The 57671-nt window shown below is 63.2% G+C and carries 51 protein-coding genes and 2 pseudogenes (2 of these 53 running past the window's edge); 26 read left to right on the forward strand and 27 right to left on the reverse strand.

Features of this window, described 5'->3' with window-relative positions; all coding sequences use genetic code 11:
* Positions 1-1182, forward strand: partial view of a cysteine desulfurase-like protein gene (locus NP503_RS26300; protein WP_127268314.1) — the 3' portion only. 93 nt of this gene lie to the left of the window's left edge; only the last 1182 of its 1275 coding nucleotides appear in the window; the start codon falls outside the window, past its left edge; the stop codon is at positions 1180-1182.
* Between the two features lie 181 nt (positions 1183-1363).
* Here the strand turns inward: NP503_RS26300 and NP503_RS26305 are convergent, their stop codons facing one another.
* The 5 genes from NP503_RS26305 to NP503_RS26325 all read right to left on the reverse strand — a co-directional run bounded on the left by NP503_RS26305 (position 1364) and on the right by NP503_RS26325 (position 6626).
* On the reverse strand, positions 1364-2194 hold the full coding sequence (locus NP503_RS26305; protein WP_023811483.1) for a dipeptide ABC transporter ATP-binding protein: 831 nt from the start codon (positions 2192-2194) through the stop codon (positions 1364-1366).
* The gene (locus NP503_RS26310; protein ID WP_127267322.1) at positions 2191-3048 is read right to left on the reverse strand and encodes an ABC transporter ATP-binding protein; all 858 of its coding nucleotides are present in this window, start codon (positions 3046-3048) and stop codon (positions 2191-2193) included. Before NP503_RS26310 ends, NP503_RS26305 begins: the two co-directional genes overlap by 4 nt.
* Before the next feature lie 2 nt (positions 3049-3050).
* On the reverse strand, positions 3051-3905 hold the full coding sequence (locus tag NP503_RS26315) for an ABC transporter permease subunit (protein WP_224618710.1): 855 nt from the start codon (positions 3903-3905) through the stop codon (positions 3051-3053).
* A gap of 70 nt (positions 3906-3975) precedes the next feature.
* Positions 3976-4983: an ABC transporter permease subunit gene (locus NP503_RS26320; RefSeq protein WP_127267321.1), complete on the reverse strand. Its 1008-nt coding sequence runs from the start codon at positions 4981-4983 to the stop codon at positions 3976-3978.
* A gap of 50 nt (positions 4984-5033) precedes the next feature.
* Positions 5034-6626 carry an ABC transporter substrate-binding protein gene (locus tag NP503_RS26325; RefSeq protein ID WP_127267320.1) on the reverse strand — a complete coding sequence of 531 codons (1593 nt, stop codon included), beginning with the start codon at positions 6624-6626 and terminating at the stop codon, positions 5034-5036.
* 470 nt (positions 6627-7096) lie between these two features.
* On the opposite strand from NP503_RS26325, the gene NP503_RS26330 reads away from it, so the two are divergent.
* Together NP503_RS26330 and NP503_RS26335 are read left to right on the forward strand one after the other, a co-directional pair.
* Positions 7097-9100, forward strand: coding sequence for a long-chain fatty acid--CoA ligase (locus NP503_RS26330; RefSeq protein ID WP_127267319.1), 2004 nt, complete (start codon positions 7097-7099; stop codon positions 9098-9100).
* The gene (locus NP503_RS26335; RefSeq protein ID WP_236383350.1) at positions 9100-9810 is read left to right on the forward strand and encodes a methyltransferase; all 711 of its coding nucleotides are present in this window, start codon (positions 9100-9102) and stop codon (positions 9808-9810) included. The genes NP503_RS26330 and NP503_RS26335 overlap by 1 nt, the downstream gene beginning before the upstream one ends.
* Positions 9811-10071: 261 nt before the next feature.
* Here NP503_RS26335 and NP503_RS26340 read toward each other — a convergent pair whose 3' ends face one another.
* A complete protein-coding gene (locus NP503_RS26340) occupies positions 10072-10950 on the reverse strand; it encodes an NAD(P)H-binding protein (protein WP_127267318.1) in 879 nt (292 codons plus the stop codon).
* Positions 10951-11064: 114 nt separating this feature from the next.
* On the opposite strand from NP503_RS26340, the gene NP503_RS26345 reads away from it, so the two are divergent.
* Positions 11065-11424: a helix-turn-helix domain-containing protein gene (locus tag NP503_RS26345; protein WP_127267317.1), complete on the forward strand. Its 360-nt coding sequence runs from the start codon at positions 11065-11067 to the stop codon at positions 11422-11424.
* 115 nt (positions 11425-11539) lie between these two features.
* On the opposite strand, the gene NP503_RS26350 is transcribed toward NP503_RS26345, so the two are convergent.
* Together NP503_RS26350 and pgi are read right to left on the reverse strand one after the other, a co-directional pair.
* Positions 11540-12262, reverse strand: a complete 723-nt coding sequence (locus tag NP503_RS26350; RefSeq protein ID WP_127267316.1) for an HAD family hydrolase — start codon at positions 12260-12262, stop codon at positions 11540-11542.
* Positions 12263-12267: 5 nt separating this feature from the next.
* A complete protein-coding gene (gene pgi / locus NP503_RS26355; RefSeq protein WP_268931216.1) occupies positions 12268-13917 on the reverse strand; it encodes a glucose-6-phosphate isomerase in 1650 nt (549 codons plus the stop codon).
* A 351-nt stretch (positions 13918-14268) separates the two neighbouring features.
* Between pgi and NP503_RS26360 the strand changes: the two genes are divergently transcribed.
* From NP503_RS26360 to NP503_RS26370, 3 genes are all read left to right on the forward strand, one after another.
* On the forward strand, positions 14269-15762 hold the full coding sequence (locus tag NP503_RS26360; protein WP_027039660.1) for a PLP-dependent aminotransferase family protein: 1494 nt from the start codon (positions 14269-14271) through the stop codon (positions 15760-15762).
* Between the two features lie 189 nt (positions 15763-15951).
* Complete coding sequence (locus NP503_RS26365; protein ID WP_127271378.1) at positions 15952-17541, forward strand: trimethylamine methyltransferase family protein; 1590 nt, start codon at positions 15952-15954, stop codon at positions 17539-17541.
* Between the two features lie 173 nt (positions 17542-17714).
* Entirely contained in the window at positions 17715-18944 is a 1230-nt protein-coding gene (locus NP503_RS26370) for an aromatic ring-hydroxylating dioxygenase subunit alpha (RefSeq protein WP_127271385.1), read from the forward strand.
* A 45-nt stretch (positions 18945-18989) separates the two neighbouring features.
* Here the strand turns inward: NP503_RS26370 and NP503_RS26375 are convergent, their stop codons facing one another.
* The 4 genes from NP503_RS26375 to NP503_RS26390 form a co-directional block, all read right to left on the reverse strand.
* Complete coding sequence (locus NP503_RS26375) at positions 18990-19388, reverse strand: hypothetical protein (protein ID WP_127271376.1); 399 nt, start codon at positions 19386-19388, stop codon at positions 18990-18992.
* A gap of 64 nt (positions 19389-19452) precedes the next feature.
* On the reverse strand, positions 19453-20841 hold the full coding sequence (gene chrA / locus NP503_RS26380) for a chromate efflux transporter (protein ID WP_127273111.1): 1389 nt from the start codon (positions 20839-20841) through the stop codon (positions 19453-19455).
* Positions 20838-21656 (reverse strand): chromate resistance protein ChrB domain-containing protein, encoded by an 819-nt coding sequence (locus NP503_RS26385; RefSeq protein ID WP_127267013.1) that lies wholly within the window; start codon positions 21654-21656, stop codon positions 20838-20840. Before NP503_RS26385 ends, chrA begins: the two co-directional genes overlap by 4 nt.
* Positions 21657-21861: 205 nt before the next feature.
* Positions 21862-23667: an IlvD/Edd family dehydratase gene (locus NP503_RS26390; protein WP_023811496.1), complete on the reverse strand. Its 1806-nt coding sequence runs from the start codon at positions 23665-23667 to the stop codon at positions 21862-21864.
* Between the two features lie 146 nt (positions 23668-23813).
* On the opposite strand from NP503_RS26390, the gene NP503_RS26395 reads away from it, so the two are divergent.
* Complete coding sequence (locus tag NP503_RS26395; RefSeq protein WP_013528005.1) at positions 23814-24266, forward strand: carbon monoxide dehydrogenase subunit G; 453 nt, start codon at positions 23814-23816, stop codon at positions 24264-24266.
* A gap of 21 nt (positions 24267-24287) precedes the next feature.
* Here NP503_RS26395 and NP503_RS26400 read toward each other — a convergent pair whose 3' ends face one another.
* A complete protein-coding gene (locus NP503_RS26400) occupies positions 24288-25469 on the reverse strand; it encodes an Mrp/NBP35 family ATP-binding protein (protein ID WP_127267005.1) in 1182 nt (393 codons plus the stop codon).
* 269 nt (positions 25470-25738) lie between these two features.
* Here NP503_RS26400 and NP503_RS26405 point away from each other — a divergent pair, with 269 nt between their 5' ends.
* On the forward strand, positions 25739-26116 hold the full coding sequence (locus tag NP503_RS26405; RefSeq protein ID WP_127267006.1) for a VOC family protein: 378 nt from the start codon (positions 25739-25741) through the stop codon (positions 26114-26116).
* 11 nt (positions 26117-26127) lie between these two features.
* Here NP503_RS26405 and NP503_RS26410 read toward each other — a convergent pair whose 3' ends face one another.
* Positions 26128-27132, reverse strand: coding sequence for an inorganic phosphate transporter (locus tag NP503_RS26410; RefSeq protein WP_127267014.1), 1005 nt, complete (start codon positions 27130-27132; stop codon positions 26128-26130).
* Between the two features lie 3 nt (positions 27133-27135).
* Entirely contained in the window at positions 27136-27777 is a 642-nt protein-coding gene (locus NP503_RS26415) for a DUF47 domain-containing protein (protein WP_127267007.1), read from the reverse strand.
* A gap of 151 nt (positions 27778-27928) precedes the next feature.
* Between NP503_RS26415 and NP503_RS26420 the strand changes: the two genes are divergently transcribed.
* The 11 genes and pseudogenes from NP503_RS26420 (at position 27929) to NP503_RS26465 (ending at position 38181) form a co-directional block, all read left to right on the forward strand.
* Positions 27929-28843 (forward strand): LysR family transcriptional regulator, encoded by a 915-nt coding sequence (locus NP503_RS26420; RefSeq protein ID WP_127267008.1) that lies wholly within the window; start codon positions 27929-27931, stop codon positions 28841-28843.
* Between the two features lie 176 nt (positions 28844-29019).
* Positions 29020-29499 carry a formate dehydrogenase subunit gamma gene (locus NP503_RS26425; RefSeq protein ID WP_127267009.1) on the forward strand — a complete coding sequence of 160 codons (480 nt, stop codon included), beginning with the start codon at positions 29020-29022 and terminating at the stop codon, positions 29497-29499.
* Positions 29496-31052, forward strand: coding sequence for an NADH-quinone oxidoreductase subunit NuoF (locus tag NP503_RS26430; RefSeq protein ID WP_127267010.1), 1557 nt, complete (start codon positions 29496-29498; stop codon positions 31050-31052). Before NP503_RS26425 ends, NP503_RS26430 begins: the two co-directional genes overlap by 4 nt.
* Positions 31053-31062: 10 nt before the next feature.
* Positions 31063-31426, forward strand: a pseudogene (locus NP503_RS33440) (2Fe-2S iron-sulfur cluster-binding protein); the annotation flags it as partial.
* A gap of 59 nt (positions 31427-31485) precedes the next feature.
* Positions 31486-33975: pseudogene (fdhF, locus tag NP503_RS26435) on the forward strand (formate dehydrogenase subunit alpha); the annotation flags it as partial.
* 2 nt (positions 33976-33977) lie between these two features.
* Entirely contained in the window at positions 33978-34808 is an 831-nt protein-coding gene (gene fdhD, locus NP503_RS26440) for a formate dehydrogenase accessory sulfurtransferase FdhD (protein WP_127267011.1), read from the forward strand.
* Positions 34798-35109, forward strand: coding sequence for a formate dehydrogenase subunit delta (locus tag NP503_RS26445; protein ID WP_023811684.1), 312 nt, complete (start codon positions 34798-34800; stop codon positions 35107-35109). The genes fdhD and NP503_RS26445 overlap by 11 nt, the downstream gene beginning before the upstream one ends.
* 112 nt (positions 35110-35221) lie before the next feature.
* Complete coding sequence (locus tag NP503_RS26450; RefSeq protein ID WP_127267878.1) at positions 35222-36775, forward strand: alpha/beta fold hydrolase; 1554 nt, start codon at positions 35222-35224, stop codon at positions 36773-36775.
* Between the two features lie 110 nt (positions 36776-36885).
* Entirely contained in the window at positions 36886-37365 is a 480-nt protein-coding gene (locus NP503_RS26455; protein WP_127267879.1) for a carboxymuconolactone decarboxylase family protein, read from the forward strand.
* Positions 37366-37448: 83 nt separating this feature from the next.
* Positions 37449-37811, forward strand: coding sequence for a nuclear transport factor 2 family protein (locus NP503_RS26460; protein WP_127267880.1), 363 nt, complete (start codon positions 37449-37451; stop codon positions 37809-37811).
* A gap of 55 nt (positions 37812-37866) precedes the next feature.
* Complete coding sequence (locus NP503_RS26465) at positions 37867-38181, forward strand: hypothetical protein (RefSeq protein ID WP_127267881.1); 315 nt, start codon at positions 37867-37869, stop codon at positions 38179-38181.
* Between the two features lie 138 nt (positions 38182-38319).
* On the opposite strand, the gene NP503_RS26470 is transcribed toward NP503_RS26465, so the two are convergent.
* From NP503_RS26470 to NP503_RS26495, 6 genes are all read right to left on the reverse strand, one after another.
* On the reverse strand, positions 38320-39747 hold the full coding sequence (locus NP503_RS26470; protein WP_127267882.1) for a gamma-aminobutyraldehyde dehydrogenase: 1428 nt from the start codon (positions 39745-39747) through the stop codon (positions 38320-38322).
* Positions 39748-39850: 103 nt separating this feature from the next.
* Complete coding sequence (locus tag NP503_RS26475; RefSeq protein ID WP_127267883.1) at positions 39851-40666, reverse strand: ABC transporter permease; 816 nt, start codon at positions 40664-40666, stop codon at positions 39851-39853.
* A complete protein-coding gene (locus NP503_RS26480; RefSeq protein ID WP_197031622.1) occupies positions 40656-41606 on the reverse strand; it encodes an ABC transporter permease in 951 nt (316 codons plus the stop codon). Before NP503_RS26480 ends, NP503_RS26475 begins: the two co-directional genes overlap by 11 nt.
* Positions 41607-41620: 14 nt before the next feature.
* Positions 41621-42631: an ABC transporter ATP-binding protein gene (locus tag NP503_RS26485; RefSeq protein ID WP_127267884.1), complete on the reverse strand. Its 1011-nt coding sequence runs from the start codon at positions 42629-42631 to the stop codon at positions 41621-41623.
* Positions 42632-42850: 219 nt separating this feature from the next.
* Positions 42851-44005, reverse strand: coding sequence for an ABC transporter substrate-binding protein (locus NP503_RS26490; RefSeq protein WP_127267885.1), 1155 nt, complete (start codon positions 44003-44005; stop codon positions 42851-42853).
* A gap of 220 nt (positions 44006-44225) precedes the next feature.
* On the reverse strand, positions 44226-45137 hold the full coding sequence (locus NP503_RS26495) for a LysR substrate-binding domain-containing protein (protein ID WP_013528025.1): 912 nt from the start codon (positions 45135-45137) through the stop codon (positions 44226-44228).
* 88 nt (positions 45138-45225) lie between these two features.
* On the opposite strand from NP503_RS26495, the gene NP503_RS26500 reads away from it, so the two are divergent.
* Both NP503_RS26500 and NP503_RS26505 read left to right on the forward strand, forming a co-directional pair.
* Positions 45226-45675: an Rrf2 family transcriptional regulator gene (locus NP503_RS26500; RefSeq protein WP_024503367.1), complete on the forward strand. Its 450-nt coding sequence runs from the start codon at positions 45226-45228 to the stop codon at positions 45673-45675.
* A complete protein-coding gene (locus tag NP503_RS26505; RefSeq protein WP_127267467.1) occupies positions 45665-46564 on the forward strand; it encodes an NAD(P)/FAD-dependent oxidoreductase in 900 nt (299 codons plus the stop codon). Before NP503_RS26500 ends, NP503_RS26505 begins: the two co-directional genes overlap by 11 nt.
* On the opposite strand, the gene NP503_RS26510 is transcribed toward NP503_RS26505, so the two are convergent.
* The gene (locus NP503_RS26510; RefSeq protein WP_027039687.1) at positions 46561-47337 is read right to left on the reverse strand and encodes a DeoR/GlpR family DNA-binding transcription regulator; all 777 of its coding nucleotides are present in this window, start codon (positions 47335-47337) and stop codon (positions 46561-46563) included. The two genes, NP503_RS26505 and NP503_RS26510, sit on opposite strands and share 4 nt — an antisense overlap.
* Positions 47338-47739: 402 nt before the next feature.
* Between NP503_RS26510 and NP503_RS26515 the strand changes: the two genes are divergently transcribed.
* Both NP503_RS26515 and NP503_RS26520 read left to right on the forward strand, forming a co-directional pair.
* Positions 47740-48627, forward strand: a complete 888-nt coding sequence (locus NP503_RS26515; RefSeq protein WP_127267468.1) for a phosphotransferase family protein — start codon at positions 47740-47742, stop codon at positions 48625-48627.
* Positions 48624-51077, forward strand: coding sequence for an FAD-dependent oxidoreductase (locus NP503_RS26520; protein WP_127267469.1), 2454 nt, complete (start codon positions 48624-48626; stop codon positions 51075-51077). The genes NP503_RS26515 and NP503_RS26520 overlap by 4 nt, the downstream gene beginning before the upstream one ends.
* 1 nt (position 51078) lies before the next feature.
* Here the strand turns inward: NP503_RS26520 and NP503_RS26525 are convergent, their stop codons facing one another.
* Positions 51079-51711 carry a class I SAM-dependent methyltransferase gene (locus NP503_RS26525; protein WP_164748694.1) on the reverse strand — a complete coding sequence of 211 codons (633 nt, stop codon included), beginning with the start codon at positions 51709-51711 and terminating at the stop codon, positions 51079-51081.
* Positions 51712-51812: 101 nt separating this feature from the next.
* Between NP503_RS26525 and NP503_RS26530 the strand changes: the two genes are divergently transcribed.
* Entirely contained in the window at positions 51813-52715 is a 903-nt protein-coding gene (locus NP503_RS26530) for a phosphotransferase family protein (RefSeq protein WP_127267471.1), read from the forward strand.
* 7 nt (positions 52716-52722) lie between these two features.
* On the opposite strand, the gene NP503_RS26535 is transcribed toward NP503_RS26530, so the two are convergent.
* From NP503_RS26535 to NP503_RS26545, 3 genes are all read right to left on the reverse strand, one after another.
* The gene (locus tag NP503_RS26535) at positions 52723-53646 is read right to left on the reverse strand and encodes a DMT family transporter (RefSeq protein WP_127267472.1); all 924 of its coding nucleotides are present in this window, start codon (positions 53644-53646) and stop codon (positions 52723-52725) included.
* Between the two features lie 115 nt (positions 53647-53761).
* Positions 53762-54028, reverse strand: coding sequence for a hypothetical protein (locus tag NP503_RS26540; RefSeq protein WP_127267473.1), 267 nt, complete (start codon positions 54026-54028; stop codon positions 53762-53764).
* 87 nt (positions 54029-54115) lie between these two features.
* Positions 54116-55405, reverse strand: coding sequence for an amidohydrolase family protein (locus NP503_RS26545; RefSeq protein ID WP_127267474.1), 1290 nt, complete (start codon positions 55403-55405; stop codon positions 54116-54118).
* Positions 55406-55574: 169 nt separating this feature from the next.
* Here NP503_RS26545 and NP503_RS26550 point away from each other — a divergent pair, with 169 nt between their 5' ends.
* Entirely contained in the window at positions 55575-57329 is a 1755-nt protein-coding gene (locus NP503_RS26550; protein WP_127270800.1) for an ABC transporter ATP-binding protein, read from the forward strand.
* A gap of 168 nt (positions 57330-57497) precedes the next feature.
* Here NP503_RS26550 and ilvD read toward each other — a convergent pair whose 3' ends face one another.
* Positions 57498-57671, reverse strand: partial view of a dihydroxy-acid dehydratase gene (gene ilvD, locus NP503_RS26555; RefSeq protein WP_127266619.1) — the end only. Its footprint extends 1671 nt past the window's final position; 174 of the gene's 1845 nt are visible here — the last part of the coding sequence; the start codon falls outside the window, past its right edge; the stop codon is at positions 57498-57500.

Raw genomic sequence — 57671 nt, forward strand, 5'->3', positions numbered from 1 at the left:
TTCATCTTTTTGGACAATGCCGCCGGCGCGCAAATTCCGCAGAGCGTGCTCGACGCGGTGACCAACCATCTGGTTTCGCACAATGTGCAGCGTGGCGGCCGTTATGGCCGCAGCGTCACTGTCGACCAGTCGGTCGCCGATGCGCGGACAAGCGTCGCGCTGCTCATCAACGCCTATAGCCCGGCGGAAATCTGCTTCGGCATGAACGCCACCTCGTTCATCCGCCTGGTCAGCCTCGGCATCGGCCAGATGCTGCAGGAGCGCGACGAGATCGTCATCACCGACATGGACCATGATGCCAACATCGCGACCTGGCTGGCTCTGGAGTCCGCCGGTGCAAAGTTCAAATGGTGGCGCATACGCGAGGACGGCAATCTGCATGTCGACGATCTGCGCCCGCTGGTTTCCGACCGCACCCGCCTCGTCGCCTGCACGGTCACCGCGCATTCGATCGGCTCGATCGTCGATGTCGCCGCGGTGGCCGAGATCGCACATGCGGCCGGCGCCGAAGTGTTCCTCGACTGCGTGCATTACGGACCGCACGGGCTGATCGACGTGCAGGCCTGGGATTGCGACTATCTCGTCTGCTCCGGCTACAAGAATTTCTCGCCGCATATGGGCTTCCTGTGGGGCCGCTTCGAAACGCTGAAGCGGCTGCCGACCTTCCGCGAGGATTTCATCCCCAACGAGCCGCCGTACAAGGTCGAGGCCGGCACCTTCATCTACGAGAACGTCTCGGGGATGGATGCCGCCGTGCAGTATCTGGAACTGATCGGCCGCAATCTGGCGCCGTCCAACAACCGCTCGCGGCGCGACAACATCGTCGCCGGCATGGGCGCCATCCGCGACTATGAGCTGGTGCTGGCGCGTGAGATGCTGGCCGTGCTGAAAGGTTGCGGCGCGACCATCTACGGCGTTGCCGACGAGGCCCGCATCAATGAGCGTGTGCCGACCTTCTGCTTCAACATCGGCACACTGTCGCCGCAGCGGGTCGTCGAGGAAATGGCCGAGATGCAGATCGGCATCCGCGACGGCCACATGTACGCGCCGCGACTGATGAAGCGTCTCAACCTCTCAATGGACAGCGGCGCAATCCGCGCCTCGCTTGTCCACTACAACACGGTCGAGGAGATTCACCGTTTCGGCGAGGCACTGCGCGCCATCATCGCCAAATTGTCCTGAGCGGCGGCCTCTCCAGCGTCGTCATCCACGGGCGGAACAAGGAGCGTAGCGACGCAGTGCAGACCCGAGGATCCATGCCGTGCCACGGTGCAGAATTCTGCTCCGCTGCACCCTTCGGCTGAGGTAACGGCATGGATCCTAGGGTCTGCGCGACGCTTCGCCCTAGGATGACGAAGAGACGTTAAGCCGCCTTCTTCTTCGCCAGTCTTGCCTTGATCGAGGCTACGTCGGCACGCGGGGTCGCGGCGAACAGCGTCCTGGTGTAGCTGTGCTTGGGGTCGGCGAAGACCTCGTCGCGCGAGCCGTATTCGACCGCCTCGCCGAAATACATCACCATCACATCGTCGGCGATGTAGCGCACCACGGACAGATCGTGGCTGATGAAGACATAGGTCAGCTGGAACTCGTCCTGCAGGTCGGCGAGCAGGTTGAGCACCTGTGCCTGCACGGAAAGATCGAGCGCCGAGACCGGCTCGTCCAGCACCAGCAGGCTTGGGTTGAGCATCAGCGCGCGGGCAATGGCAATGCGCTGGCGCTGGCCGCCCGAGAACATGTGCGGGTAGCGGTTGTAGTGCTCGTGACCGAGGCCGACCTTCTTCAGCATCTTCATCGCAAGGTCGCGCCGCTCGGCCGCCGGCTTGTCGGTGTTGATCAGCAGAGGCTCGCCCAGCACGTCGCCGATCTTCTGGCGCGGATTGAGCGATCCATAGGGGTTCTGGAAGACGATCTGGACCTTGCGGCGCATCTCTTTGGTCAATCCGCCCTTGGCGATGTCGACCTTGTTGCCGTCGATGAACAGGTCGCCTGACGTCGCCGGATCGATCAGCGTGATGATGCGGGCGAGCGTCGACTTGCCGCAGCCGCTTTCGCCGACGATGGCCAGCGTCTTGCCCTTGTCTACCTTGAAGGACACGCCCTTGACCGCGTGCACGGTGCGCGGCCCGGTGAACAGGCCACCACCGATATGGTAGTCGCGGACGATGTTCTTGCCTTCGAGGACCGTGGTGCTCATGAGGCGGCTCCCGCGGCAGAGGGGGCCGGCTCGAACAGCATGTCGGAAACGGTCGGCAGCCGGTCGCCGACGGCGTTCTCCGGCAAAGCCGACAACAGCGCCCGCGTGTAATTGCTTTTCGGCGATTCGAACAACGACAGCACGTCGGCCTCTTCCATCTTGCGGCCCTTGTACTGGACGATGACGCGATCGGCGGTCTCGGCCACCACGCCCATATTGTGGGTGATCATGATCAGGCCCATGCCGTATTTGGCCTGCAGCGAAACCAGCAGATCGAGGATCTGCTTCTGGATGGTGACGTCGAGCGCCGTCGTCGGCTCGTCGGCGATCAGCAGTTTCGGATTGCAGGCGATAGCGATGGCGATCATGACGCGCTGGCATTGGCCGCCCGACATCTGGTGCGGAAACGAGCTCAGCCGTTCTTCCGGATCGGCGATGCCGACCAGCTTCATCAATTCGATGGCGCGGGCCCGCCGCTGAGCGCGATCCATACCCATATGGAAGCGCAGCACCTCCTCGATCTGGAAGCCGACGGTGAAGCACGGATTGAGGCTGGCGATCGGCTCCTGGAAGATCATCGAGATGTCCTTGCCGACGATCTTGCGGCGTTCGGACGGGCTGAGCTTCAGGAGATCGACGCCGTCGAAGGCCATGCGGTCTGCCTTGACGGTTGCCGTGTTGGGCAACAGGCCCATCACCGCGAGCATCGCCACGGACTTGCCGGAACCGGACTCGCCTACAATCGCCAGCACTTCGCGCGGCTCGATCGAGAGGTCGATGCCTTGCACGGCCATGAACGGTCCGGCCGCGGTGTCGAAGGAAACGGTGAGGTTCTTGATCTCGAGCAGAGGCATGCTCACGACCTCTTCAGCTTGGGGTCGAGCGCGTCGCGCAGGCCGTCGCCGATCAGGTTGATGGCGAAGACGGTGATCAGGATGGCGAGGCCCGGGAAGGTCACCACCCACCAGGCGCGCAGGATGAACTCGCGCGCTTCGGCCAGCATGGTTCCCCATTCCGGCGTCGGCGGCTGCGCGCCCATGCCGAGGAAGCCAAGGGCCGCCGCCTCGAGGATGGCGTTGGAGAAGGACAGCGTCGCCTGCACGATCAGCGGCGCGATGCAGTTGGGCAGGATGGTGACCAGCATCAGCCTGAGATGGCTGGCCCCGGCGACCTTGGCCGAGACGACATATTCGCGGGTCTTCTCGGCCATCACGGCGGCGCGGGTGAGCCGGGCGAAATGCGGCTGCAGCACAAAGGCGATGGCGATCATGGCGTTGACGAGGCCAGGGCCGAGAACCGCGACAAGCACCAGGGCCAGCAGCAGCGACGGGAAGGCCAGGATGATGTCCATGATGCGCATGATCAGCGTGTCGACCCAGCCGCGGCAGTAGCCGGCGAGCAGGCCGAGAATGACGCCTGAGATCAGCGCTGACGTGACGACGACGAAGCCGATGGCGAGCGAGAACCGCGAGCCGTAGATCAGCCGCGACAGCATATCGCGGCCGACAGCGTCGGTGCCGAGCAGGAACTGCGCGTTGCCGCCTTCCTGCCAGGCCGGCGGCGTCAGGAAGAAGTCGCGGAACTGATCGTCCGGCGAATGGGGCGCCAGCAGCGGCGCGAAGATGGCGATCAGGATCAGCAGCGCAAAGACGAAGAGCCCGATCACCGCGCCCTTGTTGACGGAGAAGTAATGCCAGAACTCGCCGAACATCTGCAGCCTGGCGTCCTGCGGCTTGACGACGGTCGCGGCTTCGATGGTGGCTGGGCCTTCGTTGCTCATGTCAGTTGGCCCGGATGCGTGGGTTGATGACGGCGTAGAGCACGTCGACGATGAGGTTCACCGACATGACGATCAGCGCGATCAAAAGCAACCCGCCCTGCACGGTGAAATAGTCGCGCTTGGAAATGGCGTCGATCATCCATTTGCCGATGCCGGGCCAGGAGAAGATGCTCTCGGTCAGGATGGCGCCGGTCAAAAGCGTGCCGACCTGCAGGCCGATGGTGGTGACGACCGGGATCAGCGCGTTGCGGAAGGCATGCAGGCCGATGACGCGGCGCGGCGCCAGGCCCTTGGCACGCGCGGTGCGGACATAGTCCTCACCCAGCACTTCGAGCATCGCCGACCGCGTCTGCCTGGCGATGACTGCGAGCGGGATGGTGCCGAGCACGATGGTCGGCAAGATCAGGTGCGACAGCGCCGAACGGAAGGCGCCCTTCTGGCCCGAGATCAGGGAATCGATGGTCATGAAACCGGTCACCGGCTTGAAGAAATAGAGAAGGTCGATGCGGCCGGAAACCGGCGTCCAGTGCAGCGTGCCGGAGAAGACGATGATCAGCAGCAGGCCCCACCAGAAGATCGGCATGGAATAGCCCGCCAGCGCCGTGCCCATCGTCAGCTGATCGAACCAGGAGCCGCGACGGATCGCGGCGAAGATGCCGGCGGCGACACCCAGGATGACGGCAAAGATCATGGCGAAGATGGCGAGTTCGACCGTTGCCGGGAAGCGCACCAGGAAATCCTTCAGCACCGGCGTCTTGGTGGAAAACGAGGTGCCGAAATCACCGCCGAGGATGTTGGTCAGATAGGTCAGATATTGTTGCCAGATCGGCAGGTCGAAACCGAACTGGTGCATGAGCGCCGTGTGGCGTTCGGGCGACAGGCCGCGTTCGCCCGCAAGCACCAGCACCGGATCACCGGGCAGGATGCGCACGAAGCCAAAGGCGAGGATGGTTATCCCGATGAAGGTCGGGATGATGAGGGCGAGCTTGCCGAGGATATAACGCAGCATGGCGGGCGAGTGGGGGCGCCACCAAGTGGCGGCGCCCCCGTATCGCAACCTTATTCGGCGATATCGACGCCGTCGAAGCGATGGATACCGAGCGGATCCATCGCAAAGCCGGTGACGGTCTTCTGCATCGGCATGAACACCTTGGAGTGAGCGAGCGTCGCCCAGGGTGCCTGTTCCTTGAAGATGACCTGTGCCTGTTCATAGAGCTTGGTGCGCTCGGCCTGGTCCGAAACGGTCTTGGCCTTGTTGATGAGCGCATCGAAGTCCTTGTTGCACCATTCCGCGCGGTTGTTCGAACCGACGGAAGCGCAGCTCAGGAGCACGCCGAGGAAGTTGTCCGGATCGCCATTGTCGCCGGTCCAGCCGACGATGACGGCGCCGTCGTGATCGACCGCGGAAGCGCGCTTGAGGTATTCACCCCAATCGTAGCTGACGATCTCGACGGTGACGCCGACCTTGGCGAAGTCCGCCTGGATCAGTTCGGCGGTACGGCGCGCGTTCGGCATATACGGGCGCGACACCGGCATGGCCCAGACGTTCATCTTGAGGTCCTTGACGCCGGCCTCTTCAAGCAGCTTCTTGGCTGCATCCGGATCGTAAGGATCGTCCTTCACTTCCTTGTTGTAGGACCACATGGTCGGCGGGATCGGATTGATCGCCACCTGGCCGGCGCCCTGGAAGACGGCGTCGATGATGGCCTTCTTGTTGATGGCCATGTTGAGCGCCTTGCGGACGCGCACGTCGTCGAACGGCTTCTGCTGGGTGTTGTACATCAGCGCGCCGACATTGAGGCCTTCCTGCTCCTCGACCTTCAGGTTCGGATCGGCCTGCAGGCCGGCGATGTCGGCCGGTGCCGGGTACGACATGATGTTGCATTCGCCGGCCTTGAGCTTCTGCGCGCGCACCGCCGGATCGGTGGTGATGGCGAAGACCAGATCGTCGATCTTCTGCTTGCCGCCCCAATAGTCCGGGTTGGCCTTGTAACGGATGGCGGCGTCGGTCTGGTAGTCAACGAAGATGAACGGACCGGTGCCGATCGGCTTCTGGTTGAACAGCTCAGGCGTCTTGTCGGCCTGCAGCTTGTCGGCATATTCCTTGGAGACGACCGAAGCGAAATCCATGCCCAGCGTTGGAATGAAAGTGATCGCCGGCTCCTTGAGGATGAACTTCACCGTCAGGTCGTCGACCTTCTCGACCTTGGCGATGTTTTCGCCGAACTGGTCATTGTAATACTGGTATGCAATGCCCGGAATGTACTGAAACCAAGGGCCGTTCTTGTCGACCTGGCGTTCGAACGAGAACACCACGTCGTCAGCGTTGAAGTCGCGCGTCGGGGTGAAATAGTCGGTCGCGGCGAACTTGACGCCCTTGCGCAGCTTGAAGACATATTCCTTGCCATCGTCGGAGATCGTCCAGCTCTCGGCCAGGCCCGGCGAGGTCGTCGTCTTGCCGTGATCGAATTCGACAAGGCGGTTGAAGACGGTGCGCGATGACGCGTCGAACGTCTGGCCTGCGGTATACGGCGCCGGATCGAAACCTTCCGGCGAAGCTTCCGCGCAGTAGACCAGAGTTTTCGCATTGGCCACGCCGCCCAGGACGCTTGCAGCCAGCAACGCGGCTGCAAAAGTCAGCTTCTTATTCATTGAGCACTCCCTGATGTTCTTCCAAGCCCCTCTATCAGGCTCGCGAAGCGCGCATATAAGCACCGTTTTTCCGGCTTTGGAACACCCCGTTTGCTTACCCCGCGGGAAGCAGGAAAAAAATCCGCTATTTTGCCAGATTGCAGAAAAAATTAGCAGTTTCTTCCATTCACGAGATTATTAACAACCGAATTTTTTTATTGATCGCCAAGCTGACGACATAAATGTTCCCCGCGCTTCCGAGCGGCCGAGGGATGCGCCAGGACACCATTTGGCAGCGCCGGCGGCGGCAAGGACTTTCGACGGAAAATCTTTCGCCGTGTTGCCGCAAGGGCAAGACTTGCACGGTCACCAAGGGAGGCAATACATAGGGTATAACGGCCGCAGCGGAGGGCGCCCTTGTCAATTCAGAGGCGAGGTCAATTCAGGGGCGAGCGCGGCGCGAATGAACAAACTTGTCCAGGGAGGAACGGGTGGCAAAAGCATCAAGGACGACGACGGTGAAAGCGGGAGCCAAGGCGCCGTCGAAAGCAGCCGGTACTGCCAAGCCGAAAGCACCCATTGCCAAAGTCGCCACGCCGAAGGCGGCCGCGGCGCCCGTAAGGGCAAGCACAAAGCCGGCGGTGAAAGCCCCGGCCAAGGCCGCGGCCGGAAAGACGGCGCCGGGGAGTAAAGCGGGTGCGGCAAAGCCTGCTGTCAGGCCGGCGTCGAAGGCTGCGGCGGCGGTGAAGGCCCCACCGGCGGCAAGGCCGGCCGCCGCCACCGCCAACCGATTGCCGAAAGCATTGACGGCGCTGGCCGCCGGCTTGCCGGAAAAGCCGTGGCTCAAGAGCTATCCGAAAAACGTGCAGGCGGAGATCGGCGCCCTGCCCTACAGCTCGATCGGCGATTTCCTCGTCGGCGCCTGCAAGCAGTTTTCCGCGCAGCCGGCCTTCACCTGCATGGACAAGTCCATCAGCTACACCGATGTCGAGCGGCTGTCGGCGGCCTTCGGCGCCTACCTGCAATCGAAGGGCCTGCAGAAAGGCGCGCGCGTCGCGCTGATGATGCCGAACGTGCTGCAATACCCGGTGGCGATGATGGCGATCTTGCGCGCCGGCTATGTCGTGGTGAATATCAATCCGCTCTACACGCCGCGCGAGCTCGAACACCAGTTGAAGGATTCCGGTGCGCAAGCCATCGTCATCCTGGAAAACTTCGCCAACACCTTGCAGGCGGTGATCGCGAGGACGGCGGTCAAGCATGTGGTGGTCGCCGCGATGGGCGACATGCTCGGCGGCCTGAAGGGCACCATCGTCAATTTCGTCGTGCGCCGCGTGAAGAAGATGGTGCCGGCATGGTCCTTGCCCGGCCATGTCAAGTTCAATGCCGCCATGAAGGCCGGCGCCGGCATGGGCTTCAAGCCGGCCAAGGTGGAAGCAGACGATGTCGCCTTCCTGCAATATACGGGCGGCACCACGGGCGTGTCGAAGGGCGCCACACTGCTGCACAGAAACGTGCTCGCCAACGTCGCGCAGAACGCGCAGTGGATGGAGGACGCCTACACGATCAAGCCGAAACCGGCGCACCCCAACTTTATCTGCGCGCTGCCGCTCTATCATATTTTCGCGCTGACCGTGAACGCACTGATGGGCATGCAGCAAGGCGCCCGCAATGTGCTCATTCCCAATCCGCGCGACATTCCCGGCTTCGTCAAGGAACTGCAGAAGTATCCGGTGCACATCTTTCCCGGCCTCAACACGCTGTTCAACGCGCTGCTCAACAATGAGGATTTCCGCAAGCTCGACTTCAAGCCGCTGGTGCTGACGTTGGGCGGCGGCATGGCGGTGCAGAAGGGCGTCGCCGAACGCTGGAAGACGCTGACCGGTTGTTCGGTCACCGAAGGCTACGGCCTCTCGGAAACCTCGCCGGTCGCCACCGCCAACAAGTTCACCGCCGGCGACTTCACCGGCACCATCGGCCTGCCGCTGCCCTCGACCGAGATCGCCATCCGCGACGACGACGGCAACAATTTGCCGCTCGGCGAGGTCGGCGAGGTCTGCATCCGAGGACCGCAGGTGATGGCGGGCTACTGGAACCGGCCCGATGAGACCGCCAAGGTGATGACCAAGGATGGCTACTTCAAATCCGGCGACATGGGCTTCATGGACGAGCGCGGCTACACCAAGATCGTCGACCGCAAGAAGGACATGATCCTGGTTTCGGGCTTCAATGTCTATCCGAACGAGCTCGAGGAAGTCGTGGCCATGCATCCGGGCGTGCTCGAAGTGGCGGCGGTCGGCGTGCCGGACGAGCATTCGGGCGAGGTGCCGAAACTGTTCGTGGTCAAGAAGGATCCGGCGCTGACCGCAGAGACGCTCACCGCCTTCTGCCGCGAGAACCTGACCGGCTACAAGCGGCCCAAATACATAGAATTCAGGACCGAGCTGCCGAAGACGCCGGTCGGCAAGATCCTGCGGCGAGCACTGCGCGAATAGTGGACGGCGATCTTGCCGACAACGATGCTCTGGATCGATGCTCACGCCTCGACCCGGCAACCTTCATCAAGGCGAACATGCGCCTTGTCCCCGTGCCTGCGCTTCCAGAAATCCAGTTTTATACAGCTCACCCCGGCAGCGGATTGAGGCGGCTCGTCGAGCCCGAAGACGATGCGGAAGACGCGCCGGAGCCACAACCGCCCTACTGGGCCTATGCATGGGCCGGCGGCACCGTGCTCGCACGCTATGTCCTTGACCATCCAACAACCGTGGCGGGACGCCGCGTGCTCGACCTTGGTGCCGGCTCCGGCCTTGTCGGCATCGCCGCAGCTAAGGCTGGGGCACGCGAAGTGATCGCCGCCGAGATCGACCGCAACGGCGTTGCCGCTCTTGAGCTCAACGCGGTCGCCAACGGCGTTGCCATCACAATAATAGGCGAAGACATCACCGCCGGCCCGCCGCCGGCAGTTGACCTCGTGCTCGCAGGCGATGTTTTCTACGGGTGCGACGTTGCTTTACGCATCACCCCGTTCCTCGATCGCTGCCTGGCAGCCGGCATCGACGTGCTGGTCGGCGATCCCCGTCGCAACGATCTGCCGCTGTCCCGACTGCGGTTGCTCGCCGAATACCAGGTGCCGGATTTCGGCGACGCGAAGGGTGCTGCGACCAAGCCGAGCGGTGTCTTTTCGTTTGAGGCGGAAGAGCGCTGACGCTGAGATCAATCCCAGTCACTCGGAATGGCCGGGTTCGACCTCGTTCCGGACCTTTGTCAGGTGAGTACGACTGCCAGAAGGCAGCCATACAGAGCTGACATTCGGCGGCGCAAAATTGGGGTATGATCCAAGGCGCGTTATTCGGGCGTCGTAGGGTGGCTCGGCGAGTCGCAAAACGGCGGGATGGCGCGTTGCTGCCATCACCCCGGCAATGTCGATGTTGCGTTGTCTAACGCTCAGTTCTTCAAGGTCCCCGTCTCAAGCTTGGAGTGCCGCATGGTTGGCCCGCAAGAACTCGGCCGCTGTCATCGGCTTGCGGCCCAAGAGTTTCTCGAGATCCCCCGCCGTGCCGCCCCATTCTCCGGCGTTGATGCCTTGCACCCACACAAGCGCGAAGCGGGCGGCCTGCTCGGGCAGACCCGCCGCCACTAAGTGGGCGATGTAATCGTGATCCGAGCCGGAAACAAACGGCACTCGCTTGCCGCTGACATCCGACAGGATCTGTGCGACATCCGCGAAGGACACGGCGGGATCGCCATACAGCGAGTATGTCTTGTATTCATGGCCGTCTTGGCTCAGCACAATGGCATGCGCCTCTGCTAGGTCGTCACGGCTGGCATAGCCCGCCTTGCCCGCACCAGCCGGCACGTGAACCCCGGTCTCCAGGGCGTTTCCGCCGATGTAGAATGGGATGCTCTCGATAAAGGGCGGATGACGGACGAGCGTGTAGGCTAGGCCGGACGCCTTCAGTTTTTCCTCGACGAACAGATCCTGCTCGGTGATATCCGACAAGGTGAAGGCGGATCCTGCTTCGTGGATGATCGGCATATAGACGATGCGCTTAACGCCCGCCTGCCGAGCTGCGCTAATGGCATTTTGGTGCTGGGTATTGCGATCGGTAAAGGCCGTGGCGGATACGAGCATTAGCTTATCAATGCCCTCGAACGCGCGCACCAGTCCGTCATAGTCGAGATAGTCGCCTTGGCGGATCTCAATCCTATCGGCCGCCAGATCGGCCGCCTTGGCGGGATCGCGGGCCAGGCCGACGAGATCGCTGGCGGGCAACCGCTTCAGGAGATGTTGGAGAGTTTTTCGGCCGATATTGCCGGTTGCGCCGGTTACGAGGATCTTGGCCATGGTGATTTCCTTTGGGCTTTTGCACATCGACACCGTCGTCCGATCCAGGTAAGTCAGAACAGACCTGCAAACCAGTACCGACTATTTGGTAAGTGCCAAAATTCGGAGATCGACGTGACCGAGACAAATTTCCAATGCGGCCTGGAAGCGGTTCTTGCCATCCTTGGAGGCAAGTGGAAGCCGCTTGTCGTCTATCATCTGGCCAGCGGGCCCAAACGCACCGGTCAACTCCGCAGGCTCGTTACCAACGTGAGCGAGAAAATGCTGATCCAGCACCTGAAAGAACTGACGGATGATGGCGTTATTCGTCGCATTGACTTTCAGACGGTGCCGCCGCACGTCGAGTATGAACTAACCGACTTTGGTCAAAGCCTGGCCGGAGTACTCGCGCCCTTGTGCGAATGGGGAACTCATCATACGTCCGAGGTAGCCCTGATCGTGCAAAATCGATCGCGCCCTTCTGCAGGTGCGTAGCGGTCCCAAATCTGGCGGTGGACCAAGGTCCGCCTTTGAGGGAACAGCCCGTCTCCTTTCCACCAATCTCAGCCGTGGGCGGGAAAGCCCAAGTTGATTTGCCCGGCCTCCGCCGTCAGATCGTCTCCTTGACCCGCGCCGAGAGAAAATCCGGCAGGTCGGCGACCGAATCCAGGACCACATCGGCAATGCCGGCCAGCGATTCGCGGGTGCCGGTGCCGGAGAGCACGCCGACTGCCAGCCCGCAGCCGCCGGCACGCGCCATTTCGAGGTCGTGCCTGTTGTCGCCGACCATGGCGATCTCCGCCGGCCTGAGGCCGGTGAGGTCGCTGAAAGCCAGGATGGTGTCGGGCGCCGGCTTCGGATTGGCCACCGCGTCGTAGCCATAGGCCGCGTCGAACAATTGGGCGACGCCGAGCGTCACCAGCGTCTTTTCCGCTCCGCTGGTCGAATCATTGGTGGCGACGCCAAGCCGGTAGGATTTCCTGTGCAAGGCCGTCAACGTGTCGACGATGCCCGGCAGCGCCACGGCCATCGCCGAGCCCTGCACAGAGGTGATCTCGTTGAAGCGGGCAACCGCAAGCATCTGGTCCTCGTTGGACAGGCGCGGAAACCACAATTCGACGACGTCGAGATTGGTGCCGGACGCAAAGATCGAGTCGGGCTTGAAGCGTTTGTTGGCGAAATCGAAGCCGGCGGCGGCCAGCAGCCTGTCGGCTTTCCAGCGATCGCCCTCGGACGCATCCATGGCCATGAAGTCGGCAACGCCGAGCCAGGTGGCGTTGAAGTCGACAAGCGTGCCGTCCTTGTCGAACAATATTCCCTTGATGTCTGCCAAACTTTTCACTCCGAGCCACGCAAATGGTGGATGAATCCCACAAGGCCAGCGGTCGATGCATCCCGCTTGGCGGCACTTTCCTTGCCCTCCACGACAGGCAGAAGGCCGGTGGCCAGTTCCTTGCCGAGCTCGACGCCCCACTGGTCGAAGGAGTTGATGTCGAACAGCGTGCCCTCGACGAAGACGCGGTGCTCGTAGAGCGCGATCAGCCGGCCGAAGGTGCGTGGGTCGAGTTTGCGGTAGAGGATGGTCAGCGAGGGCCGGTTGCCCGAGAAGACGCGGTGCGGCGCTATCTTGTCGACCTCGGCCGGCTTCATGCCCTTGGCCAGCATCTGGGCGCGGGCTTCGTCCAGCGTGCGGCCCTTCATCAGCGCTTCCGACTGCGCCAGGCAGTTGGCGAGCAGCAGATCGTGCTGATGTTTGAGTTCCGGCTCGTGGCCGACCGCCGCGGCGAGGAACTCGACCGGGATGAAATCGGTGCCCTGGTGCAGCAGCTGGAAGAAGGCATGCTGGCCGTTGGTGCCGGGCTCGCCCCAGACCAGCGGTCCGGTCGGCGTCGTCACCTCTGTGCCTTCGAGGGTGACGCTCTTGCCGTTCGATTCCATGTCGAGCTGCTGCAGATAGGCCGGCAGCCTGGACAGGCGCTGGTCATACGGGATGACGGCGCGCGCCGGGTAGCCGCAGATGACGCGATGCCACCAGCCAACCAGTCCAAGCAGCGCCGGCAGGTTCTCCTGCACCGGCGCGGTGCGGAAATGCTCGTCCATCTCGTGCGCGCCATCGAGGAAGGCGCGAAAATTCCGCGGACCGACAGCAATCATCACCGGCAGGCCGATGGCGCCCCACAGCGAATAGCGGCCGCCGACCCAATCCCAGAAGCCGAAGACGCGATCCGGCGCGATGCCGAACCGGGCCACCAGGTCGAGCGCGGTGGAGACGGCGGCGAAATGCTTGCCGACCGCTTCCTTACCCAGTGCTTCTTGCACCCATTTCCGAGCGGTTTCGGCATTGGTCATCGTTTCGACGGTGGTGAAGGTCTTGGAAGCGATGATGAAAAGCGTGGTTTCGGCGGAGAGGCCCTTCAGCGTGTCGTGGATATGGGCGCCATCGATGTTGGAGACGTAGTGGGCGCGCGGCCCGTCATGATAGGGCGCCAGCGCCAGCGTCGCCATGGCCGGGCCGAGATCGGAACCGCCGATGCCGATGTTGACGATGTCGGTGATCTTCTTGCCGGTGGCGCCGGCCGCCTTGCCCGAGCGCACGGCATCGGCAAAGGCGCCCATGGCGTCGAGCACGGCGATGACGTCAGCCTTGACGTCCTGGCCATCGACGGTGACGCCCTTGCCGGTCAGGTTGCGCAGCGCCGTGTGCAGCACGGCACGGTCCTCGGTGACGTTGATCTTCTTGCCGGCGAACATAGCGGCGCGGCGGCCTTCGAGATCGGCGGCCTGGGCGAGCTTTTCCAGCAGCTCCATGGTGGTCGCGTCGACCGCGCATTTCGACCAGTCGAGCAGCAGATCGCCGTCGGTGACGGAGAATTCCACGAACCGCTTGGGATCGGCGGCGAAGGCCTGGCGCATGCTGGCGGGCGCCGCCGCGCGGTGGTCACGCAAGGCGGCGAGCTGTTTTTGAAAGGACGATTGATCCACTGCCAAACTCCGAGACCTCGAGCCATCATTACGGACCGGATGTTTCCGGCGCGTGTCGTCGCGACAATCTATCGGGCCGAACTCCACCCGTTTCAATGCGCAGCGATGACGCACACCGTCACCCCAGCGATGACGCAGACGTCACGCGGCGATGACGCAGACGTCACGTACGGTGTCATCGCCGGGATGAGGCGCCGCGTCACCCCAGGATGGCGCAACGCGGCATCAAAAGGACGTGAAGGATCACTGGCATAAATCCCAACGATCAGAAAAATTGATTGGCGCAACCCCTTGTGCCACGGTTACGTTCGGCTGGTCCAGCCAAGCGAAAAAGGCTGGCCATCGAGGAAATCTCCCATGCCACAGCGAAACGACACGGCGATATGGTCCGGCCTGTTCCGGATTTCGGCTGAATCCGGCCAAACCCTGCAGGCGCAGATCCGCCAAGCCATCGTAGCCGCCATTCTCGACCGCCAGATCGCCGCTTCGATGCCGCTTCCTTCCTGCCGGATCCTGGCCGAAAAACTTGGCGTGGCTCGCGGAACCGTGGTGCTGGCGTTCCAGCAGCTCGTCGACCAGGGTTTCCTGGTGGCGCGCGAGCGGCGTGGACATTTCGTCAATCCCGATGTGCTGGCGACACCGGCCAAGCCGCACCAGAAGGCGCCCGACCAGGCCAACGAGATCGACTGGAAGGCACGCCGCAAGATCGCCGCCAGCGACATGCCGCCGCCGGCCAAGCACGAGAACTGGATCAAGTCGTCCTATCCCTTCGTCTACGGGCAGTTCGACCCGGCGCTGTTCCCGACCGCCGAGTGGCGCGAGTGCAACCGCATGGCGCTTGCCGTGCTGGAAATCCGTAACTGGGCGTCCGACATGGTCGACCGTGACGATCCGCTGCTGATCGAGCAGATCCAGGCGCGGCTCCTGCCCCGGCGCGGCATCTTCGCCAATCCGGACGAGATCATCGTCACGCTGGGCGCTCAGAACGCGCTCTACATGCTGGCGACGCTGCTGATGTCCAAAGGCTCCAAGGTGGCGATGGAAGACCCAGGCTATCCCGACGCCCGCTCGATCTTCCGCCTTGCGGGCGCTGAGATACAGCCGGTGCCGGTCGACCAGTCCGGCATCGTAACTACTTCTATTGCCAACGATTCCGGGTTCGTCTTCGTCACGCCAAGCCATCATTGCCCGACCATGGTGCCGTTGTCGGCGGAGCGGCGGCAGGATCTTCTGGCGCGCGCCAACCGCTACAACCAGATCATCATCGAGGACGGCTATGACAGCCAGCTTCTCGACGAGGCACCGCAGCAAGCGCTGAAGAGCCTCGATCGCTCCGGCCGCGTCGTCTATGTCGGCTCGATGTCCAAGACGCTGGCTCCGGGCCTGCGGCTCGGCTACATCGTGGCGTCCGCCGGACTGATCGCGGAGCTCAGGGCGCTGCGCCGCTTCATGCTGCGTCACCCGCCGGCCAACAATCAGCGCGCCGTAGCGCTATTCCTGTCGCTCGGCCACCACGAGGCGCTGGTGCGGCGGCTGTCTTCAGCCTTCGACGAGCGGCGCAAGCGGCTGGTCCATGCGATTTCCGCCTTCCTGCCGGAATGGCGTTCGACCGATTCGGCCGGCGGCACGTCGCTGTGGCTCGAAGGGCCGCGCGGCACCGATTCGCGCGGGCTGGCCGAGGCAGCCGCCTCGCGCAGCGTCATCATCGAGCCAGGCGACCGTTTCTTCGATCGCACTGAAAAGCCTTCGCGTTTCATGCGGCTGGGCATCTCGTCGATCGCACTGCAGCACATCGAGCCAGGCATTCGCGAACTGGCCACGGCCGCCGGACGCAGACCCGCGGCCGCCTGATCCATCGTCGATCTCTCGTGACCGGAGCCGTTCGCAGCGGCTCCGGTATTTTAGCTCTGGCACATGGAACTGGGCCAGCTGGCCCATAGGATGGGCCAGTGCCAGCGGCATAGTCGGCGTCAGGGGAAGAAGCAGGCCGATGGTGGATCAACCGCCACGAGTTCCTGCCGACGAAGGTGGAGTGCTTCCATGCCAGTGGCTGTCGAACAGCAGGACACGCCGGCGAACCGTCGTCCGCAGCGCTCCGGTCTTCGCGAAACAGGACATGCCATGCGATCATCTCCCCTGGTGGAGGATACCAGACCACAGCACAAGGCCATCGAGGGCGGCGGCTACGGGCCGCTGCGCGGGGATGACCGCGAGCGTATCCACGAGGGCGTGCTGACGCTTTTGGAGACAGTGGGTTTCGCCAACGCCATTCCTTCCTGCATAAAGGTGCTGACCAAGGTGGGGGCGGTCCACGGCGACGATGGCCGGGTCCGCTTTCCGCGCGCGCTCGTGCTCGACACCATCAAGCGAGCGGCACGACATTTCACGCTTCATGGCCAGGACCCCAGGCACGACATGGTGGTCCAGGGCAAGCGCGTGCACTACGGCACGGCAGGCATCGCCGTGCACCTAGTGGATCTGGAGAAGCGCGAGTACCGCGAGTCCAAGCTGCAGGATATTTATGATGCCGCCCGCATCGTCGACGGGCTGGACAACATCCATTTCTTCCAGCGGCCGATGGTGGCGCGCGACATCGCCGATCCGCTCGAGATGGATTTCAACACGCTTTATGCCTGTGTGATGGGAACATCGAAGCACGTCGGAACATCCTTCACCGTGCGTGAGAACGTGAAGCCTGCGCTTGAAATGCTGTACGCCATCGCCGGCGGCGAGGAGAATTTCCGTGCCCGGCCGTTCGTTTCCAACTCCAACTCATTCGTCGTGCCGCCAATGAAGTTCGCCGAGGATGCCTGCGGCGTGCTTGAGGCCTGCGTCGAAGGCGGCATCCCGATCCTGCTGCTGTCGACCGGCCAGTCCGGCACCACGGCACCCGCGGCGATGGCCGGCGCCGTCGTGCAAGCAGTGGCCGAAGTGCTGGCCGGCCTGGTCTATGTCAACGCGCTCAAGCCCGGCCATCCGGCGATCTTCGGCGCATGGCCGTTCATGTCGGACCTGCGCACCGGCGCCATGGCGGGCGGGTCGGCCGAGCAGTCGGTAGCAACGGCGGCCTGTGCCCAGATGGCGCAATTCTACGACCTGCCCGGTGGCTCCGCCGCCGGCATGACGGATTCGAAATTGCCCGATATTCAGTCCGGCTACGAAAAGGGCATCACCAATGTGATGGCCGGCCTCTCCGGCCTCAACCTCGTCTACGAGGCGGCCGGCATGCATGCCTCGCTGCTCGGCTTCTGCCTGGAAAGCCTGGTCATCGACAACGACATGCTCGGTCATTGCCTGGGCTGCGCGCGTGGCATCGACGTGACTGACGAGGCCCTGTCGATCGACAGCATCGCCGAGGTCTGCCTCAAGGGTCCGGGCCACTATCTCGACAACGAACAAACGCTCAAGCTGATGCAGACCGAGCACTTCTATCCCGCCCTCGGCGATCGTTCCTCGCCGAAGGAATGGAACGAAAAAGGCCGGCCTGATATATTGCTGCGTGCGATCACCGAGAAGAAACGCATTCTTGCCGAGCGATTTCCGCGCCACGTGCCAAAACAGGTCGACGACAGATTGCGTGCCCGCTTCGGCAACCTGATCCACCTGCCGCGCACGCAAATGGGCGCCTGACCGGAGACGAGTTCGTGCAGCCATACAGCCACCACCCGGAACCAATTCAGAACGGAAAACCGCTTCACACTTTTCCTGGAATTGCGCTCTTCGTTTGACGCAATTCCGAACAGAAAACCGCTTCACACTTTTCCTGGAATTGCTCCGGGACCAACCATCGGGCAGAACGACAAATGAGTGTGCATCCTATCCAGCAAGCACCCACCGACGGCGACGCGATCGATCGGCTGGTGGCATCTCATCGGCCAGGTCACGGCCTGGTGCGTGCCTTCTATCATGATCCGGCGATCTTCGAGCGCGACATGGAACGTGTCTTTCGCCGCCACTGGCATTGCCTGGCGCATGCCAGCGTTATCCCGAACCCCGGCGATTTCGAGCTGTTCAAGCTGGGCGACGAGGCGGTCATCCTGACACGCGGCATGGATGGCACCGTGCATGCCATGCTCAATGTCTGCCGCCACCGTGGTGCCGAGGTCTGCACCAAGGAGAAGGGCAATGCGAAGATGTTCGTGTGCCCCTACCACGCATGGGCCTATTCCAATGACGGATCCTTGCGTGCCGCGCGCCTGATGCCAAAGGATTTCGACCGCTCGGCGCACGGGCTGAAGAAGCTTCATGTCCGCGTCGCTTCCGGGCTGGTCTTCATTTCCTTCGCCGAGACGCCGCTCGATTTCGATCCGATCGAACAGTCGCTGCGCACGAGCTGCGGCCAATATGGCTGGGGCGACGCCAAGGTGGCGTATCGTCAGTCCTATCCGCTCGACGCCAACTGGAAGCTCGCCGTCGAGAACTATGTCGAATGTTACCATTGCGGGCCGGCGCATCCGGAATATTCGCAGACGCATGCGCTGGAAAAACCGGCCGAGATGATCGAGCAGCTCAATGCCGCGATGGAGCAACGCACCTGCGCGCTCGGCATCGAGATCGGCAGCGCCAACCGCTGGCAGAACTCGGCCGCCGGACAGGAGGCGATCCACACTTTCCGCTATGCGCTCTATGACGGCGTTTCCAGCGGCAGCAAGGACGGCTCGCCGGTCGCGCCGCTGATGGGCCGTTTCACCGACTATGATGGTGGCGTGACATCGATCCATCTTGGCGGTACGACCTTTCTCGTCTGTTATCCCGATCACGGCATGATCTATCGTTTCATCCCGAAAACAGCTGGTACCTGTGAGATGGAGCTGATCTGGCTGGTGCGCGGCGACGCGGTCGAGGGCCAGGACTACGATCTGGAGAAGCTGACCTGGCTGTGGAAGGTCACCACCGAAGAGGACAAGAAGATCATCGAGCACACCGCGCGCGGCGTGCGCTCGCACTATTTCGTGCCCGGACCGATCGCGCCGATGGAATACAACGAACTGCGCTACATCGGCTGGTATCTCGAGGAGATCAGCCGGGCCTGATCGGCTCGGCTGCCGCGGGGGATCAAGCAGATCTTGCCTTTCGCGTCATTCCGCGCTGAGCCCGTATCGGTCGACGACTTCAGCGTTGATGAGCTTGGCATGCAGCGTCATCAGCACGATCTGCGCGTCGAGGCTGTCGCCGGTTTCAAGCGCCGCCTCGATGCGACGCTCGGCTTCCAGCGTCCGATCATGGCCATTGGCTTGCTCGAAGGTTTCCGGACCCGCGATGCAATAGCTGCATAATTGTGCCACCGACGCATAGGTGCCCGGCGGCGGCTCGTCGGGCCAGCGATCCTTCATCAGGTTGACGATGGTAAGCTTCACGCCCTCCGGCACAAGGGCTGGATGCAGATCGGCGCCGCGCAATGCATCGTCGAGCTGCCTCAAGTCGCCCGAACGGCCGAACATTCCGAGGAAGCCGAGGGAAGAGCGCCGTCCGGCCATGATGTTTCCTTCCGTTTCCAGCCCACTTAGGTGGTGGGCAAGCGGATTACAAAGGCGGTGCTGTCTAACCAGCCGCCGCCAGCAAGACCCCTGCAAGGGCGGATAGCGCGAGTGTCGGCAGCATGCCGACTTTCAGCTTCAGGATGGCGACCATCGCGGCCACGGATAGCAAGGCCGCACGCCAGTCGATGGACGAAAGCACCGGCACGTTCATGCCAAGCCCCGTCGCGTGCACCTCACGGAAGATGACATGCAAAGCAAACCATAGGGCCAGATTCATGATCACCCCGACAATTGCGGCGGTGATCGCGCCCAGTGCGGCCGACAATGCCTTGTTGCCGCGCAAGGCCTCGATGTAGGGCGCCCCGAGGAATATCCAGAAAAAGCAGGGCGTGAACGTCACCCACAAGGTGAGCAGCGCCCCCAGCGATCCGGCAAGCAACGGGTCGAGCGAGCCGGAATGGCGGAACGCGGCGATGAAGCCGACGAACTGCAGCACCAGGATGAGCGGTCCTGGCGTCGTTTCTGCAAGTCCAAGACCGTCCACCATTTCACCCGGCGCCAGCCAGCCGAAGGACTGGACGGCTGCCTGCGCGACATAGGCGAGCACCGCGTAGGCGCCACCGAAGGTGACGACAGCCATCAGGCTGAAGAACCGGCCTATCTCGGTCCAGACGCTTGCGGAGCCGGTGAACCACCAGATCAAAAGAACAGGCCCGAGCCAGATCGGCAGCCAGATGGCGAGGGTGCGCGGCGCGTGCCATTTGGTAGGTTTGACATGGGCCAGTTCGCCACGCTCGAACATCAGGTCGACCGCTCCCTTGGAGTCGGCAACACCGTCTTTGCCATGGGCCGAGCCGGAAAACAGGCCGGGAGCAACGCGGTCCCCCAGCCATCCCGTCAGGCCGGCGAGAAGGACGATGAGCGGAAACGGCACATTCAACGCATAGATGGCAATGAACGCCGCGACCGCGATCGACACCATGACCCGGTTCTTGAGGGCGCGTCGCCCGATCCGGATCACCGCCTCGATGACAATGGCGAGCACCGCCGCCTTCACCCCGAAAAACAGCGCCGCGACGAGCGGCATGTCGCCATAGAGGACGTACAGGCTGCTCAAGGCGAGCATGACGAGCGCGCCCGGCACGACGAACAGGATGCCGGCAACAAGGCCACCGGCCGTCCTGTGCAGCAGCCAACCGATGTAGATGGCGAGTTGCTGGGCTTCCGGGCCAGGCAGCAGCATGCAGTAATTCAACGCATGCAGGAAACGCCGTTCCCCGATCCAGCGCCGCTCCTCGACCAGTTCCTTGTGCATCAGCGCGATCTGCCCGGCCGGACCGCCAAAGCTGAGCAATCCGATTTTCGCCCAGACCTTCGTGGCTTCCGCGAAGGTCGGCGCAGCCGGCGGCTCGACGGTCACCGCCTTATTGTCGGGGACAAGAATGGTCATGATGGTTTACCTGCAGCGGGCCAGTTGTGCGTTTCTTCGGTGGCGTCGCGACACCAGCGGAAGAACGCGTCGTAGAGCAGCATGCCTGCTTCCAGTTGTTCCAAATCGTCGCGGTACATACGCGACAGACCGAGCGAGGCAGCCAGAAAACCGGCCGCCTGGGGCACCAGGTCGAGGCTTGCGGTGTCGGCCGCGCGCACGATCAACGCCAGGCGATCGAGCGCCCCGGATTCCAACCCGAACTCCTCGATCATCGTGTCGAAGGTGCAGCGTTCGCCGCGATGGCTCCAGAACACATTGTCGATGTCGAACGGCACGGCCTGAAAGCGGTCGGCAACAGCCAATACTTCAGCGGGTTCGACAAACAGGAACACCGCGTCGGGGTCGAGGAAACGCCGGATCAGCCATGGGCAAGCGATGCGGTCGACCTTCGGGCGGGATCGCGTCACCCAGACGGTGGCGCCCTTTTCATTGCGTGGCGGCAACTTGGCGGTGCGGACCAGAAGCCCCCCGGCATCGCGCCAGGCCTCAAAGCCGCCTTCAAGGGATTCGGCTGATATCCCCTCATGGCGCATCCATGCGACGACGCCTTGCGAGAGCTTTTGCCCCTTCTGACAGACGACGGCCACCGGCTTGTCGGCAAACTCGGCCGCCCAGGTCGAAACGGTTTTGAAATCGCGCCGGCACGAGGCCGGCAACAGGCGCGGATCGGCTTCGAAATCTTCTTCGATGCGAACATCGATGATGACAGGTGCACCCGGCAGACCTATGAGCCGGGACAATTGCGGTACGGTGATAGCGGTTGTTGACGGCATGGCGTCCACCTCCTGAAAAGAGAAGCTTGGACGCGAACGTTGGGCTGACGCCTCACGGGGTCGTCGCGATGCACCCCTTGTCATGATGGTGGATTTGTTGGGCGCGCTTGTCAAGGACGGTGACCGTTCTCGACCTACCCGGCCAGGATAACCGGAAAACCGATGGCGGCCTGATTTGATCAAGCCGCCATCCGTCGATTCAGTATCAATGATTGTCTCTGGGGACACCGCTGGTGTGCGCGACATCCTGGTATTTCACCGCCGGCTTCAGCACCATCCCCTCCGAGAACTGCGCGACCATGCCGCGCTGGATCTCCTGCCAGGGTGTCTGGTGCTTGGGATAGTGGAAGCCGCCATTGTTCTGCAACTCGGCGCGGCGCCGGGTGATCTCGTCGTCGGTGACGAGGATGTCGGCCGTACCCTTGCGCAAGTCGATGCGGACACGATCGCCCGTCTTGAGCAGCGCCAGTCCGCCGCCAATCGCCGCTTCCGGCGAGGCGTTGAGGATCGAGGGCGAACCCGACGTGCCCGACTGGCGGCCGTCACCGATGCAAGCGAGCGCGTGGATGCCCTTCTTGATGAGATAGGCCGGCGGCTGCATGTTGACGACCTCGGCACCGCCGGGATAGCCGACCGGGCCAGCGCCGCGCATGAACAGGATGGTGTGTTCGTCGATGCCTTGCGCCGGGTCGTCGATGCGGGCGTGGTAATCCTCCGGCCCGTCGAAAACCATGGCGTTACCTTCGAAAGCCTCGGGATCCTTGGGGTTGGAGAGATAGCGTTCGCGGAATTCCGGCGAGATGCCGCTGGTCTTCATGATCGCCGAATCGAACAGATTGCCCCGAAGATTGATGAAGCCGGCATTGGCCTTCAGCGGCTTGGCGACAGAGCGGATGACGTCGGGATTTTCGTTGGCAACGCCCTCGCTGTTCTCACCGATCGACTTGCCGTTGACGGTGCGCGCGCCGGGATGCGGCAACAGCCCGCCCTTCATCAGTTCGGCGATGACCGCCGGCACGCCGCCGGCATGATGGTAGTCCTCGCCGAGATATTCGCCCGTCGGCTGCAAATTGACCAGCAGCGGCACATTGAGGCCGACCGTCTGCCAGTCGTCATTGTCGAGCTTGACTCCAAGGTGACGGGCGATGGCGTTGAGATGGATAGGCGCGTTGGTCGAGCCGCCAATGGCCGAATTGACGACGATGGCGTTCTCGAAAGCCTCTCTCGTCATGATGTCGGACGGCTTCAGATCCTCATGCACCATCTCGACGATGCGTTTTCCGGTCTCATAGGAAATCTGGCCGCGCTCGCGGTAGGGCGCGGGAATGGCGGCCGAGCCCGGCAACTGCATGCCAAGCGCCTCGGCCAGCGAGTTCATCGTGGTGGCGGTGCCCATGGTGTTGCAATAGCCGGTGGACGGCGCCGACGAGGCGACGATATCCATGAACTCGTCATAATCGATCTCGCCGGCCGACAGGCGCTGGCGTGATTCCCAGACGATGGTGCCGGAGCCGGTGCGCTTGCCCTTGTGCCAGCCATTGAGCATCGGGCCGACCGACAGGGCGATCGCCGGGATGTTGACGGTGGCCGCCGCCATCAGCAGGGCCGGTGTCGTCTTGTCGCAACCGATGGTCAGCACGACGCCATCGAGCGGATAGCCGTAGAGCACCTCGACAAGGCTGAGATAGGCAAGGTTGCGGTCAAGTGCCGCGGTCGGGCGCTTGCCGGTCTCCTGGATCGGATGGCAAGGAAACTCGAAGGGAATGCCGCCCATCGAGACGATGCCTTCGCGCACACGCTTGGCGAGTTCGATATGGTGACGGTTGCAAGGCGACAGATCCGAGCCGGTCTGGGCGATGCCGATCAGCGGCTTGCCGGACATCAGTTCGGCGCGCGTCAGGCCGTAATTGAGATAGCGTTCGAGATAGAGCGCCGTCATGCCCGGATTGTCGGGATTGTCGAACCACTCCTGCGAGCGAAATTTTTTCTTATGGGTGGGGGCGCCTGCCATCATGGTCTCCGTATTTGTAAGACAAATCGATATGGCAACGCGCGGGAGCAGGCAAGAGGGCGTGCGGTCGCAACCGGACTTTGGTGCGATAGACACGCACCGAGCCGTGCGTTACGGGTTCGGGCAGTCTTGTCCGGGAGGTTTTCATGGCTTTGGTGATCGAAGGCGAGGAGCGCATTGCCGCACCGCTGCAAAAAGTGTGGGAAGCGCTGAACGATCCCGAGGTCTTGAAGGCGACCATTCCCGGCTGCCAGAGCCTGGAGATGAAGTCGCCGACCGAGATGGCGGCAACCGTGGTGGTGAAGATCGGACCGATCAAGGCGACGTTCAACGGCGAAGTGACGCTGAAGAACCTGAAGCCGCCGCACTCCTACACCATCCAGGGCGAAGGCAAGGGCGGCATTGCAGGCTTCGCCAAGGGGGGCGCCGACGTGACGCTGACGGCGGATGGACCCGACGCCACGATATTGAACTACGCGGCCAAGGCCGATGTCGGGGGCAAGATCGCACAGCTTGGCAGCCGCCTGATCGAATCGACCTCGAAGAAACTGGCTGGACAGTTTTTTTCCAGCTTTGGCGAGAAGGTCGGCGCGGCCTAGGCTGCAGCACGGCGGCGCCTGCTATTCAAACACAATACTCGGCACGGCAGCAGCAGCCGCACCACGCTCTTCGTTGACCCGGTCCCAGACCTTCGAGGCGATGTCGCGGTAGATTTTCGCTTCGGGGCCATCGGGCTTGGAGACGACAACCGGCGTGCCGGCATCCGAGCTTTCGCGAATGCCCATTTCGAGCGGCACCTCACCGAGGAAGGTGACGCCGAGGCGCTCGGCCTCGCGGCGGGCGCCGCCATGGCCAAAGATGTCGTAGCGCTTGCCGGTGTCCGGGGCGATGAAATAGCTCATGTTCTCGACGATGCCGAGCAACGGGACGTCGACCTTCTTGAACATGTTGAGGCCTTTTCGCGCGTCGATCAGGGCCAGGTCCTGTGGCGTCGAGACGATGACAGCACCAGCCAGCGGCACCTGCTGGGCCATGGTCAACTGCGCGTCGCCAGTGCCGGGCGGCATGTCGACGACGAGCACGTCGAGACGGCCCCATTCGACCTCGCGCAGCATCTGCGTCAGCGCCGACATCACCATCGGGCCGCGCCAGATCATCGGCGTTTCCTCGTCGACGAGGAAACCCATGGACATTACCTTCAGGCCGTAATTCTCCATCGGTTTCAGGATCTTGCCGTCGACGGTCTGCGGCCGGCCGTGGATGTTGAGCAGCCTGGGCATGGACGGTCCGTAGATGTCGGCATCCAGCACGCCGACGCGCAGGCCGTTGGCGGCGAGGCCGAGCGCGATGTTGACGGCGGTGGTCGACTTGCCGACGCCGCCCTTGCCGGAAGCAACGGCAATGATCGCCTCGATACCGGGCACGCCACGTTTGCCCGAACTGTGCGAGGCGGGCGCGTGCGGAGCCGCACGCGGCGCGGCGGCAGCGGGCGCAGCCGGCGGAACGGGCCTGGGTGCGGGGCGCGACGGAACCGGCGCCTCCATGCCGCCGCCCCTCTTCTCGGCCGTCAGCGCGACGACCGCGCCGGCGACCCCGGGGATTGTCTTGACGACGCGCTCGGCGGCGGCGCGCAGCGGCTCCATTTCCTGGGCACGAGCGGCGGGAACGGTAATCGAGAAGAAGACCTTCCCGTCGGCGATGAAAATCTCCGAAACCATGCCGAGGTCGACGATGTTGCCGGTGAAATCCGGCCCGTTGACCGTCTTCAGACGCTCGGTGACGATTTCCTTGGTGACGGACATGGCAGTTTTTCCTTACGCAGCTTGCGCCTGAGATGCAGCTTGCACCTGAGATAATGCAGTTTCCGGACAGAACCAAGCCGTGGAGCAATGGCTGCCTTGGCGTGCCTGGAAAAGCGGCGGGTCCTGTCGGATTTCATCCGCGCCAAACGTCTTCCAGATAATCGAGCGCCGATGCGGCCAACAATCAGGTCGAGCGACAGTCGTCAAACGATCGCGGCGACCTATTTCGGTGACCAGCACGGGGTCGACAACCAGGAAAGGAGACCATCATGCTCGCAAACAGCAATGCAACGGCCAATCTCGCGGTGAAGGATCTCGCGAAAGCCAAGGCTTTCTATGAGGGAACGCTTGGCCTGAAACAGGTGCACGATGAGGGCGGCGAACTGATCGTCTACAAAAGCGGCGATACCACCCTCAACGTCTATCATTCTCAATTTGCCGGAACCAACAAGGCGACAGCGGTAACCTGGATGGTTGGCGACGAGATCGGCAACATCGTCAAGGAACTGAAGACGAAGGGCGTCGCCTTCGAGCACTATCAGATGCCGGGCTTGACGCTGGAGGGCGATCTCCACGTCGGTTACGGAATGAAGGTCGCCTGGTTCAAGGACCCGGACGGCAACATCCTGAACCTTGTGGACAGGTAGATTTCTTTACGTCACCTCGCCAGGCCAACCGCCAGGTAGGTGAGCGCCGAAATCAAAGCGGTGGCCGGCAAGGTGACGATCCAGGCAATGACGATGTTGCCGGCAATGCCCCAGCGCACGGCCGAGACGCGGCGGGCGGCGCCGACGCCGATGATGGCGCCAGTGATGGTGTGCGTGGTCGACACGGGAATGCCGAGCCAGGTCGCGGCAAACAGGGTGATCGCCCCGCCGGTCTCGGCGCAAAAACCCTGCATCGGGTTCAGCCGCGTGATCTTCGAGCCCATGGTGTGGACGATGCGCCAGCCGCCGAACAGGGTGCCGAGCGCCAGTGCCGCCTGACAGGTGAGGACAACCCAGAGCGGTACATGGAAAGTCGCGCCGAGCATGCCTTGCGAATAGAGCAGCACGGCAATGATGCCCATGGTCTTCTGCGCGTCATTGCCACCGTGCCCGAGCGAATAGAGCGAGGCGGAAAAGAACTGCATGACGCGGAAGGTACTGTCGACCGCAAAGGGCGTCTGGCGCACGAAGAGCCACGAGACGACGAAAATCAGGATGAGCGCCAGGATAAAGCCGGTCGCTGGCGACAGGACGATTGCCGCAACCGTCTTGCCAAGCCCTGTCCAGACGATGGCGCCCACGCCTGCCTTTGCCACACCGGCACCTACCAGGCCGCCGATCAACGCATGCGAGCTGCTCGACGGGATGCCGGCGATCCAGGTGACGATGTTCCAGACTATGGCGCCGACGAGCGCCGAGAAGATGACCGCCGGGGTGACGATGCTGACATCGACGATACCCTTGCCCACTGTCTCGGCGACGTGGAGGCCGAAGAACATGAAGGCGATGAAGTTGAAGAAAGCCGCCCACAATACCGCGTATTGCGGCCTTAGCACGCGGGTGGAGACGATGGTGGCAATGGAGTTGGCGGCATCGTGCAAGCCGTTGAGAAAGTCGAAGAACAGCGCGACGCCGACGAGGCCGACCAGCACGGGAAAGGCAATGGTGGCTTCCATCACCTAGACATTCTCAATGACGATGCCGCTGATCTCGTTGGCGACGTCCTCGAAGCGGTCGACCACTTTTTCCAGTTGGCCATAAATCTCGCTGCCGATCATGTACGCCATCGGATCGCTGCTGCCGTGCTTCCTGAAGAGATCCTTCAGCCCTTGCTCGTGCAGGTCGTCGGCCCGGCTTTCGACGCGCATCACCTCTTCGGCGATGGCGTTGAGGCGCACCGTGTGCGTCGCGACCTTGTTGAGCAGCGGGATCGCCTCGGCCACCAGCTTGGCGGCGGCGACGATGACGCCACCCATTTCCTGCATCAGCGGATCGAATTCCTTGCGCTCGAACAGCTTCACCGTCTTGACCGTCTTGTGCATCATGTCGATGGCATCATCCATCGACTGGATCAGGTCCTTGATGTCGCCGCGATCGAAAGGCGTGATGAAGGAGCGCCGCACCGCCAGCAGGACTTCCGCGGTGATGTGGTCGGCCTCATCTTCGAGATCGACGATTTTCTGGCACCAGAGGTCGATATCCCTGCCCTGGAGAAGCTGCTCCAGCGCCTCGGCGCCGCCGACCACGGTGCGCGAATGTCGTTCGAACAGGTCGAAGAAGCGATCTTCGCGCGGCAAAAGCTTGCGGAACCAGCCCAGCATGGTCGATCTCCCAGTTTCATCCACATAGCGCCGCATCGCGCCGCGGGAAACAGGTAGCCGGCTTAAAGGTGTGGATGCAGGGCAATTGTGCATCGCGCTTGCGGTGAGGCGCGATTTCCCCGACCTTGCAGCGAACCACCGGAAAGATCGCATGATCGACAAGCTGGAATTCTTCATCGCGCTCGCCAGGGAGGAGCATTTCGGCCGGGCGGCGGAGGTATGCGGCGTCACCCAGCCGACGCTCTCGGCCGGCATCAAGCAGTTGGAGGGCCAGCTTGGCGTCATGCTGGTCCTGCGCGGCTCACGCTTCCAGGGGCTGACGCCGGAGGGAAAACAGGTGCTGGTGTGGGCACGCCGCATCGTCGGCGACACCAGGACCATGCGCGAGGAAATGCGCGCGGCGCGCCACGGACTTTCGGGCCGTATCCGCATCGCCGCCATTCCGACGGCGCTCGCCATGCTGCCGCGGCTGACGACGCCGTTTCGCGAAAAGCATCCAGGCGTCACCTTTTCGGTGCTGTCGCGGACCTCGATCGAGGTGCTGTCGCTGCTCGGCAATTTCGACATCGATGCCGGCATCACCTATCTCGACAACGAGCCGCTGGGGCGGGTGACCAGCGTGCCGCTCTATGACGAGCGCTACCAACTGATCACCGCGATGGGAAATCCCTATTCCGACCGCGACAAAGTGACATGGGCAGAGCTCTCAAGCCTGCCGCTGTGCCTGTTGACGCCAGACATGCAGAACCGTCGCATCATCGATCAGCATCTGGCCGAAGCCGGCGTGCAGGTGCGACCGACGCTGGAATCCAATTCGATGATCGTGCTGTTTTCGCACATCCGCACCGGCAAATGGTCGTCGATCATGCCGCTCAACCTTGCGGAAACATTCGGCTTTTCCGAGCCGATCCGGGCCATTCCGATTGTCGAGCCGGATGCCAGCCACACGGTCGGCCTGGTGGCGACACCGCGCGAACCGCACACACCTTTGGTCTCGGCGCTGCTGGACGAGGCAATGGCGCTGGCGGACGATTTCCACGCAAACCGTTCCGCTAGACAGAGTTAGCCGAACGGAACGATAGAAAATTTCTATCGTACAACGAAACCGCTTTATTGATTTCAGAGGTTTTCTCTGGTTTCTTAAGCACTTAGCGATAAAGCGGCACGCGCATGTCGTTGTTCCAAAACAGCTTGATGCTTCTGGCCGATATGTATGGGTCGCTACGATAGGGAGGGCGCTGCATGACAATGCAGCCTGCAAGTACCGAGATCACGTCGCGCACGGTCGCGATCATCCAGGAGATGAAGGGCCTCGAAGGCCCGTTGCTGCCGATCCTTCACGGCATCCAGGAAGAGTTCGGCCATGTGCCCAAGGATGCGCTGCCGGTCATCGCCGAGGCGCTGAACATTTCCAGGGCCGAGGTGCACGGCGTCGTCAGCTTCTATCATGATTACCGCAGCCACCCGGCAGGCCGGCATGTGCTGAAGCTCTGCCAGGCGGAATCCTGCCAGTCGATGGGTTCGGACGCCATCGCCGCCAAGCTGAAGCAATTGCTGGGCATCGGCTTCCATGAGACGACCCGCGACGGTTCGGTAACGCTGGAGCCGGTCTATTGTCTCGGCCTGTGCGCCTGTTCGCCCGCCGCTATGCTGGATGGCGAGGTGATCGGGCGGCTCAATGACGAGAAGCTCGACGAGATCGTTGCAGAGGTGCGCTCATGATCCCGCGCATCTACATTCCCGGCGATTCCGGTGCGCTGGCGCTTGGCGCCGAAAAGGTCGCCAAGGCGATCGCCGGCGAACTCGCCGAGCGCGGCATCGAAGCCAAGATCGTGCGCAACGGGTCGCGCGGCGCCTATTTCCTCGAACCAATGGTCGAAGTTGCGACAGCGAACGGCCGCGTCGCCTATGGGCCGGTAAAGCCGTCCGACGTCAAAAGCCTGTTCGACGGCGGCTTTCTCACCGGCGGCCATCACAAGCGCTGGCTGGGCTCACCGGACAAGATCCCCTTCTTCGCCAAGCAGACGCGGCTGACCTTCGCGCGCTGCGGCGTCACGGATCCGCTTTCGCTCGAATCCTACAAGAAGCATGGCGGGTTGAACGGACTGACGAACGCGCTGGCACTGACGCCTGCCGACATCGTCGCCCAGGTTACCGAATCGGGCCTGCGCGGGCGCGGCGGCGCCGGCTTCCCGACCGGCATCAAGTGGAAAACGGTGCTCGATACCGCAGGCGACCGCAAATACATCGTCTGCAACGCCGACGAAGGCGATTCAGGCACCTTCGCCGACCGCATGATAATGGAGGGCGATCCGTTTGTGCTGATCGAAGGCATGACGATCGCCGGTATAGCCACGGGCGCGACCAAGGGCTTTGTCTATGTCCGCTCGGAATATCCGCATGCGGTGGCGGTGATGAACAAGGCCGTCGAGGTCGCCCGCAAGGCCGGCGTTCTTGGCGCCAGCGTGCTGGGTTCACCTTACGCGTTCGACATGGAGATCCGGGTCGGCGCCGGAGCCTATGTCTGCGGGGAGGAGACGGCGCTGCTCGATTCGCTCGAGGGCAAGCGCGGCATGGTGCGCGCAAAGCCGCCGCTGCCGGCGCATAAGGGGCTGTTCGGCAAGCCGACGGTGATCAACAATGTCATCTCGCTGGCCTCGGTGCCTGTCATCATGGACAAGGGTGCGGCCTACTACAAGGATTTCGGCATGGGCCGCTCGCGCGGCACGATCCCGATCCAGATCGCCGGCAACGTCAAATATGCCGGCCTGTTCGAAGCCGCTTTCGGCATGACGCTGGGCGAGATCGTCGACGAGATCGGCGGCGGCACGGCCACGGGGCGACCGGTCAAGGCGGTGCAGGTCGGCGGGCCGCTCGGCGCCTACTTCCCGCGCGCGCTGTTCGACACGCCGTTCGATTATGAAGCCTTCGCGGCAAAGGACGGGCTGATCGGCCATGCCGGCATCGTGGTGTTCGACGACACCGCCGATATGCTGAAACAGGCGCGCTTTGCCATGGAGTTCTGCGCCATCGAAAGCTGCGGCAAGTGCACGCCCTGCCGCATCGGCTCGACGCGCGGTGTCGAGACCATCGACAGAATAGTCGCGGGCATCGAGCCGGAGAAGAACCTCGCTCTGGTCACCGACCTCTGCAACACGATGAAGTTCGGTTCGCTCTGCGCGCTGGGCGGCTTCACGCCCTATCCCGTGATGAGCTCGATTACCCATTTCCCCGACGACTTCAAGCCAGCGCCCGTGCGCGTGGCTGCCGAATAGGAGCTGGCAGATGAACATCAAGGCCGACTTCCCCTCCCTCGTCGAAGAGATCGACTACGGAACCCCGCAATCGAAGGCGCAGAAGCAGGTCACGCTGAACGTCGACGGTCGCAGCATCACCGTGCCGGAAGGCACCTCGATCATGCGTGCCGCGATGGAAGGCGGGGTCGAGATCCCGAAGCTTTGCGCCACCGACATGCTGGACTCCTTCGGTTCGTGCCGTGTCTGCCTTGTCGAGATCGAAGGACGCGGCGGCACGCCGGCATCGTGCACGACGCCCGTCGGCGAAGGCATGATCGTGCGCACGCAGACCGAGCGGCTCGATGCCATTCGCCGCGGCGTCATGGAGCTCTACGTCTCCGATCATCCGACCGGCTGGAACGAACAGGCCGGAACCGGCGCGAGCGAGTTCGATGCGGTGGCGAAGTCGATCGGCCTGACCGAGAACCGCTACGGCATCGAAGGCCGCAACCACGTCAAGCCGGAAGGTGGCGTGGCGCCCGGCCATGGCTCGCTGGCGGTCGACTACATCGCCCGCGATGAATCCAACCCCTATTTCACCTATGATGCCTCGCAATGCATCGTCTGCTCGCGCTGCGTGCGGGCCTGCGAAGAGGTGCAGGGCACCTTCGCGCTGACCATCGAGGGACGAGGCTTCGAATCCCGGGTTTCGGCGGGGATGCACGAGGCGTTCATCGATTCGGAATGCGTGTCCTGCGGCGCCTGCGTGCAGGCCTGTCCGACCGATGCGCTGCGCGAGAAGACGGTGCTTGCCAAGGGCCTGCCGGAGCGCTCGGCTGTTACCACCTGCGCCTATTGCGGCGTCGGCTGCTCGTTCAAGGCCGAGGTGAAGGGTGACGAAGTCGTTCGCATGATGCCCTATAAGGAGGGGAAGGCGAACCACGGCCATTCCTGCGTCAAGGGCCGTTTCGCCTATGGCTACGCCACCCACAAGGACCGCATCCTGTCGCCGATGATCCGCGAAAAGGTCACCGACCCGTGGCGCGAGGTGAGCTGGGAAGAGGCGATCGCCCATACGGCCAAGGAATTCCGCCGCATCCAGTACCAGTACGGACGCACTGCGATCGGCGGCATCACCTCGTCGCGCTGCACCAACGAGGAAACCTATCTCGTCCAGAAGATGGTGCGGCAGGGTTTCCGCAACAACAATGTCGACACCTGCGCACGCGTCTGCCATTCGCCGACGGGCTACGGGCTCGGCCAGACCTATGGCACCTCGGCCGGCACGCAGGATTTCGATTCCGTCGACTTCACCGACGTCGCCGTCATCATCGGCGCCAATCCGGCTTCCGCTCACCCGGTGTTCGCCTCGCGGCTGAAGAAGCGGCTGCGCCAGGGCGCCAAGCTGATCGTGCTCGATCCGCGCCGCACCGAGATGGTCAAGTCGGCCCATATCGAAGCGGATTATCACCTGCCGCTGAAGCCCGGCACCAATGTGGCCGTGCTGACGGCGCTGGCGCATGTGATCGTCACCGAGGGCCTGTTCGACGAAGCCTTCATCCGCGAACGCTGCGACTGGACGGAGTTCCAGGATTGGGCATCGTTCGTAGCCTTGCCGGAAAACAGCCCCGAAACCGTCGGCAAATTGTCCGGCGTCGATCCAGAGCTGATCCGGGGCGCTGCGCGGCTCTACGCCACCGGCGGCAACGGCGCGATCTATTACGGCCTCGGCGTGACGGAACACAGCCAGGGCTCGACCACTGTGATGGCAATCGCCAATCTCGCCATGGCCACCGGCAATATCGGCCGGCCCGGCGTCGGCGTGAACCCACTGCGCGGCCAGAACAACGTGCAGGGCTCCTGCGACATGGGCTCCTTCCCGCACGAACTGCCGGGCTATCGCCACATCTCCGGCGAAGCCGTGCGCGATATCTATGAGACCTTGTGGGGCGTGAAGCTGGACGACGAACCCGGCCTGCGCATCCCCAACATGCTCGACGCCGCCGTCGACGGCAGCTTCAAGGGCATCTACATCCAGGGCGAGGACATTCTGCAGTCCGATCCCGACACCAAGCATGTCGCCGCCGGCCTTGCCGCGATGGAATGCGTCGTCGTGCACGACCTGTTCCTCAACGAGACGGCGAACTACGCGCATGTCTTCCTGCCGGGCTCGACTTTCCTGGAGAAGGACGGCACCTTCACCAACGCCGAGCGCCGCATCAACATGGTGCGCAAGGTTCTTGAGCCGAAGGCGCGCTACGCCGATTGGGAGGCGACGCAGGAGCTTGCCCGCGCGATCGGGCTGGACTGGAACTATCAGCATCCCTCCGAGATCATGGACGAGATCGCGATGACCACGCCGAGCTTCGCCGGCGTCTCCTTCGAGTTGCTCGACCGTGTCGGATCCGTGCAATGGCCCTGCAACGAGAAGGCGCCGCTCGGCACCCCGATCATGCATATTGACGGGTTCGTGCGCGGCAAGGGCAAGTTCATCCGGACCGAATATGTGGCGACGGACGAAAGGACGGGACCGCGCTTCCCGCTGCTGCTCACCACCGGCCGCATCCTGTCACAGTACAATGTCGGCGCGCAGACCAGGCGCACCGACAACAGCATGTGGCACTCGGAGGACCGGCTGGAGATCCATCCGCACGATGCCGAGAACCGCGGTTTGCGCGACGGCGACTGGGTCCGGCTGACCAGCCGATCGGGCGAGACGACGCTGCGCGCGCTGATCACCGACCGGGTGTCGCCCGGCGTGGTCTACACGACGTTCCATCATCCGGACACGCAGGCCAACGTCATCACCACCGACTTCTCCGACTGGGCGACCAATTGTCCGGAATACAAGGTGACGGCGGTGCAGGTCGGCGCCTCCAACGGACCGTCGGAATGGCAGCGCGACTATGACGAGCAAGCCAAGCAGAGCCGGCGCATCGCGTCTTTGCAGGCGGCGGAGTAGTCTTGAGCGCGCGCCGCAAAGCCACGACGCAGGTATCGCGGCTGGCGCACCGCGCGGTTGGGACGACGGCTGCCAACCGGATGGTGCCGGAAGAGACGCCGGTGGCGTTCTCCTTTGCCGGCACCACGCATGCGGTGATGATGGCAAGCCCGGCGGATTTCGAGGATTTCGCGCTCGGCTTCTCGCTGACCGAAGGCATCATCGCCTTGCCCGAAGAGATCGAAGCCATCGAGGTCGAGGACCATGGCGCCGGCATCGACATTCAGATCCGGCTGAAGGACCGAGCCAACACACGTTTCGAAGCGCGGCGGCGAAGGCTCGCCGGCCCGGTCGGCTGCGGGCTTTGCGGCATCGAGTCGATCGAGGAAGCGATGCGCTCGGTCGATGCGGTTGGTGCCTCAAGCCTTACGCTTGATGCCGACGACATCGCTCGTTCGGTCAAGCTTTTGTCCAAAGTGCAGCCGCTGCACACCGAGACCGGAGCGGTACACGCCGCCGGTTTCTATATGCCTGGCAAGGGCATCGTCATGGCGCGCGAAGATGTCGGCCGTCACAATGCGCTCGACAAGCTGGCCGGCGCGCTGGCCAGGGCCGGCATCGATGGCGCATCCGGTGCTGTGGTGGTGACATCCAGGGTGTCGGTCGAAATGGTGCAGAAGACGGCTTCTATCGGCTCGGCCTTCATCATCGCCGTCTCGGCGCCGACCGCACTTGCCATCCGCACGGCGCAAGAGGCCGGCATGACGCTGGTGGCGCTGGTTCGCGGCGACGATTTTGATATTTTCACCCACCCCGACCGGGTGGTTTGCGGAGTTGCCAAGCATGTCGCATGACGAAGAACACATTATGAGCACCGCCGAGAAGCTGGTGCGCATGGCAAACCAGATCGCCGATTTCTTCCATTCCAAGCCGCGCGAGGAAGGCATTGCCGGCGTCGCCGAGCACATCAACAAGTTCTGGGAGCCGAGGATGCGGCGGCAGTTCTTCGAAATGCTGGACGACGGCACCGGGAACTTCAACGAGTTGGTGGTGGCCGCCTCCGCCAGGATCAGGCGGCCGATCACGCCGGCTGCGGCCGACCTCAAACTCGGACTCGAGCCCTCCCCTGCCGACGTCGCCGCCTCGCAGGAATAATCGCCAAGCCGCGCCGGCTTACATTCGTCATCGCTAAAGTTTAAGCTGCCGCATCCGCGCTGTTCTGCTATGGTTTGACGACCAGAAATCGTCAGGCCGGGGTGGAAATCTCGTGAGGCCGATCGAGACGCGATACGCCCGTAGCGGCGATATGAGGATCGCCTATCAGGTGGTCGGGCAGGGATCGCTCGATCTGGTCTTCGTGCCGGGCTTCATTTCCAACCTCGACCTGCACTGGGAAGACGAGGGCTATACCAGGCTCTTGAAGCGGCTTTCGGCATTCTCGCGGCTGATCCTGTTCGACAAGCGCGGCACGGGTCTGTCCGACCGCGTCGACGCGCATAACCTGCCCAGTCTCGAAACGCGGATGGACGATGTGCGCGCGGTTTTGGACGCTGCCGGCAGCGGCCGTGCAGCCCTGCTCGGCTCCTCCGAAGGCGCGCCGATGGCGATGCTGTTCGCCGCCACCTATCCGGAGCGGACGCGGGCGCTGGCGCTCTATGGCGGCTATGCGCATTTCCACAAATGGGTGATGTCGCCCGAACGCCTCGACGCTTTCATCGAGATGGCGGAGACAGCCTGGGGCACCGGCGCCACTCTGCCCCATTTCGCGCCGAGCCGGGTCGACGACGCGCATTTCGCCCAGTGGTGGGCACGTTTCGAACGATTGTCGGCGAGCCCGACGGCGGCGGCGGCGCTGGCGCGCATGAACGCCGACGTCGACATCCGCCACATCCTGAACGTGATCAGCGCGCCGACGCTTGTGATTCATCGCCGCAACGATGCGCGGGTCGACCCCGATGCCAGCCGCTTCCTTGCACAGAAGATTCCCGGCGCCCGGCTGGTCGAGATTGCCGGACGCGACCATCCGATCTGGACCGGCGATGTCGACGGGGTGGCCGACTTGATCGAGGAATTCCTGACCGGCGAGCGCGCCGTAGGCGAAGTGGACCGCGTGCTGGCGGCACTTCTGGTGACACGCATCTACGATACGGCGCGGCTCGGCGACCGCATGTGGAGCGAACGCAGCCAACGCTTCCAGGAAACCTGGCGGCTGCTGGTCGGACGCCATGGTGGGCGCTCTGTGGGCCTGCATGGCGAGTTGATGATTTCGCGCTTCGACGGCCCGGCACGCGCCATACGCTGCGCGGCAGCCCTGCGCGAGGCGGCGCAGGAAATCGGCGTGGCAAGCGCGCAAGGGGCGCATGTCGGCGAGATCGAAATGCGCGGTCCGCCCGTCGGGATGACGGCGCGGGTGGCGATGCAACTGGCCGCCCATGCCGGCCGCGGCGACATTATCGCGTCGCGTCTGATCGCCGATCTGGCGGCTGGGTCGGGCCTGCATTTCACCGACGCCGGGCGCATCAGCGTCGACGAGTTGGAGGAGCCGCTGGCGCTGGTCCATGCGACGTCCGAACAGCATCTGGAACCCGCCTGCCGGCCCAAACCCAGGGTTGCCGAGCCGGCCGCATTGACGGCGCGCGAAAGCGAGGTGGTGAGCCTCGTCGCCGACGGCAAGAGCAATGCCGCGATCGCCGCCGAATTGAGGCTGAGCGAACACACGGTCAAGCGCCATGTCGCCAACATACTGCTCAAGCTGGACCTGCCGTCGCGGGCGGCGGCGGCGGCGTTTTCGGCCAGGCACCCTGGCCCGCACGGGCCATGAGAGCCATGGCGCTTTCGGGCGAAGCGGCCATGGGCGGGTAAGCGCTATCAATTCTCTCCATGCAGGCCAGGCGGATGTCGTCGGGAAAGGTGCTGCGAACGGAGGAGGAAATGCTGACGTCGAACCAAACACTCAAATCGCTTGCGATAGCGGCAAGCGTCGGAGCGCTGTTCGCTATCGCTCCCGCAAAGGCCGAGGATGCGTCCGCGGCGGCTGCCTACAAGGATATCGAGGCGACGCTCGGCTCGGTGCCGGACATGTTCAGAACGCTGCCGGATGTGGCCGTTGCCGGCGCTTGGGCCGAGATCAAGGGCGTGCAGCTCAACCCGAAGACGGCGCTTGACGGCAAGACCAAGGAGCTTTTGGGCCTCGCCGTCGCGGCGCAGATCCCATGCCAGTATTGCATCTATTTCCACACCGAGGCGGCCAAGCTCAACGGCGCCAGCGACGAGGAGATCAAGGAGGCGGTCGCGATGTCCGCGATCGTGCGCCACTGGTCGACGATGCTCAACGGCAGTCAGGTCGATCTGACGACCTTCAAGAAGCAGGCCGACGACGTGTTCGCGGCCGTCAAGGCGAAGTCGCAGTGAGGAAATCCCTGCCCGGCGACGAGCGCCGGGCAGCCCTTCGACCATCAACCGCCCGGTCGCAAGACGGGCCAATGGAGGATGACATGCTGACCAAGACCCAAACAGTGGATGGCGCATCGATCAAGAAGGCCATCGAAACCCGTGACGGCAAGATGCTGTCGAGCTTCTATGCCGACGACGCGCTGGTGCGGGTGATCGACCGCAACAACCCGCCGAGCAAGCCGCGCGAGATCCGCGGACGCGCGGCGATCACCACATTCTGGGACGACATCTGCAGCCGGGCGATGACCCACAAGGTCGACACCACCATCGCCGACGGCGACAGCCTCGCCTTCACCCAGGCCTGCGCCTATCCGGACGGCACCAAGGTGTTCTGCGCGGCGATGCTGGAGCTGAAAGACGGGCGGATCGCAAGGCAGACCGTCGTGCAGGCCTGGGACGAGTAGACCAACAGCCTGTGGATCAACCGCGGCCTGGGCCGCAAACCTGGAGGAGAAGACGATGTTCAGCGCCAGATGGCAGATCGACGCCAAGTTCGGGCACAAGCAGACCGTGCTCGACCTGTTGAAGAAATGGGAACGCGAGATCGGCTCGCAGGTCGGCATCGACGAGCTGGAATTCCAGATCATGACCGGTTCGATCGGCGCGCGGGAGGCGACGGTCGAGTCCCATCACCAGGTCGAAAGCCTGGCCCAACTGGAGGCGTTCTTCGCCAAGATCGGCAAGATCGACGCGCATGCCAAATGGGGCAAGGAGATCGAGCCCTATGTCGTGTCGGGCACCAGCCTGTGGAATATTTATCGCATTGTGGAGTAGTGACTCTTCTCCCCGTTTCACGGGGAGAAGATGCCGGCAGGCAGATGACGGGCGGAGCCCGCTTTGCCAGGGACGCGCTGCCCCTCATCCGGCCCTTCGGGCCACCTTCTCCCCGTAAAGCGGGGAGAAGGGAAGGCGCTAGCTGTGAGCCACCATCACATGGCGCACGGCGGTGTAGTCTTCCAGCGCGTAGAGCGACATGTCCTTGCCGTAGCCGGACTGTTTCAGCCCGCCATGCGGCATCTCGTTGGTCAGCATGAAATGCGTGTTGATCCAGGTGCAGCCATATTGCAGGCGGGCGGCCGTCGCCATGGCGCGCGAGACATCCTTGGTCCATACCGATGACGCCAGGCCGTAGTCGCTGTCATTGGCCCAGTTCACCGCGTCGTCGACTTCCGAAAAACGAGTAACCGAGACGACCGGGCCGAACACTTCGCGGCGGACAATCTCATCTTCCTGCAGCGCGCCGGCGACGACGGTCGGCTGGTAGTAGAAGCCAGAACCCTCGCCCGGCTTGCCGCCGGTGGTGATCTCGATGTGCTTCAGTTCCGAGGCGCGCTCGACGAAACTCGACACGCGGTCGCGCTGGCGGCGGGAGATGAGCGGGCCGATCTCGTTTTCAGTGTCGTCGGGACGGTTGTATTTGATGGTCGAGACGGCCGAGGAGAGATCGGCGACGAGTTTGTCGTAGATCTTCTTGCCGGCGTAGATGCGGCAGGCGGCGGTGCAGTCCTGGCCGGCATTGTAATAGCCGAAGGCACGCAGACCGCTGACCACGGCGCCAAGATCGGCGTCGTCAAAGACGATGACCGGTGCCTTGCCGCCGAGCTCGAGATGCGTGCGCTTGACCGACTTGGCGGCCGCCTGCAGCACTTTCTTGCCGGTGGCGACGTCGCCGGTGATCGAGATCATGTTGACCTTGGGATGATTGATCAGCGTGTTGCCGACGCTGTCGCCGCGGCCGAGGACGACATTGACCACGCCTTCCGGCAGGATTTCCGCAAGTATCTTGGCAAGCTTCAGCGCCGTCAGCGGAGTCTGCTCCGACGGCTTGAAAACGACCGTGTTGCCGCCGGCGATCGCCGGCGCCAGCTTCCAGGCCATCATCATCAGCGGGTAGTTCCACGGCGCGATGGAGGCGACGATGCCGATCGGGTCGCGCCTGACCATCGAAGTATGGCCGGGAATGTATTCGCCGGCCACGACGCCCGGCATCGAACGGACGGCGCCGGCGAAGAAGCGGTAGCAGTCGACGATCGCCGGGATTTCGTCATTGAGCACAGCGTTGATCGGCTTGCCGCAATTGAGCGCCTCGAGCGTGGCGAACTCCTTCGCGTCGGCTTCGATGCGGTCGGCGATCTTCAGCAAATAGCCGGAGCGTTGCGCCGGCGTGGTGCGCGACCACAAGACGAACGCCTGTTCGGCGGCGGTGACCGCCGCCTCGATCTGCGCCTGGCTGGCCTCGGGCAGGTTGAGGATGGTCGCCCCGGTCTTTGGATTGAGGATCGGCTCCTCGGTCTCGGTGCCCTTCTCGAATTTCGAGCCGATCAGCATCTGGGTGTCCATTGGATTCTCCCTTAACAGGAGCGAGTAGCGAGTAGCTGAAAGCGAGCAGGGTTGACCGTCGATGATCCCTACTCGCTGTTCGCTACTCCCTATTCGCTGTTTTTCATTTCCCACTTCCGGCGATCTGGTCGCCGTCACGGGTGAGGTAATAGGCGGCAAGGATCGGCAGCAGCGTCACCAGCACCACGACCATGGCGACGACATTGGTGACCGGGCGCTGGCGCGGGCGGATCAGCTCTTCCAGCATCCAGATCGGCAGCGTCTGCTGCTGTCCGGCGGTGAAGGTGGTGACGATGACCTCGTCGAAGGACAGCGCGAAGGCCAGCATGCCGCCGGCAAGCAGTGCCGTGGCGATGTTGGGCAGCACGACATGGCGAAAAGTCTGAAAACCGTCGGCGCCGAGATCCATCGACGCCTCGATCATCGATCCGGAGGTGCGGCGAAAGCGGGCGACGGCATTGTTGTAGACGACGACGACGCAGAAGGTGGCGTGGCCGAGCACGATCGTCCAGAACGAGAACGGGATATCGGCGAGCGAAAAGGCCGAGCGCAGCGCGATGCCGGTGATGATGCCGGGCAGGGCGATCGGCAGGATGACCAGCAGCGAGATGGTTTCGCGGCCGAAGAATTTTGTCCGCGACACCGCCGCCGAACAGAGCGTTCCGAGGACCAAAGCAATCGCAGTCGAGATCGAGGCAACCCTGACCGATAGCGACAGCGCCTGCCAGACATCCGGCCGGTTCCAGGTCACGGCGAACCATTGCGTCGTCAGCCCTGGCGGCGGCCAGACGAAGCTCTTCTCCTCGGTGGTGAAGGCGTAGACGAAGATCAGCAGGATCGGCAGATGCAGGAACAGCAGGCCGCAGGCGGCGGCTATCTTCAGGCCGAGCGGAGCCGACTGGGAACCATCAGAGCGCATCGAAGGCCCCCATGCGCTTGGCGCCCCAGAGGTAGAAGCCCATGATGACGATCGGCACCACGGTGAAGGCGGCGGCGAGCGGGATGTTGCCGGCGGTGCCTTGCTGCGAATAGACGGCTTGGCCGATGAACAGCCGCGAGGTGCCGATGATCTGCGGGATGATATAGTCGCCGAGCGTCAGCGAGAAGGTGAAGATCGAACCGGCGACAATGCCCGGCAGGGCCAGCGGGAACAGCACGTTGCGGAAGGTCTGTCCCGGCGAAGCCCCCAAATCGGACGAGGCCTCGACAAGATTGCCGGGCACGCGCTCGAGCGCCGCCTGTACCGGCAGGATCATGAACGGCAGCCAGACATAGACGAAGACGATGAAGGTGCCGGTGAACGATACCGACAGCGAATTGCCGCCGACAATCGGCAGCGACAGCCATGCGTCGAGAACCCACAACAAATGCAGCTTGGCGAGCAGCCAGGTGAGGATGCCCTCCTTGGCCAGGATCAGCTTCCAGGCGTAGATCTTGACCAGATAGCTCGACCACAGCGGCAGCATGATGCCGAGATAGAACAGCGCCTTCCAGCGACCGCGCGCATAGCGCGCCGCGTAATAGGCGATGGGGAAAGCGATGACGGCCGAGGCCAGCGTGACCAGGGCCGCCATCGTCACCGTGCGCAGGATGATGTCGAGATTGGCGGCCTGGAACAGGTCGCCATAAGTCTTCAGCGTGAACTCACGGTTGATGAGGCCGGAAAACTCGTCGATGGAGAAAAAGCTCTGCGCCAGGAGCGCAAACAGCGAGCCGATATAGACGATACCCAGCCACAGAACCGGAGGCAGCAGCATGAGCAGCAGCAGGACCTTCGGCTTGCGCCAGAAAAGGTCCGATAGCGCGCCGCGCAAGCCGCCGCTGCCGGGCAGGATGGCGGGCGCTGTTGCACGCATCATGGCGGCGTCGAGGCTCATGCCGGCTCGTCCATCAGATGCAGGTGCTCGCGGTTGAAGGTGAGCACCACCGCCTCGCCTTCCCCAGGCAAGGCCGTGCCGGCGGGCACGATGGCGTGCAGCCGCAGCCCGTCGGCGTCGAGCGCCAGCTTCGTCGTGGCGCCGAGATAGTTGGTCGAGACGAGGCGGGCGGATACGCCTTCGCCACTTGTGCCCGCGCTGGCCGCGCGGCCGACACGAATGGATTCAGGGCGCAGGCTGCCCCAGCGATGCTGGCCGGAATAGCGCTGGACGAAATCCGGCGGCAGCACGTTGGAGGAGCCGACGAAATCGGCGACGAAGCGCGTCTTCGGTCGCTGGTAGATATCTTCCGGCGTGCCGACCTGCATGATTTTGCCATCGTTGAAGACGGCGACGCGGTCGGCCATCGACAGCGCTTCGCCCTGGTCGTGGGTGACGAAGACAAAGGTGATGCCGAGCGCCTTCTGCAGCGACTTCAACTCCTCCTGCATGTTCTCGCGCAATTTGAGGTCGAGCGCGCCGAGCGGCTCGTCGAGCAACAGCACCTTTGGCTGGTTGACCAGCGCACGGGCGAGTGCCACGCGCTGGCGCTGGCCGCCGGAAAGCTGGCCGGGGCGGCGGGCGCCATAGCCGGGCAGCCGCACCAGTGACAGCGCTTCTTCCGCCGCCTTGTGCCGCTGAGCCTTGCCGACACCCTTGACCATCAGCCCGTAGGCGACGTTGTCGAGCACGTTCAGATGCGGGAACAGCGCATAGTCCTGGAACACGGTGTTGACGTTGCGGCGATAGGGCGGAACGCCCTCGGCGCGTTCGCCGAAGATCGAGATCGAGCCCGATGTCGGCTGCTCGAAGCCGGCGATGAGGCGCAGGCAGGTGGTCTTGCCGGAACCTGACGGGCCGAGCATGGCGAAGAATTCGCCCGGCACGATGTCGAGATCGACCGCGTCGACGGCGCGCACGCTGCCGAAATGGCGCGAGGCTTTCTGGAAGGAGACGGCGGAGGTCATGGGCTGTCCTGATCTGTCAGGCAAATCAATTCGGGCTGCGGTGCAGCGTTCTTCTAGCGGGCGTTTGCGCTGCCCCTCATCCGCCTGCCGGCACCTTCTCCCCGTACAGTGACGGGGAGAAGGGAAGCACTCCAAGGCCGGTGACCCCCCTCTCCCCGCTTCTTCACGGGGAGAGGGCAAGGTGAGGGGCGGCGCTGCACTCTCAGGCGAAGCGCGGAATCACCTTCCGCCGATGACGCCGATATAGTCCGACACCCAGCGGTAGTACGGCACGCATTGGTCGTTCTGGGTGGCGCATTTCGACACCGGGGTCTTCCAGAACTTGATCTTGTCGAAGTTCTCGTAGCCGTTGGTCTTGCAGCCCTCGTCGGTCAAAAGCTCATTGCCCTTGCAGGCGGCGGGCACCACGGGCAGCGAACCGAACCAGGCCGAGACGTCGCCCTGCACCTTGGGCGACAGCGAATGTTCCATCCACATATAGGCGCAGTTGGGGTTGGCCGAATCGGCTTCCATCATCGTGGTGTCGGCCCAACCGGTCGCACCCTCCTCCGGAATGGTGGACGCTATCGGCTTCTTGGCGGCGACCAGCGTGTTGACCTGGAAAGGCCACGAGCCGGAAGCGACGACGCCCTCGTTCTGGAAATCGTCGACCTGAATGGCGGCGTCATGCCAGTAGCGGCCGACCAGCGTGCGCTGGACGCGCAGCAGGTCGAGTGCCGCCTTGTACTGGTCCTCGTTCAATTCGTAGGGATCCTTGATGCCGAGTTCCGGCTTGTGGAACATCAGATAGTTGGCGGCGTCCGCGACGTGGATCGGCCCGTCATAGGCCTGGACGCGGCCCTTGTTGGACTTGCCGTCCGGCAGCTTCATTTCCTCGAAGACGACATTCCAGCTCTTGGGAGCTTCCTTGAACACGTCGGTGTTGTACATCAGGACGTTCGGACCCCACTGGTAGGGAACGCCGTAATGGGCGCCGCCAACGGTGAACCACGGCGCGTCCTTGAGGCGCTCGTCGACCGTTTTCCAGCTCGGGATGAGATCGGTGTTGATCGGCTGCACGCGCTTGCCGGCAACGAGGCGCAGCGAAGCATCGCCCGAAGCCGTGACGAGGTCGAAACCGCCCTCATTCATCAGCGAGACCATCTCGTCGGAGGTGTTGGCGGTCTTGACGTTGACCTTGCAGCCGGTCTCCTTCTCGAAGGAGGTCACCCAGTCATAGCCCTTGTCGGTTTCGCCGCGCTCGATGTAGCCCGGCCAGGCAACGATATTGACCTGGCCCTCGCCCTTGCCAAGTTCCTTGACCTGGGCGACGGCTTGACCGGAGAAGGTCAGCGCGACCGTCAGAGCAGTGCACGACTTCAGGAATGAATTCATTGTCGATCTCCCATTTAGGCGCCTGGCCCCGAAGGCCGGTTTCGGTCTTCGCTAGGGGTCACGCGCGGACTGAAAACTGTCAGTTCGTCCGTTGGGCTTGATGCCGCTCTGATGGCGGCTTTGGTCCCTGAACCGGAAAGTGCTTTGAAAATTCCGGTTTCGCAAATTCATTTATCAGAAGGGCGATATCGGTTTTTCCGATAGGTTGGCAGCCGATCTCTCAGGGACGCTGGCGAACCGTCCGTTGCGACTGGGCAAGACCGATGAAATCGCGCGCGGCCTGCGGCAGACCGGAGCCGCGCCGCCAGACCATGCCGACCTGGACCACCGGCAAGGAGCCGGAAATATCGCGCGATTCGATGCGGTCGCCTTCCAGCGACCAGGGCCGGTAGACGAGGTCGGGCAGCAGCGCCACACCGGCGCCGGTGGCGACCAGACTGCGCACGGCTTCCACGGAACGGGTGCGGAAGGCGACATGCGGCTTGGCGCCGATTGCCGTCAGCAGCTTGCCGGTATTCTCCTCGATCTCGTCGACGGTCAGCATGATCAGCGTTTCGGAGGCAATGTCGCCAATGCTGATAATGTCGGCGCCGACGAGCGGATGACCGAGCGGCAGCCACAGCCGATAGGCCGAGACTTCGAGGATTTCCGACTGCAACGCGGTGCGGTCGCGCAAATTGGAGGTGACCATGACGGCAATGTCGAGCTTGCCGCCAATCAGGAGGTGTTCGAGATAATCGCCATTGTCCTCGATGGCAGAGACCTCGACGCCGGGATAGGCGCGACGGTAGCGGGCGAGCAGATCCGACAGCACATAACCGGCAACCAGCGAGGTGACGCCGAGCTGCAGCCGGCCGGCCGCCACCGCCTGCTCGCCGGAGAAAGAGCGGCGCGCGTCGGAAACGTCCGCGAGGATTTTCGTCGCGTGGCGCAGGAACTGGTGGCCCTTGTGGGTGATGTTGAGGCCACGCGGATGGCGTTCGAACAGTTCGACGCCGAGATCGCTTTCGAGCTCCTTGATCGCTTCGGTGACCGACGACTGCGAGATTGACAGGTTCTGCGCGGCGCCCGAAACCGTGCCTTGCTCGGCGACGGCGATGAAGAACTGCAACTGGCGGATGGTGAAAGCCATGGCCGGACTAAACACGGCGGACGCGATGCTGGGAAGTGGCAACCGGCGAACACTTGACGGCTTCGCCAATCGTAACTAACTAAGTTACATGAAACGCAACAGCCGACTGTCCTCGACCTTGCACATTCTCGTCCACATGGCCGAGAAGCCCGAACAGGCGCTGACCTCCGAGCAGCTTGCCACCTTCATCCACACCAATCCGGTTGTGGTCCGCCGCACCATCGCAGGCTTGCGCGATGCCGGCATCGTCACCTCGTCGCGCGGGCACGGTGGCGGCTGGCTGCTCGGGCGGGCGCCCGAGAAAATATCCCTGGCCGAGATCAGCGTCGCCCTTGGCGAGACGCTGCTGCCGTTCAGCACAGAGCCGGAAAGCCCCGGCTGCCTCGTCGAGCAGGCGGTGATCGCCGTCCTCGACGATTTTCGCATCGCCGCCGAAAGGCTGCTGGCGGAGAAGCTGAGCCGCATCACGCTGGCCGACCTGACCGCCGATTTCCGCCGCCGTTTTGATCTCATTGGAGTCTCCAGCCATGCAGTATGATCTTGCCGTCATCGGCGGCAGCTTTGCCGGCCTGTCCGCCGCCATCCAGGTGGCGCGGGCAGGACGCAAAGTGCTGGTGATCGACGCCGGCCAGCCGCGCAACCGCTTTGCCGAGCATTCGCACGGCTTCCTCGGACATGACGGGCGCGCGCCTGGCGCAATCCTGGCTGACGCAAGGCGGCAGCTGCTGGCCTACCCGACAGCCAGGGTTGTCGACGGGCGCGCCGACAAGGCCGTTGCCGCCGGCAGCAGCGATTTCGAAATCACCACCGATGGCGACGAGACATTCGGTGCCGCACGATTGGTGCTGGCCACCGGGGTGCGCGATATCCTGCCGGAGGTTGCCGGGCTTGCCGAGCTCTGGGGCAGGAGCGTGCTGCACTGCCCCTATTGCCACGGCTACGAGGTTTCCGGCGGGCCGCTCGGCGTGCTCGCAACCGGCCCGATGTCCCTGCATCAGGCACAGCTGATCGCCGATTGGGGTGATGTCACACTGTTCGGCAATGGTCTGTTCGAACCCGACACAGATCAGATGCGCGCGTTGGAGAGCCGAAAGGTGCGGTTTGAGCCCACCAGCGTTGCCGAGCTAAGGGAAGACGGCTCCGGCGGGTTGATCGTCCACCTCGACGATAGCCGAAAGGCCGGCGTCAGGGCGATGTTCACCGCGCCGCGCAACATCATGGCCAGCCCGCTGGCCGAACAGCTCGGCTGCGGCTTCACCGAAGGCCTCCTCGGCCCGGTGATATCAGTCGATGACAGGCAGCAGACGACCGTGCCCGGCGTCTACGCCGCCGGCGACGCGGCACGTTCGATGCACAATATTGCCTTTGCGGTATCGGGTGGCACCTTTGCGGGCGTCTGCGCCCACCAGTCGCTTGTGTTCGGCTAGAACCCGGCTTCCTCGCCGGCGATGCTGAGCCGCGCGCCGGCCTGGGCCAGGGCGGCAGCCAGGTCGTGCGGCGGCGAGCGGTCGGTGGCGAGTTCGGAAAAGCTGTCGAAGCCGCAGACCTGGACCAGACCAAGACGGCCGAATTTCGAGTGATCGGTGATGACGAGGGACCGCTGGCCGCGCGACAGCACCATGCGGGCGAACTCGGCCTCATCCAGATCAAAATCCATGACGCCCATCACCGCGTCGACGCCGCCGGTGGAAATGATGGCGTGGCTGACCGAAAAACGACTGACAAAATCAATCGCCGAGGCACCGAAAGCAGCGCCGGAATCGCTGCGCAGCTCGCCGCCCGCCATATAGACCTTGTTGCCGTTGATGGTGGCCAGGGTGCGGGCAATATCCGAGGAATTGGTGACGACCGTCAGGCGCCGGTGGCCGAGCAGTTCACGCGCAAGGAACGAGGTCGTCGTGCCGGTGTCGAGCATGATCGATTCGCCGTCGCGTATGGTGGCGGCGACCATGCGGGCAATGACGCGCTTGGCGTCGGCGTTCTCACGCATACGCCGCTCGAACGGCGCTTCGCCGATCATCGACGGCAGGCCGATGGCGCCATGCATCTTGAGGACAGAGCCATCACCAGTCAGTGGCTTGACGTCGCGGCGCACCGTCTCGAGCGACACGCCCAGCCGGTCGGCCAGACTGGCGATGGTGACGGTGCCCTCTTCCTGCAGGAGCCGCAGGATCTCGCCGTGTCGTTTGGACTGGGCCATCTGGTTTCCCGAACTGATGCTCCTGACCGATTTTAAGGTAATTCAAGTGCTTTTAAAGGAACTACCTTACGCTTTCGGGCAAAATACCCAAAAAAAGTCACACCTTTTTATTGACAAGCGGGCAGCCCTGGCGTGAAATCGAAGACATCAACAGGCTTCAGATCTGCGACTGGGGGCAGTGCCGCAACTCAGCGATCAGGCCGTTTGGAAACGTGCCTGTTCAAGGAATTTTCAGATCCGCGGGGGCGGATGCCGGGCTCAAAAACCTGGCCAAGGGGCTCGTCGGTGCGGTGCGGGATACCGATCCTGGCGTCCCGCACCGACGAGATCATTTACGTTTCTCCCGCCATCGTTGCGCTGTTCACGGCGCCTTGTCGAAGCCCAGCAAACCAGGGATGTTCCGTGACCGCCGAAGATCGCATCCGCGCCCTGCCCTGCTGGACCGGTAGCATCGAGATCGCACCGCTGCCCGGCGGCCTGAGCAACGCGAATTATGTGGTCACGGACGCGGCCGGACGACATGTCGTGCGCTTCGGCAAGGACTATCCGTTCCACCATGTCTTTCGCGAGCGCGAGGTTATGACCGCGCGGGCGGCGCATGCCGCCGGTTTCGCGCCAGCCGTCCGCCATGCCGAACCAGGCATACTGGTGACGGAATTTCTCGGTGCGAAAACCTATCTGGCGGAAGACGTGCGCGCCAATCTCGGCCGGGTCGCGGCCCTGATGCGCGCCTTCCACCGGGAGATGCCCAATCACGTCTCGGGCGCCGGCTTCATGTTCTGGGTGTTCCATGTCATTCGCGACTATGCGCGCACGCTTGAAGAAGGCGGCAGCCGCAAGCGCAGCGACTTGCCGCGCCTTTTGACACTGGCCGACGAACTGGAGCGCGCGCAGAAACTGCTGCCGATCGTCTTTGGCCACAATGACCTGTTGCCGGCCAATATTCTCGACGACGGCAACAGACTATGGCTGATCGACTTCGAATATGCCGGCTTCAACACGGCGATGTTCGACCTCGCAGGCGCCGCCTCCAATGCCGGCATGAGCGACGAGGAATCCTTTGCCTTCCTGACCGCCTACTTCATGAAGGAACCGGACGAGGCGATCCGCCGTTCGCACGCGGCCATGCAATGCGCCTCGCTGCTGCGCGAGGCGATGTGGAGCATGGTCTCCGAGCTCTATCTCGACGCACCGGGCATCGACTACGTCGCCTACACCGAGGAAAACCTCGCCCGGCTCGACGCGGCACTGGAAAACTACCGGACAAAATACGGGATACAGAAATCATGACATTGCCGAGCCAGGCCGCCATCGTCGTCATCGGCGGCGGCATCATCGGCTGTTCGACGGCCTATCATCTGGCGCGCGACCACAAGGCTGACGTGGTGCTGCTGGAGCAGGGCAAGCTGACCTCGGGTTCGACCTGGCATGCCGCCGGCCTTGTCGGGCAATTGCGCTCGTCGGCGTCTATCACCCGCGTGCTGAAATACTCCGTCGACCTCTACAAGGGACTGGAGGCCGAGACCGGTCTCGCCACCGGCTGGAAGATGACCGGTTGCCTCAGGCTCGCCACCAACGCCGACCGCTGGACCGAGTACAAAAGGCTGGCGACGACAGCAAAAAGCTTCGGCATGGACATGCAATTGCTGTCGCCGGACGAGGTGAAAAGGATGTGGCCGCTGCTGGAGACCGGCGATCTCGTCGGCGCCTCCTGGCTGCCGACTGACGGCCAGGCGAGCCCCTCCGACATCACGCAGTCGCTGGCCAAGGGCGCGCGCATGCATGGCGCCAAACTGTTCGAGGATGTTCGCGTCACCGGCTTCGAGATGAAGGACGGCCGCATCGCGGCGGTGAAGACCAGCAGGGGCGACATCGCCTGCGACAAGGTGGTCAACTGCGCCGGCCAATGGGCGCGGCAAGTGGGGGCCATGGCCGGCATCAACGTGCCGCTTCAGCCGGTGAAGCACCAGTACATCATCACCGAGAAGATCGACGGGCTGGCGACCGACGCGCCGACCATCCGCGACCCTGACCGACGCACCTATTTCAAGGAGGAAGTCGGCGGGCTGGTGATGGGCGGCTATGAGCCTAACCCGCAGGCCTGGGCGACTGGTCTCCCCGGCGACGACGTTCCCAATGATTGGGAATTCAGGCTGTTCGACGACGACTACGACCATTTCGAGCAGCACATGAGCCAAGCGATCGCGCGTGTGCCGGCGCTGGAAACCGTCGGCGTCAAGCAGATGATCAACGGGCCGGAGAGTTTTACGCCGGACGGCAATTTCATTCTCGGCACAGCGCCCGAATGCGCCAACATGTTCGTCGGCGCCGGCTTCAACGCCTTCGGCATCGCCTCGGGCGGCGGCGCCGGCTGGGTGCTGGCGCAGTGGGTGGTCGATGGCGAAGCACCGCTCGACCTGTGGGTGGTCGACATCAGGCGCTTTTCCAACCTGCACCGCGACCGGCAGTGGGTCTGCGACCGCACGCTGGAGGCCTATGGCAAACACTATACGATCGGCTTTCCGCATGAAGAGTATGCCAGCGGGAGGCCGCGCATCGTCTCGCCGCTGTACGAGCGGCTGAAACAGCAGCGCGCCGTATTCGGCTCGAAGCTCGGATGGGAGCGGCCGAACTGGTTCGCACCGCTAGGCGTCGAGCCGCAGGACATCTATTCGATGGGCCGGCAGAACTGGTTCGCGGCGGTCGGCGACGAACACCGGCATGTGCGGGATAAGGTCGGCATCTTCGATCAATCGTCTTTCGCCAAATACGAGCTGACCGGGCCAGATGCGTTGAAGGCGCTGGACTGGATCTGCGCCAACGACGTCAGCAAGCCGGTCGGCCGGCTGACCTATACGCAGCTTCTCAACACGCGCGGCGGCATCGAGGCCGATCTGACGGTGGCGCGGCTGGCCGAAGAGAAGTTCTATATCGTCACCGGCACCGGTTTCCGCACGCATGATTCCTCATGGATCAGCGATCATATCGGCGAAGGGCTCGACGCCAGGCTTGTCGACGTCACCGAGGATTTCGGCACGCTGTCGCTGATGGGTCCTCGGGCGCGCGACGTGCTCTCGGTGGCGACCGGAGCCGACGTGTCGAATGCCGGCTTCCCGTTCGGCCATGTGCGCGAGATTGCCATCGCCGGCCACACGGTTCGGGCACTGCGCGTCACCTATGTCGGCGAACTCGGCTGGGAACTGCATGTGCCGATCGCGGCCACCGGCGAAGTCTTCGACGCACTGATGGCGGCAGGCGAGAAGCATGACATCCGACCGGTCGGCTATCGGGCGCTGGAATCGCTAAGGCTGGAAAAAGGCTATCGCGCCTGGGGATCCGACATCACCCCCAACGACACGCCACAGGAAGCCGGGCTCGGTTGGGCGGTCAAGCTGCGCAAGAACACCGATTTCGTTGGACGGCGCGCGCTGGAAAAGACCAGCGGCGCGGCACTGAAGAAACGCTTTGCCGGCTTCACGGTCGAAGACCCCGAGATCGTGCTGCTCGGCCGCGAAACCATCCTGCGCAATGGCGAGCCGGTCGGTTATCTCAGCAGCGGCGGTTACGGCTACACGCTGGGCAGGAACATCGGCTACGGCTATGTGCGCAACGTCGACGGGGTGAGCGACGACTTTCTCGTCTCCGGCGGCTATGAACTGGTGGTTGCGATGGAGAGGACACCGGCCAATATCCACCTCGAGCCGATGTATGATCCGGCAGGCGCCAGGGTCAAAGCGTAGGTCAAATAACGCGCAAAGCGAGGCCGCGGCTTGGCACGGTGTCGGCTTCGCCCGGCATGGAGACGTAAGGACGCGTTTCCTCAACGCGGGTGACGAGGCCTTGCGCCTCGATCTCGCCGACACGCGTGGCAAAGCCGGCATCCCACAGCGTGTTCTTGACCGTCAGCACGATCACGCCGCCCGGGCGGCAGATGCGGATTAGCTCGTCCAGCCCCGCGACGCCGACATGGCCCGAGGTGAAGACGCCGGCCGAGATGATCCCGGCATAGGCATCATCGGCAAAGGGCAGATGACCGCCGAGCGCAAGGCAGTGGAGCGCGGAATAGACGCCCTTGCGGGCCGCCTGATCCAGCATGCCTTGTGAAATATCGAGTGCCTCGACTTGCGGGTAACCAGCAATATCAAGCCATTCGCCGATGAGCCCGGTGCCGGCCCCGGCATCGAGCAGCGGTGCTGAACCGCGCGGCAGATGGCGGGCCAGCAACGCAAGGCAGATCGTTGGATGGCGATAGCCGGCGGCCGACATGTCGGCGTCATAGGTTTCCGACCAGCGGTCATAGAGTGCGGCCACCTCTTCGGGCCGCTTTGCCGCGTAGGCCGCGCCGAGCGCGCCCTGATGTTTGCTGTCCGCCACTTTTATCCAGTCCGCCAATTTTTGATCTCGCAGTGATGATAGCCAAAGCGCGAAAATTGTGGAACCGTCGCTGCGACAAATAACAGCGTGGGGGCGCAGGCATGGTGACAGACGAGGCGCGTGCCGCACTGGACGCCATTCCCATGCTGGCCGGCTACAGCGGGCCGCTGGAACGGCTGGGCGGCCTCACCAATCTCGTCTTCAAGGCCGGCGACTTCTGCCTGCGCATTCCCGGCAAGGGCACCGAGGAATACATCAACCGGGCCAACGAAGCGGTGGCCGCGCGCGAAGCTGCAAAGGCAGGGGTCAGTCCCGAGGTGCTGCATGTCGACCCCGGTACCGGGGTGATGGTGACACGCTACATCGCCGGCGCCGAAACGATGTCGCCGGAGAAATTCCGGACACGTCCGGGCAGTCCGGCACGCGCCGGCGAAGCCTTTCGCAAGCTGCACGATTCAGGCGCGGTGTTTCCCTTCCGCTTCGAATTGTTCGCGATGATCGACGATTACCTCAAGGTGCTGTCCACCAAGGAGGTCGCCCTGCCCGCCGGTTATCATGACGTGGTGCGAGACGCCGAGAGCGTCCGCTCGGCGCTGGCCGCCCATCCGCTGCCGATCGTCGCCTGCCACTGCGATCCGCTGTGCGAGAACTTTCTCGATACTGGCGAGCGGATGTGGATCGTCGACTGGGAATATTCGGGCATGAACGATCCGCTCTGGGACCTTGGCGACCTCAGCGTGGAGGGCAAGTTCGACGCCGCCCAGGACGAAGAGATGATACGCGCTTATTTCGGCGGCGAGGCGAGGCCGGCGGAGCGCGGCCGCATCGTCATCTACAAGGCAATGTGCGACCTGTTGTGGACCTTGTGGGGGCTGATCCAGCTCGCCAACAACAACCCGGTCGATGATTTTCGCGCTTATGCGGATGGCCGTTTCGCTCGCTGCAAGGCGTTGATGGAGACGCCGGAGTTTTCGCGGCATCTGGCAGCAATACACCGGGACTGAGCCTGGACTAACTCACGCCCTTCGGCACGTTTTCGGGCGGCACAGTGATCTCGACCACTTTCTGGCGATGGAAGATGAACAGGCCGGCGAGAACAACGATGGCCGAGCCGATCAGGATGCGCGGACCGGGAACGTCGCCGAAGAACACCAGGCCGAACACCACCGCCCACAGCAGCAGTGTGTAGTGCAGCGGCGCCAATGTCGAAGCCGGCGCCAGCTTGAGCGCCCTGGTGATCATCAGGTGGGCGCCGCAGGAGACGATACCGAGCAGCAGCATGGCGCCGAGATCGAGTGCCGACGGCGTCTGCCAGGCGCCGATGGTCAGCACACCGCCGACCAGCAGCGTGCCGATGGTTTGCCATGTCACCAGATTGGTGTCGCTGGTGCCACGCAGGCGGCGGTTGAGGATGATGGCGAAGGCGAAGGAGATGCTGCCTACCAGCGCAAAACCCGATGACAGCGAGAACGCCGCCGAGGACGGTTTCAGCATGATCAAAACGCCGCAGAAGCCGAGCAGGATCGCCATCCAGCGGCGCCAGCCGACCTTTTCGCCAAGCAGGAGGTGCGAGAGTGCCGCAACGTAGATCGGCCCGGCCATGTAGAAACTCATCACATCGGCAAGCGGCAGATAGACCACGGCGGCATAGAATAGCGCGGTGTCGAGCGTGGTCATCACCACCCGCAGCAGCTGCAGCTCCAGGCGTTCCATGCGAAACAGCTTGGCCGGGCCCTGATTGGCGATCATCGGGCCGAGCACGAAGAAGGCGCCGATAGAGCGGATCAGCACCACCTGGCCGACGGAGAAGCTGGCGACCAGCCACTTGCCCATGGCGTCGTTCAGCGCAAACAGGAAGTCGCCGGCCAGCATCAGCAGAATGCCGGCCAGAAGCACATTCCTGATCGTCGAATTCTGCGCCACGGGCTGCGTCATGCCGATCCCGATTCCTCCCTAGTTAGCCGCGTCGTAGACGGAAGCGGCGGCTTTGACGAGGAGAAAACCGGAAATCGGCAAGGCCAGCCTCGGGAATCGGCTGGGTCTGCGCGATTCAGTTCCCTTTTGGCTGCGGCCTGAGAATAATGGGCCGATAGATCACCGGCCTGTCCCAGGGGTCGAAAGCCGGGGTGCGTCTGAGCTCCGCACGCCGCTCCAGATCGATGCGCTGCAGACACTCGGCAAAGGCGTCATTCTTCTTGACGAAGCCGTAGGACCGGCATTTCGCTTCGTCGGCGGCGCGGCGGTCCTCTGCCGTCACCGTCGTGCAGCCGGTGCAAAGCACCGTCAACGCCACCGCCATCACAGTCTTGCGCCACATGGAATCCTCCTCGAATAAAAGTGGAGTCTTTATGTAGACTTATTTCCGGACGGGCGAAGCTCAGACCCTTGATGCAGATGCGGTGTCCTATTGGTCCTGATGCGAATGGTGCCGTCGGTTCACAAGTACCGGCCTTCCGTCGATGGACAGCCTGGTTTCCTGCTTCGTCCGCTCCGCCACCACCTTGCCCCTGGCGATGACGCACAGGCGTTCGGCGCGCAGGCGCAGGGCCTCCACCGGATTGCCGGCATCGAGGACGACCAGGCTGGCGCGCTTGCCGACCGCCAGGCCGAGATGATCGAGGCCCATGATCGCGGCATTGACGTTGGTGACCATGTCGAAGCAGCGCGCCATCTCCGCCGGGCTCGACATCTGAGCGACGTGCAGGCCCATGAAGGCGACATCGAGCATGTCGGCGGTGCCTAGCGAATACCAGGGATCGAGCACGCAATCCTGGCCCCAGCCGACGCGAATGCCGAGCGCCAGCATTTCCTTGACCCGAGTCAGGCCCCGGCGCTTCGGGAAGGTGTCGTGGCGGCCCTGCAGCATGATGTTGATCAGCGGATTGGGAATGACCGAGACGTCGGCCTCGGCGATCAGCGGCAGCAGCTTCGAGACATAGTAATTGTCCATCGAATGCATCGAGGTGAGGTGCGAACCGGCGACCTTGCCCTGCAGACCAAGGCGCTGCGTCTCATACGCAAGCTGTTCGATGTGACGCGACAGCGGATCATCGGTCTCGTCGCAATGCAGGTCGACCATCAGGCCGCGCCTGGCCGCGATCTCGCACAGCTCCGTTACCGAGCGCGTGCCGTCGGCCATGGTGCGCTCGAAATGCGGGATGCCGCCGACAATGTCGACGCCCATGTCGAGCGCGCGAATGGTGTTTTCACGCGCCGATGGAGCGCGATAAAACCCGTCCTGCGGGAAAGCGACCAGTTGCAGGTCGATATAGGGAGCGACCGTCTTCTTGACCTCGAGCAGCGCCTCGACCGCCAGCAGCCTGTCATCGCAGACATCGACATGGGTGCGGATTGCGAGTAGGCCCATCGACACCGCCCAGTCGCAATAGGCCAATGCGCGATCACGCACCGCCTCATGCGTCAAAAGCGGCTTCAACTCGCCCCATAGCGAAATGCCTTCGAGCAGTGTACCCGACGCATTGATGCGCGGAATGCCGTAGGAGAGCGTCGCGTCCATGTGGAAATGCGGATCGACGAAGGGCGGCGAGACCAGGTTGCCGCGGGCGTCGACCTCGGTCCGCGCAGGACCCTGCAGGGTGGGCTCGATCGCCGTGATCGTCTCACCGTTGATGCCGATGTCGGCAACCCTGCCATCAGGCAGTGTGCCGCCGCGAACGATAAGGTCGAAAGCCATCTGTCGTCATCCCGTCAAAAGAATCATCTGATAGTGCCGAGGCTGAAAATCGCATCCCGTCGATGCCGCTTGCAACAGCGGTTTGTCCGCGGCGGCCGCGGATGGTTCCATCCGGCCGCAACTCCCTCTATAAGCCGCCTTCGTTGTCCCGGTTTCAAGGATCCGCCGTTTGTTTCGTTTCTTCCGCTCGACGGAAAACCAGCGCCTCGTTGCGAGGTTGATCCGGGAATCCTTTTATCAGCACAGGTTTGGCTACGGCGCCGCGATCTTGTCGATGCTTGTGGTGGCCGCCACGACCGGCGCCAGCGCCTGGATTCTCAAAGAGATCACCGACGAATTCGTGGTCTTCAAGCGGATTGACCGCGTCAACCTGATTGCGGCGGGGGTCGCCACGATCTTCATTCTCAAGGGTCTCGCCAACTTCATCCAGGCTTATTTCATGAGCCGGGTCGGCAACGCCATCATCGCCGATCGCCAGCGCAAGATCTACGACCGCATCCTGGCGCAAGGCATCGAATTCTACCATTCGACCTCGTCGTCCGACCTGATCACACGCATGACCAACAATGCGCAGGCGGCGCGCAACGTGCTCGACCTCGTTGTCACGTCCTATGTGCGCGACCTGTTGTCGCTGGTTGTCCTGGTAGGAGTCATGGTCTGGCAGCAGCCAGCCTTGTCCATAATCTGCTTCGTCATCGGCCCCTTGGCTATCTACGGGGTCAACCGCATCCTCAAACGTGTTCGCAAGTTCGCCGCGATGGAGTTTCGCTCGGTCGGCCAGATCGTGCAGGTGATGCAGGAAACGGCAATCGGCGTGCGCGTCGTCAAATCCTTCAACCTCGAAGGCGCAATGCGCAACCGCATGTACAAGGCTGTGTCGGACGTCGAGAACCGGGCCAACAACATCGCGACGCTGGAGGCTGCGACAAGCCCGGTGATGGAGACGCTGGCCGGGCTGGCTATTGCCGGGGCCATCTTCGTCAGCGGCTTCCTGGTCTTGCAGGGCGGCCAGATGCCGGGAAACATCATGGCCTTCATCGGAGCGCTCCTGTTTGCCTATGAGCCGGCAAAGCGCCTTGCGCGCGTGCGCATATCGCTGGAAAGCGGTATTGTCGGCGTGCGCATGATGTTCGAGCTCGCCGACCAGCCGCTGACTCTGGTCGAGAAGCCCGACGCGAAGCCGCTTCTGGCCGGACCGGGCGAGATCCAGTTTGACGCCGTCGACTTCGCTTATCAGAATGGGCCGCCGGTGCTGGACAGGTTCGATCTGACGCTTGCGCCCGGCAAGATGACGGCGCTGGTCGGGCCTTCCGGCGGCGGCAAGTCGACCGTTCTGAACTTGATCATGCGCATGTACGACCCGAAGAGCGGCAGGGTGCTGCTCGACGGCCAGGATATTTCCCATGCGACGCTCGCATCGCTGCGGGAAAAGATCGCCTATGTCAGCCAGGATACATTCCTGTTTGCCGGCACCATCATGCACAACATCCGGCTTGGGCGCGAGGGTGCGACCGACGAAGAGGTGATCGCCGCCGCCAAGGCGGCCAACGCCCATGACTTCATCAGCGCACAGGCGAAAGGCTACGAGACGGATGTGGGTGAGAATGGCGGCCTGCTATCGGGCGGCCAACGCCAACGGATCTCGATCGCACGCGCCATGCTGCGCAATGCCGAGATCCTGCTGCTGGACGAAGCGACCAGCGCGCTTGATGCCGAATCGGAAGCGCTGTTCCGCGACGCGCTGCAGCAATTGACGGAAGGCCGCACGACGATCGTCATCGCGCACCGTCTATCGACGGTGCACCAGGCAGACACGATCGTGGTGCTCGAAGCCGGCAAGGTGGTGGAAAGCGGCCCGCACAAGACCTTGCTCAAGCAGGGTGGGCTCTACCAGAAGCTTTATGAGTATCAGTTGATGCCGTAGCACACTCTTCCCTTCTCCCCTTGTGGGAGAAGGTGGATCGGCGCGCAGCGCCGAGACGGATGAGGGGTGTTCCAGCGGAATGAGGCGTTGGTGTTTTCTGGAACACCCCTCATCCGACCTCGCTTCGCGAGGCCACCTTCTCCCACAAGGGGAGAAGGAAGAACTGCTCTATTCCGGCACAAACCTCACCGCGCCCTTGGCCGCGCTGGTCGTCATGGCGGCATAGGCGCGCAAGGCGGTCGTCACCTTGCGCTTGCGCTTTTCCTCGGGCTTCCAGGCCAGGGCGCCCCTGGCCTCCATCGCCGCCCGGCGGGCAGCGAGTTCCGCCTCATCGACAGCCAG

It is taken from the genome of Mesorhizobium sp. SEMIA396 (assembly GCF_024518615.1).
Lineage (GTDB): Bacteria > Pseudomonadota > Alphaproteobacteria > Rhizobiales > Rhizobiaceae > Mesorhizobium.

What these genes read in the sequence shown, in the direction of transcription:
- NP503_RS26445 (WP_023811684.1), top strand. Translation starts at nt 34,798, where the DNA reads ATGTCGCATGACGAAGAACACATTATGAGCACCGCCGAGAAGCTGGTG.
- NP503_RS26385 (WP_127267013.1), bottom strand. Translation starts at nt 21,656, where the DNA reads ATGCCGTCAACAACCGCTATCACCGTACCGCAATTGTCCCGGCTCATA.
- NP503_RS26400 (WP_127267005.1), bottom strand. Translation starts at nt 25,469, where the DNA reads ATGTCCGTCACCAAGGAAATCGTCACCGAGCGTCTGAAGACGGTCAAC.
- NP503_RS26540 (WP_127267473.1), bottom strand. Translation starts at nt 54,028, where the DNA reads ATGTGGCGCAAGACTGTGATGGCGGTGGCGTTGACGGTGCTTTGCACC.
- NP503_RS26430 (WP_127267010.1), top strand. Translation starts at nt 29,496, where the DNA reads ATGATCCCGCGCATCTACATTCCCGGCGATTCCGGTGCGCTGGCGCTT.
- NP503_RS26415 (WP_127267007.1), bottom strand. Translation starts at nt 27,777, where the DNA reads ATGCTGGGCTGGTTCCGCAAGCTTTTGCCGCGCGAAGATCGCTTCTTC.
- NP503_RS26480 (WP_197031622.1), bottom strand. Translation starts at nt 41,606, where the DNA reads ATGATGCGTGCAACAGCGCCCGCCATCCTGCCCGGCAGCGGCGGCTTG.
- NP503_RS26360 (WP_027039660.1), top strand. Translation starts at nt 14,269, where the DNA reads ATGCCACAGCGAAACGACACGGCGATATGGTCCGGCCTGTTCCGGATT.
- NP503_RS26365 (WP_127271378.1), top strand. Translation starts at nt 15,952, where the DNA reads ATGCCAGTGGCTGTCGAACAGCAGGACACGCCGGCGAACCGTCGTCCG.
- NP503_RS26410 (WP_127267014.1), bottom strand. Translation starts at nt 27,132, where the DNA reads ATGGAAGCCACCATTGCCTTTCCCGTGCTGGTCGGCCTCGTCGGCGTC.
- NP503_RS26530 (WP_127267471.1), top strand. Translation starts at nt 51,813, where the DNA reads ATGGTGACAGACGAGGCGCGTGCCGCACTGGACGCCATTCCCATGCTG.
- NP503_RS26500 (WP_024503367.1), top strand. Translation starts at nt 45,226, where the DNA reads ATGAAACGCAACAGCCGACTGTCCTCGACCTTGCACATTCTCGTCCAC.
- NP503_RS26420 (WP_127267008.1), top strand. Translation starts at nt 27,929, where the DNA reads ATGATCGACAAGCTGGAATTCTTCATCGCGCTCGCCAGGGAGGAGCAT.
- NP503_RS26495 (WP_013528025.1), bottom strand. Translation starts at nt 45,137, where the DNA reads ATGGCTTTCACCATCCGCCAGTTGCAGTTCTTCATCGCCGTCGCCGAG.
- NP503_RS26320 (WP_127267321.1), bottom strand. Translation starts at nt 4,983, where the DNA reads ATGCTGCGTTATATCCTCGGCAAGCTCGCCCTCATCATCCCGACCTTC.
- NP503_RS26395 (WP_013528005.1), top strand. Translation starts at nt 23,814, where the DNA reads ATGGCTTTGGTGATCGAAGGCGAGGAGCGCATTGCCGCACCGCTGCAA.
- NP503_RS26505 (WP_127267467.1), top strand. Translation starts at nt 45,665, where the DNA reads ATGCAGTATGATCTTGCCGTCATCGGCGGCAGCTTTGCCGGCCTGTCC.
- NP503_RS26470 (WP_127267882.1), bottom strand. Translation starts at nt 39,747, where the DNA reads ATGGACACCCAGATGCTGATCGGCTCGAAATTCGAGAAGGGCACCGAG.
- NP503_RS26510 (WP_027039687.1), bottom strand. Translation starts at nt 47,337, where the DNA reads ATGGCCCAGTCCAAACGACACGGCGAGATCCTGCGGCTCCTGCAGGAA.
- NP503_RS26310 (WP_127267322.1), bottom strand. Translation starts at nt 3,048, where the DNA reads ATGCCTCTGCTCGAGATCAAGAACCTCACCGTTTCCTTCGACACCGCG.
- NP503_RS26460 (WP_127267880.1), top strand. Translation starts at nt 37,449, where the DNA reads ATGCTGACCAAGACCCAAACAGTGGATGGCGCATCGATCAAGAAGGCC.
- NP503_RS26305 (WP_023811483.1), bottom strand. Translation starts at nt 2,194, where the DNA reads ATGAGCACCACGGTCCTCGAAGGCAAGAACATCGTCCGCGACTACCAT.
- NP503_RS26325 (WP_127267320.1), bottom strand. Translation starts at nt 6,626, where the DNA reads ATGAATAAGAAGCTGACTTTTGCAGCCGCGTTGCTGGCTGCAAGCGTC.
- NP503_RS26425 (WP_127267009.1), top strand. Translation starts at nt 29,020, where the DNA reads ATGACAATGCAGCCTGCAAGTACCGAGATCACGTCGCGCACGGTCGCG.
- NP503_RS26545 (WP_127267474.1), bottom strand. Translation starts at nt 55,405, where the DNA reads ATGGCTTTCGACCTTATCGTTCGCGGCGGCACACTGCCTGATGGCAGG.
- NP503_RS26465 (WP_127267881.1), top strand. Translation starts at nt 37,867, where the DNA reads ATGTTCAGCGCCAGATGGCAGATCGACGCCAAGTTCGGGCACAAGCAG.
- NP503_RS26485 (WP_127267884.1), bottom strand. Translation starts at nt 42,631, where the DNA reads ATGACCTCCGCCGTCTCCTTCCAGAAAGCCTCGCGCCATTTCGGCAGC.
- NP503_RS26475 (WP_127267883.1), bottom strand. Translation starts at nt 40,666, where the DNA reads ATGCGCTCTGATGGTTCCCAGTCGGCTCCGCTCGGCCTGAAGATAGCC.
- NP503_RS26405 (WP_127267006.1), top strand. Translation starts at nt 25,739, where the DNA reads ATGCTCGCAAACAGCAATGCAACGGCCAATCTCGCGGTGAAGGATCTC.
- NP503_RS26315 (WP_224618710.1), bottom strand. Translation starts at nt 3,905, where the DNA reads ATGTTCGGCGAGTTCTGGCATTACTTCTCCGTCAACAAGGGCGCGGTG.
- chrA (WP_127273111.1), bottom strand. Translation starts at nt 20,841, where the DNA reads ATGACCATTCTTGTCCCCGACAATAAGGCGGTGACCGTCGAGCCGCCG.
- NP503_RS26390 (WP_023811496.1), bottom strand. Translation starts at nt 23,667, where the DNA reads ATGGCAGGCGCCCCCACCCATAAGAAAAAATTTCGCTCGCAGGAGTGG.
- NP503_RS26535 (WP_127267472.1), bottom strand. Translation starts at nt 53,646, where the DNA reads ATGACGCAGCCCGTGGCGCAGAATTCGACGATCAGGAATGTGCTTCTG.
- NP503_RS26340 (WP_127267318.1), bottom strand. Translation starts at nt 10,950, where the DNA reads ATGGCCAAGATCCTCGTAACCGGCGCAACCGGCAATATCGGCCGAAAA.
- NP503_RS26375 (WP_127271376.1), bottom strand. Translation starts at nt 19,388, where the DNA reads ATGGCCGGACGGCGCTCTTCCCTCGGCTTCCTCGGAATGTTCGGCCGT.
- NP503_RS26520 (WP_127267469.1), top strand. Translation starts at nt 48,624, where the DNA reads ATGACATTGCCGAGCCAGGCCGCCATCGTCGTCATCGGCGGCGGCATC.
- NP503_RS26455 (WP_127267879.1), top strand. Translation starts at nt 36,886, where the DNA reads ATGCTGACGTCGAACCAAACACTCAAATCGCTTGCGATAGCGGCAAGC.
- NP503_RS26370 (WP_127271385.1), top strand. Translation starts at nt 17,715, where the DNA reads ATGAGTGTGCATCCTATCCAGCAAGCACCCACCGACGGCGACGCGATC.
- NP503_RS26490 (WP_127267885.1), bottom strand. Translation starts at nt 44,005, where the DNA reads ATGAATTCATTCCTGAAGTCGTGCACTGCTCTGACGGTCGCGCTGACC.